General features: G+C 71.6%; 44 protein-coding genes, 2 tRNA genes and 1 pseudogene (1 of these 47 running past the window's edge). 37 read left to right on the top strand and 10 right to left on the bottom strand.

Annotated elements, in window-relative coordinates; genetic code table 11:
• Window positions 1–675, top strand: the 3' end of a protein-coding gene (gene obgE, locus ACZ52C_RS35290) for a GTPase ObgE (RefSeq protein ID WP_469078620.1). The gene continues 762 nt to the left of window position 1, outside the view; only the last 675 of its 1,437 coding nucleotides appear in the window; the start codon falls outside the window, past its left edge; it ends in the stop codon at window positions 673–675.
• Window positions 676–906: 231 nt separating this feature from the next.
• On the opposite strand, the gene ACZ52C_RS35285 is transcribed toward obgE, so the two are convergent.
• Window positions 907–2,976, bottom strand: a complete 2,070-nt coding sequence (locus ACZ52C_RS35285; protein ID WP_469078619.1) for a hypothetical protein — start codon at window positions 2,974–2,976, stop codon at window positions 907–909.
• Between the two features lie 346 nt (window positions 2,977–3,322).
• Here ACZ52C_RS35285 and proB point away from each other — a divergent pair, with 346 nt between their 5' ends.
• From proB to ACZ52C_RS35260, 5 genes are all read left to right on the top strand, one after another.
• Window positions 3,323–4,429 (top strand): glutamate 5-kinase, encoded by a 1,107-nt coding sequence (gene proB / locus ACZ52C_RS35280; RefSeq protein ID WP_086786307.1) that lies wholly within the window; start codon window positions 3,323–3,325, stop codon window positions 4,427–4,429.
• Window positions 4,430–4,637: 208 nt separating this feature from the next.
• Entirely contained in the window at window positions 4,638–5,105 is a 468-nt protein-coding gene (locus tag ACZ52C_RS35275; protein WP_319100431.1) for a hypothetical protein, read from the top strand.
• Between the two features lie 145 nt (window positions 5,106–5,250).
• On the top strand, window positions 5,251–6,537 hold the full coding sequence (locus tag ACZ52C_RS35270) for a glutamate-5-semialdehyde dehydrogenase (protein ID WP_469078618.1): 1,287 nt from the start codon (window positions 5,251–5,253) through the stop codon (window positions 6,535–6,537).
• A gap of 120 nt (window positions 6,538–6,657) precedes the next feature.
• Window positions 6,658–7,251 (top strand): SCO2584 family spore wall biosynthesis protein, encoded by a 594-nt coding sequence (locus ACZ52C_RS35265; protein ID WP_469078617.1) that lies wholly within the window; start codon window positions 6,658–6,660, stop codon window positions 7,249–7,251.
• A gap of 122 nt (window positions 7,252–7,373) precedes the next feature.
• On the top strand, window positions 7,374–8,444 hold the full coding sequence (locus ACZ52C_RS35260; protein WP_469078616.1) for an SCO2583 family membrane protein: 1,071 nt from the start codon (window positions 7,374–7,376) through the stop codon (window positions 8,442–8,444).
• A 121-nt stretch (window positions 8,445–8,565) separates the two neighbouring features.
• On the opposite strand, the gene ACZ52C_RS35255 is transcribed toward ACZ52C_RS35260, so the two are convergent.
• Window positions 8,566–9,645, bottom strand: coding sequence for a M48 family metallopeptidase (locus tag ACZ52C_RS35255; RefSeq protein ID WP_469078615.1), 1,080 nt, complete (start codon window positions 9,643–9,645; stop codon window positions 8,566–8,568).
• Window positions 9,646–9,743: 98 nt separating this feature from the next.
• Between ACZ52C_RS35255 and ACZ52C_RS35250 the strand changes: the two genes are divergently transcribed.
• From ACZ52C_RS35250 to ACZ52C_RS35210, 9 genes are all read left to right on the top strand, one after another.
• On the top strand, window positions 9,744–9,914 hold the full coding sequence (locus ACZ52C_RS35250; protein WP_045557517.1) for a hypothetical protein: 171 nt from the start codon (window positions 9,744–9,746) through the stop codon (window positions 9,912–9,914).
• Between the two features lie 177 nt (window positions 9,915–10,091).
• On the top strand, window positions 10,092–10,259 hold the full coding sequence (locus ACZ52C_RS35245; protein WP_045557516.1) for a hypothetical protein: 168 nt from the start codon (window positions 10,092–10,094) through the stop codon (window positions 10,257–10,259).
• A gap of 58 nt (window positions 10,260–10,317) precedes the next feature.
• Complete coding sequence (gene nadD, locus ACZ52C_RS35240; RefSeq protein ID WP_469078614.1) at window positions 10,318–11,028, top strand: nicotinate-nucleotide adenylyltransferase; 711 nt, start codon at window positions 10,318–10,320, stop codon at window positions 11,026–11,028.
• Between the two features lie 16 nt (window positions 11,029–11,044).
• Entirely contained in the window at window positions 11,045–12,841 is a 1,797-nt protein-coding gene (locus ACZ52C_RS35235) for an LCP family protein (protein ID WP_469078613.1), read from the top strand.
• A 174-nt stretch (window positions 12,842–13,015) separates the two neighbouring features.
• Window positions 13,016–13,462, top strand: coding sequence for a ribosome silencing factor (gene rsfS, locus ACZ52C_RS35230; protein WP_469078612.1), 447 nt, complete (start codon window positions 13,016–13,018; stop codon window positions 13,460–13,462).
• Entirely contained in the window at window positions 13,459–14,127 is a 669-nt protein-coding gene (locus ACZ52C_RS35225) for a histidine phosphatase family protein (RefSeq protein ID WP_469078611.1), read from the top strand. The genes rsfS and ACZ52C_RS35225 overlap by 4 nt, the downstream gene beginning before the upstream one ends.
• 131 nt (window positions 14,128–14,258) lie before the next feature.
• Window positions 14,259–14,331, top strand: a tRNA-Ala gene (locus ACZ52C_RS35220).
• 399 nt (window positions 14,332–14,730) lie between these two features.
• The gene (locus ACZ52C_RS35215; protein ID WP_005479297.1) at window positions 14,731–14,964 is read left to right on the top strand and encodes a hypothetical protein; all 234 of its coding nucleotides are present in this window, start codon (window positions 14,731–14,733) and stop codon (window positions 14,962–14,964) included.
• Window positions 14,965–15,233: 269 nt separating this feature from the next.
• Window positions 15,234–15,306: transfer RNA gene (locus tag ACZ52C_RS35210), tRNA-Ala, on the top strand.
• Window positions 15,307–15,449: 143 nt separating this feature from the next.
• Here ACZ52C_RS35210 and ACZ52C_RS35205 read toward each other — a convergent pair.
• Entirely contained in the window at window positions 15,450–17,066 is a 1,617-nt protein-coding gene (locus ACZ52C_RS35205) for an NADH-ubiquinone oxidoreductase-F iron-sulfur binding region domain-containing protein (protein ID WP_469078610.1), read from the bottom strand.
• Complete coding sequence (locus ACZ52C_RS35200; protein WP_469078609.1) at window positions 17,063–18,367, bottom strand: ferric reductase-like transmembrane domain-containing protein; 1,305 nt, start codon at window positions 18,365–18,367, stop codon at window positions 17,063–17,065. The genes ACZ52C_RS35205 and ACZ52C_RS35200 overlap by 4 nt, the downstream gene beginning before the upstream one ends.
• A 500-nt stretch (window positions 18,368–18,867) precedes the next feature.
• Here ACZ52C_RS35200 and leuS point away from each other — a divergent pair, with 500 nt between their 5' ends.
• The 8 genes from leuS to holA all read left to right on the top strand — a co-directional run bounded on the left by leuS (window position 18,868) and on the right by holA (window position 30,145).
• The gene (leuS, locus tag ACZ52C_RS35195) at window positions 18,868–21,735 is read left to right on the top strand and encodes a leucine--tRNA ligase (RefSeq protein WP_469078608.1); all 2,868 of its coding nucleotides are present in this window, start codon (window positions 18,868–18,870) and stop codon (window positions 21,733–21,735) included.
• Window positions 21,736–22,021: 286 nt separating this feature from the next.
• Window positions 22,022–22,801: a hypothetical protein gene (locus tag ACZ52C_RS35190; protein WP_469078607.1), complete on the top strand. Its 780-nt coding sequence runs from the start codon at window positions 22,022–22,024 to the stop codon at window positions 22,799–22,801.
• Between the two features lie 90 nt (window positions 22,802–22,891).
• The gene (locus ACZ52C_RS35185; RefSeq protein WP_469078606.1) at window positions 22,892–23,737 is read left to right on the top strand and encodes a DegV family protein; all 846 of its coding nucleotides are present in this window, start codon (window positions 22,892–22,894) and stop codon (window positions 23,735–23,737) included.
• Between the two features lie 174 nt (window positions 23,738–23,911).
• Window positions 23,912–25,162: a ComEA family DNA-binding protein gene (locus tag ACZ52C_RS35180; protein ID WP_469078605.1), complete on the top strand. Its 1,251-nt coding sequence runs from the start codon at window positions 23,912–23,914 to the stop codon at window positions 25,160–25,162.
• An 83-nt stretch (window positions 25,163–25,245) separates the two neighbouring features.
• Window positions 25,246–27,759 (top strand): ComEC/Rec2 family competence protein, encoded by a 2,514-nt coding sequence (locus ACZ52C_RS35175; RefSeq protein WP_469078717.1) that lies wholly within the window; start codon window positions 25,246–25,248, stop codon window positions 27,757–27,759.
• A gap of 4 nt (window positions 27,760–27,763) precedes the next feature.
• Window positions 27,764–28,582, top strand: coding sequence for an arylamine N-acetyltransferase family protein (locus tag ACZ52C_RS35170; protein WP_469078604.1), 819 nt, complete (start codon window positions 27,764–27,766; stop codon window positions 28,580–28,582).
• A gap of 94 nt (window positions 28,583–28,676) precedes the next feature.
• Window positions 28,677–28,922, top strand: a complete 246-nt coding sequence (locus tag ACZ52C_RS35165; RefSeq protein WP_469078603.1) for a hypothetical protein — start codon at window positions 28,677–28,679, stop codon at window positions 28,920–28,922.
• A 236-nt stretch (window positions 28,923–29,158) separates the two neighbouring features.
• Window positions 29,159–30,145, top strand: coding sequence for a DNA polymerase III subunit delta (gene holA, locus ACZ52C_RS35160; protein ID WP_469078602.1), 987 nt, complete (start codon window positions 29,159–29,161; stop codon window positions 30,143–30,145).
• A gap of 546 nt (window positions 30,146–30,691) precedes the next feature.
• Here holA and rpsT read toward each other — a convergent pair.
• Window positions 30,692–30,958, bottom strand: coding sequence for a 30S ribosomal protein S20 (gene rpsT, locus ACZ52C_RS35155; protein WP_086799447.1), 267 nt, complete (start codon window positions 30,956–30,958; stop codon window positions 30,692–30,694).
• A 224-nt stretch (window positions 30,959–31,182) separates the two neighbouring features.
• Here rpsT and lepA point away from each other — a divergent pair, with 224 nt between their 5' ends.
• Together lepA and ACZ52C_RS35145 are read left to right on the top strand one after the other, a co-directional pair.
• Window positions 31,183–33,051, top strand: a complete 1,869-nt coding sequence (lepA, locus tag ACZ52C_RS35150; RefSeq protein WP_469078601.1) for a translation elongation factor 4 — start codon at window positions 31,183–31,185, stop codon at window positions 33,049–33,051.
• Between the two features lie 244 nt (window positions 33,052–33,295).
• Complete coding sequence (locus ACZ52C_RS35145; protein WP_469078600.1) at window positions 33,296–35,173, top strand: AMP-dependent synthetase/ligase; 1,878 nt, start codon at window positions 33,296–33,298, stop codon at window positions 35,171–35,173.
• Between the two features lie 90 nt (window positions 35,174–35,263).
• Here the strand turns inward: ACZ52C_RS35145 and ACZ52C_RS35140 are convergent, their stop codons facing one another.
• Both ACZ52C_RS35140 and ACZ52C_RS35135 read right to left on the bottom strand, forming a co-directional pair.
• Window positions 35,264–35,836, bottom strand: coding sequence for a response regulator (locus ACZ52C_RS35140; RefSeq protein ID WP_469078599.1), 573 nt, complete (start codon window positions 35,834–35,836; stop codon window positions 35,264–35,266).
• Complete coding sequence (locus tag ACZ52C_RS35135) at window positions 35,833–39,981, bottom strand: HAMP domain-containing protein (protein WP_469078716.1); 4,149 nt, start codon at window positions 39,979–39,981, stop codon at window positions 35,833–35,835. The genes ACZ52C_RS35140 and ACZ52C_RS35135 overlap by 4 nt, the downstream gene beginning before the upstream one ends.
• 128 nt (window positions 39,982–40,109) lie before the next feature.
• Here ACZ52C_RS35135 and ACZ52C_RS35130 point away from each other — a divergent pair, with 128 nt between their 5' ends.
• The 3 genes from ACZ52C_RS35130 (at window position 40,110) to ACZ52C_RS35120 (ending at window position 44,968) form a co-directional block, all read left to right on the top strand.
• Window positions 40,110–42,962 carry a SpoIIE family protein phosphatase gene (locus ACZ52C_RS35130; protein ID WP_469078598.1) on the top strand — a complete coding sequence of 951 codons (2,853 nt, stop codon included), beginning with the start codon at window positions 40,110–40,112 and terminating at the stop codon, window positions 42,960–42,962.
• Window positions 42,963–43,060: 98 nt separating this feature from the next.
• On the top strand, window positions 43,061–44,293 hold the full coding sequence (hemW, locus tag ACZ52C_RS35125) for a radical SAM family heme chaperone HemW (protein ID WP_469078597.1): 1,233 nt from the start codon (window positions 43,061–43,063) through the stop codon (window positions 44,291–44,293).
• Window positions 44,294–44,395: 102 nt separating this feature from the next.
• On the top strand, window positions 44,396–44,968 hold the full coding sequence (locus tag ACZ52C_RS35120) for a Uma2 family endonuclease (RefSeq protein WP_469078596.1): 573 nt from the start codon (window positions 44,396–44,398) through the stop codon (window positions 44,966–44,968).
• On the opposite strand, the gene ACZ52C_RS35115 is transcribed toward ACZ52C_RS35120, so the two are convergent.
• Complete coding sequence (locus tag ACZ52C_RS35115) at window positions 44,952–45,761, bottom strand: DUF3097 domain-containing protein (RefSeq protein WP_469078595.1); 810 nt, start codon at window positions 45,759–45,761, stop codon at window positions 44,952–44,954. The genes ACZ52C_RS35120 and ACZ52C_RS35115 overlap by 17 nt on opposite strands.
• A 41-nt stretch (window positions 45,762–45,802) precedes the next feature.
• Complete coding sequence (locus tag ACZ52C_RS35110) at window positions 45,803–46,558, bottom strand: MBL fold metallo-hydrolase (protein WP_469078594.1); 756 nt, start codon at window positions 46,556–46,558, stop codon at window positions 45,803–45,805.
• Window positions 46,559–46,880: 322 nt separating this feature from the next.
• Here ACZ52C_RS35110 and hrcA point away from each other — a divergent pair, with 322 nt between their 5' ends.
• The 9 genes from hrcA (at window position 46,881) to ACZ52C_RS35065 (ending at window position 57,052) form a co-directional block, all read left to right on the top strand.
• Window positions 46,881–47,897, top strand: coding sequence for a heat-inducible transcriptional repressor HrcA (gene hrcA / locus ACZ52C_RS35105; RefSeq protein WP_028796968.1), 1,017 nt, complete (start codon window positions 46,881–46,883; stop codon window positions 47,895–47,897).
• Window positions 47,898–49,034, top strand: a complete 1,137-nt coding sequence (gene dnaJ / locus ACZ52C_RS35100) for a molecular chaperone DnaJ (protein ID WP_045557494.1) — start codon at window positions 47,898–47,900, stop codon at window positions 49,032–49,034.
• Between the two features lie 240 nt (window positions 49,035–49,274).
• Window positions 49,275–50,384, top strand: coding sequence for a nitronate monooxygenase (locus ACZ52C_RS35095; RefSeq protein WP_469078593.1), 1,110 nt, complete (start codon window positions 49,275–49,277; stop codon window positions 50,382–50,384).
• On the top strand, window positions 50,381–51,121 hold the full coding sequence (locus ACZ52C_RS35090) for a 16S rRNA (uracil(1498)-N(3))-methyltransferase (protein WP_469078592.1): 741 nt from the start codon (window positions 50,381–50,383) through the stop codon (window positions 51,119–51,121). Before ACZ52C_RS35095 ends, ACZ52C_RS35090 begins: the two co-directional genes overlap by 4 nt.
• Before the next feature lie 43 nt (window positions 51,122–51,164).
• The gene (locus ACZ52C_RS35085) at window positions 51,165–51,557 is read left to right on the top strand and encodes a VOC family protein (protein ID WP_329899426.1); all 393 of its coding nucleotides are present in this window, start codon (window positions 51,165–51,167) and stop codon (window positions 51,555–51,557) included.
• A gap of 97 nt (window positions 51,558–51,654) precedes the next feature.
• Window positions 51,655–52,230 carry a hypothetical protein gene (locus ACZ52C_RS35080; protein WP_469078591.1) on the top strand — a complete coding sequence of 192 codons (576 nt, stop codon included), beginning with the start codon at window positions 51,655–51,657 and terminating at the stop codon, window positions 52,228–52,230.
• A gap of 87 nt (window positions 52,231–52,317) precedes the next feature.
• Window positions 52,318–55,536, top strand: a complete 3,219-nt coding sequence (locus ACZ52C_RS35075; RefSeq protein ID WP_469078590.1) for a S41 family peptidase — start codon at window positions 52,318–52,320, stop codon at window positions 55,534–55,536.
• A 247-nt stretch (window positions 55,537–55,783) separates the two neighbouring features.
• Window positions 55,784–56,137 (top strand): HIT domain-containing protein, encoded by a 354-nt coding sequence (locus ACZ52C_RS35070; RefSeq protein WP_469078589.1) that lies wholly within the window; start codon window positions 55,784–55,786, stop codon window positions 56,135–56,137.
• A 6-nt stretch (window positions 56,138–56,143) separates the two neighbouring features.
• Window positions 56,144–57,052 carry a ribonuclease Z gene (locus ACZ52C_RS35065; protein WP_469078588.1) on the top strand — a complete coding sequence of 303 codons (909 nt, stop codon included), beginning with the start codon at window positions 56,144–56,146 and terminating at the stop codon, window positions 57,050–57,052.
• Here the strand turns inward: ACZ52C_RS35065 and ACZ52C_RS35060 are convergent.
• A pseudogene (locus ACZ52C_RS35060) lies at window positions 57,049–57,671 on the bottom strand (integrase core domain-containing protein); the annotation flags it as partial. The gene ACZ52C_RS35065 and the pseudogene ACZ52C_RS35060 overlap by 4 nt on opposite strands.

Here is a 57,671-nt window from a genome sequence, read left to right as displayed (position 1 = left end):
CCCGTCTCCGACCTCGACATCATCGAGGAGGAGCTGACGCAGTACGGCGGCCTCGACAAGCGGCCCCGGATCGTCGTCCTCAACAAGATCGACGTGCCCGACGGCAAGGACCTCGCCGAGATGGTGCGACCGGACCTGGAGGCCCGCGGCTATCGGGTCTTCGAGGTGTCCGCCGTCGCCCACACGGGCCTGCGGGAGCTGTCGTTCGCGCTCGCCGACCTCGTGGGCCGGGCGCGTGCCGCGAGGCCCAAAGAGGAGGCGACGCGGATCGTCATCCGGCCCAAGGCCGTCGACGACGCGGGCTTCACGGTCGTGCGGGAGGAGGACGGTCTCTTCCGGGTGCGCGGCGAGAAGCCCGAGCGCTGGGTGCGCCAGACCGACTTCAGCAACGACGAGGCCGTCGGCTACCTCGCCGACCGGCTCAACCGCCTCGGTGTCGAGGAGGAGCTGATGAAGGCGGGCGCCCGCTCCGGCGACGGCGTCGCCATCGGCCCCGAGGACAACGCGGTCGTCTTCGACTGGGAGCCGACCGTCATGGCCGGTGCGGAGATGCTCGGCCGCCGGGGCGAGGACCACCGCTTCGAGGCGCCGCGGCCCGCCGTCCAGCGCCGCCGCGACCGGCAGGCCGAGCGGGACGAGCTCCAGAAGGAGTACGACGACTTCGAGCCGTTCTAGAACCCCGGAGAGTTCCGGGGCACCGGCCGCTGGGGTGGGCGGGGGCGGTTTCCCTCCCGTCGGGCCCCGTAAGGGGCGCGGGGAACTGCGCGGCAACCACGTACCTGCCGCAGTCGCCCTACCGGCTCAGCCCCGAGCCGGCGGGCGGCCTTCCACCCGGCCCGCAACGACCCGCACACGACGAAGGGCCCCGGTCACGACCGGGGCCCTTCGGCTGTCGACGGACGGCCGTCAGGCCAGTGCCTCCGTGGCCTCGCCCTCCGCGAGCTCGTCGCTCGACTCCTCCGGCTTCCGCGGCGACGGCACCTCGTCGGCGAGGCGCGACTCCATACGGGCGCGACGGTCGTCGGCCTTGGCGCACAGCGCCTTCACCGCGAGGTCGAAGCGGACCAGGGACGGCGGGTCCGAGGGGCCGAGCAGCTGCTCCTTGAGCTCGGCGCGGGCCGGCGCGAAACGGTCCTTCTCGGGGTTGCGGACCGCGTCCAGCAGTGCCGGCACACCGTCCGCCTTGGGCGTCAGCACGACACCCGCGGAGACCGTCGGGAACGCCGCCCGGAACGCGACCTCCGGCAGCCCGGAGGTGTTGGCGACCGAGTACGGCTTCTCGCTGGACAGCCAGTCGGAGACCACCGACGAGACATCGCTGATCAGCAGGTCCGACGCGTTGAAGCAGGCGAAGATCGCGGGCCGCGCCTCGGTGATGATCCGGTGCTCCCACTCCGGGAACGACGCCCAGTACGCCTTCTCCCAGGCCAGCGTCGCCTCGGCGATGGCCGCCTCGCGGTCCCCGCTCGGCGTGCCCTGGAGCAGCATCCGCTCCATCTCGTCCGCGCTGGTCCGGAACGATGTCGAGGTCAGCTTGTCCAACTCGGCCGTACAGCGAGCCAGTGCGGCGGCCGCCTCCGGACCGGGGCGGGCGCCGGACCGCTTGGTGTTGGCCTCCCGGATCATCGCCTTGATCCGCTCGTTCGCGGCGCCCGCGCGCGGGTCGACCGAGCCGGTCATCGGGTGCGGCTTGTACAGCAGCCGGACCTTGTCGTCGGCGAGGAGCTGCCGGACGATGTTCTCCCCGGCCAGGACCACGGACGTGTTGCCGGGGTTGCCGTCCCAGCCCTCCCAGGTGGGGGCGTAGAGGACGGTGGTGTACGTGCCGGTCGGCGGGCCCGCGTACGGGCGGATCGGCGCCAGCTGCGGGCGGCCGACCTCGACGATGTCCTTGTCCTCCACGCCGACCTCGGCGAGCGCGTACCGCTCGCGCGCCGCGGGACCGGCGACCCACACCTCGTCGTACGCCTTGGCGTACGGGTTGCAGGAGGACAGCTTGTCGCTCTCGCCGTGGTTGATGAAGGCGTGCTTGATCGTGGGGATGCGCAGCACCTGCGAGGTCTTCGCGGCGTTCGCCGGGTGCAGCATCATCTTCAGCGTCGAGTTCTCCAGGGAGAACATCGTGGAGACCTTCGGGAAGCAGATGACCGGCACGTCCGTCGCGTCGATCTTCTGCACCATGAAGCGCTCACGCAGCACGATCAGCGGCTTCTCCAGCTGGGAGAGCGTGGAGAGCCACATGTTCGCCTGGTACGCCGAGGTGGTGCCGCCGGAGAAGTACATCGCGGTGGTCGGCCGGTAGTCGGCGAGCCACCTGTCCAGCCACTCCATGACCTGCCGCTCGTTCTTCGCGCGCTTCTTGGGCAGCAGCCAGGTCGCCAGGTGGGCGGTGCCCAGGACGAGCAGGGCGAGCCCGGTGCCGACGCCGGCGAAGCCCCAGACGGCGTCCTGCGTGGCCGCCGTGAGCGTCAGGCCGGCCGTGACCGGCAGGGAGAAGGTGAGCAGCCGGTGGGCCTGGCGGCGGGCCAGGATGCGCGGCGGGGCCGCGGTCAGGCGCAGCTCGGAGGCGTCGATGTTGCGGGTGACGATCGGCAGGGTCCGGGTGCGGCGGACCAGCACCGAGACGGCCTGGCAGGCGAAGTGCACCGCGTAGAAGGCGATCAGGGCGACCAGCAGCGGGGCCTGCTCGCGCAGCGGATCGACGCCGTCGATGCGCAGCAGGCCCACCAGGATCAGCATGTCGCGGAGCAGCTGGCGCACCAGCGCGTCGAAGCGGACCTTGCCCAGCAGTGCGAGCAGTCCGGGATCCCGGTACTGGAGGAACGTGTCCAGGACGAGGCCCGCCGCGCTCGCGGCGACGAACACGGGGATGTTCGGCAGCAGCGCGGAGACGATCTGGGCCGTGAAGAGCGCGAACATCGCGAGCAGCGCTGACAGCTGCACGATGCGGCGGGGTGCGAGGCCTGCGGAGGGCACGGGCTGGGCTCCTGCGGAGGGTGCGACGGACGAAGGGGGGAGGGGCAAGTCTGGGGGTGGCCTGAGGAGGCCGATCCCTGACCGTATGACCTAGGGAGGCCGAGGAGCAATCTCCCGAGGGCGCAAGATTCGCAAGTCAGACATAACGCCGGGAACCTTGAGCGACGTCACACCATCTCCTCATAAAGGGCTCCGCGCCGGACCGCCCCCCTCCGCACCGGTGGCCGTGCCGTCCGCCCCTCGAAATGAGAACGCGTCCGGCCCGCGCCCTCCCGTAGATTGCGCAGTGCACACACCGGGCTGGTTCGGAACATTGGGGATACAGGTGTCAGCGGCAAGGCAGGGCGTGCGGGACGCGCACCGGATCGTCGTCAAGGTGGGCTCCTCGTCGCTGACGACGGCCTCCGGAGGCCTCGACGCGGACCGGGTGGACGCCCTCGTGGACGTCCTCGCCAAGGCCCGCAGCGGCGGCGAGCGGGAGGTCGTGCTGGTCTCGTCCGGCGCCATCGCCGCCGGGCTCGCCCCCCTGGGCCTGCGCCGCCGCCCCAAGGACCTCGCCCGGCAGCAGGCCGCCGCCAGCGTCGGCCAGGGCCTGCTGGTGGCCCGCTACACCGCCTCCTGCGCCCGCTACGGCATCCGGGTCGGCCAGGTGCTCCTCACCTCCGACGACATGAGCCGCCGCGCCCACCACCGCAACGCCTCCCGAACCCTCGACAAGCTCCTCGCGATGGGCGCCCTGCCGGTCGTCAACGAGAACGACACGGTCGCCACGGACGAGATCCGCTTCGGCGACAACGACCGCCTCGCCGCCCTCGTCGCCCACCTCGTCCGGGCGGACCTCCTGGTCCTGCTGTCGGACGTGGACGGCGTCTACGACGGCGACCCCAGCAGGCCCGGCACGTCGCGGATAGCGGAGGTACGGGGCCCCGAGGACCTCGCGCACGTGGAGATCGGCAGCGCCGGCAAGGCGGGCGTCGGCACCGGCGGCATGGTCACCAAGGTCGAGGCGGCCGGCATCGCCACCGGCGCGGGCATCCCCGTGGTCCTGACCAGCGCCGTCCACGCGGCGGAGGCCCTCTCCGGCGGAGACACCGGCACGTACTTCCACCCCACCGGCAAGCGGTCCGCCGACCGGCTGCTCTGGCTCCAGCACGCCTCCACCCCGCAGGGCGCGCTCGTCCTCGACGAGGGCGCCGTCCGCGCGGTCGTCGAGCGACGTACGTCACTGCTGCCGGCCGGCATCGCGGCCGTCGAGGGCGACTTCACCGCCGGCGACCCCGTGGAACTGCGCGACGGAGCGGGCCGTGCCGTCGCACGCGGACTGGTGAACTTCGACGCCAAGGAGATCCCCCAGCTGATCGGCCGCTCGACCCGGGAACTGGCGCGCGAGCTGGGTCCCGCGTACGAACGAGAGGTCGTACACAGGGACGACCTCGTCCTCCTGCGTCCCTGACCAGCGGCCCGCCGGAGGGGCCGCGGCACCGGCCCCGGCGGTGCACGTTCCGTAAAACCGCCACGCGAAGCCCTTGAGCCTGCTCAACTTTGTCTCAGGGAGATTCCGCACGACCTGTCGCAGGCCCGTCGCACGATCTGTTGCGCGACCTGTTGCACGTCCTGTTGTGAGGCACTACATCGTTGCGAAGGAGGCCGTCGTGAGACGAGTGCGCCCCGGGGCCGCGGCGTCCCGTGGTGGGGGTACCTCCCGTGCGGCCGGCGAGGAGCGGACGCTCACCAGCGTCGCCGCCTCGGACACGTACGAGGGCGACCACGTCGAGGAGCCGCAGGACCTGCCCCGGCTGTGGCACGTCACGCTGAGCCTCTCCGGGCCCGAGGCACCCCTCAAGGAGGTGCGGCGCGGTCTCGAACAGCTCGCCCACGACCACCCCTTTCTGCTGACCAGCCGCTACGCCCACGACCACGCCGAGATCCGCTACTGGGAGGAGGCCCGCGACCTCCACGACGCGGCCGCCGTCGCCCTGCGCCTGTGGGGTGAGCACCGCCGGACGGCCGGGCTGCCGCCCTGGGAGATCGTCGGCCTGGAGGTCATCGACCGCCAGACCTACCACCAGCGCATCGCCGAGGGCTACGGACCCGCCCCGGCCACGCCCGTGGGGGTCCACCCGTACTGACCGCCCCGCCGCCGGGAGGACCCGAGAACCCCGAGAACGTCCCTCCACGAGGCCCCTCCGTCCCCCCCCACGGGCGTGACGCGCCGGTGTCTCGCGCTGTGGAACACGCGGCGGCCCCCTCCGCCGGGCGGACTACCCTTCCTTTATGACCTCGCTCTCGCCGTACGACTCCATGACGCCGGTCACCCGGGCCGCCTACCGTGCCAAGGCCGCCGCCGCCGACCTCGCGCCGCTCCCGCGCGCCGACAAGGACGACGCGCTGCTCGCCATCGCCGACGCGCTGGAAGTCCGTACGAGTGACGTCATCGAGGCCAACGCCAAGGACATCGAGCGGGCCCGGGAGGCCGGCACCAGCGAGGCGATCGTCGACCGGCTGACGCTGACCCCGGAGCGGATCCGCGCGATCGCCGCCGACGTCCGCGACGTCGCCGCGCTGCCCGACCCGGTCGGCGAGGTCGTCCGCGGCTCCACCCTCCCCAACGGCATCGACCTGCGCCAGGTCCGCGTCCCGCTCGGCGTCGTCGGCATCATCTACGAGGCCCGCCCGAACGTGACCGTGGACGCCGCCGCGCTCTGCCTGAAGTCCGGCAACGCGGTCCTGCTGCGCGGCTCCTCCTCCGCCGTCGAGTCCAACACCGCCCTCGTACGGGTCCTGCGGGACGCCGTCGGCGGCGCGGGCCTGCCCGCCGACGCCGTCCAGCTGGTCCCCGGCGAGAGCCGCGAGTCGGTGCGCGAGCTGATGCGCGCCCGCGGACTGGTCGACGTGCTCATCCCGCGCGGCGGCGCCTCCCTGATCCGCACGGTCGTCGAGGAGTCCACCGTCCCGGTGATCGAGACCGGCACGGGCAACTGCCACGTCTACGTCGACGCGGTCGCCGACCTCGACATGGCGATCGAGATCCTGATCAACTCCAAGGCCCACCGCGTCAGCGTCTGCAACGCCGCCGAGACCTTCCTCGTCCACCAGGACATCGCCCCCGAGTTCCTGCCCCGCGCCCTCGACGCGCTCGCCGACGCCGGGGTCACGGTCCACGCCGACGAGCGCGTGATGGCCTACGCCAAGGACTCCAAGGCCACGGTCGTCGAGGCCACCACGGAGGACTGGGAGACCGAGTACCTGTCGTACGACATCGCCGCCGCCGTGGTCGACTCCCTCGACCGGGCAGTGGAGCACATCCGGCTGTGGAGCTCCGGCCACACCGAGGCGATCGTGACGACCTCCCAGCAGGCCGCCCGCCGCTTCACCCAGCTGGTCGACTCCACCACGGTCGCCGTCAACGCCTCGACCCGCTTCACCGACGGCGGTCAGTTCGGATTCGGCGCCGAGATCGGCATCTCCACGCAGAAGCTGCACGCCCGCGGCCCGATGGGTCTGCCCGAGCTGACCAGCACGAAGTACATCGTCACCGGCGACGGACACGTCCGCCGCTAGCCCGACGGGCCCGGTGGGGCGCCCTGCCCGTTCCTGTGAACAGCCTGGCGCCCCCTCGGCGGAACGGATGAATTTCCTTACCGTCTGCCCAAATTGACCACCCCGGTCTACTCTGGATCCGTGCCGGAGGACGTGGGGGGCACGCCGTTCCCGGACGGCTGGGAGCCCGACGACGACCGCGACCGCGGGGGTATGGACGAAGAGTTCGCCTCCGTGGTCTTCGACGAGGACTTCGTCCGGGCGGCCGTGGTCCACGAGCCGACCGCCGTCGAACGTCTGCTCGCGGCCGCGGAGGCGCGCGCCGCAGCCCAGGAGGCCGAGGCCCGCCGGGCACACTCCAGAGGCGTACGCGGCGACGACGACCGTTACGACGACGGCTTCGGCCCCGATCTCGGCCACCGCCGTGGCGACGACCCGGACGACTTCGACGACGCCGAGATCCTGGAAGACCGCTACGGCCCCGACGGGCCCTACGGCAGGCCGTACGACAAGCAGACCCGCTGGCACCGGCCCGTCGCCTGGATCCTCGCCCTCGTCATGGGCATCGGCATGGTCGCGCTGGCCTTCACCGCGGTCTACCGGGGCGCCTCCTCCGGCCGCGGCGAGAGCCCGCCGCCCGCCACCAGCGGCGTCGAACAGAACCCCCCGACCGGGCCCTCCGCCTCCGCGGACTACTCCCAGCCGGCGGTCTCCGCGGATCCCCGCAGGCCCTGACCCGGCCCCGTACGCTCCCCGCCGGGCCGTGCGCCGACGCCGCGCGAGCCTGGTGAGGACCTGTCAGAACTTGTCGCGCAGCGGTGCGTTTACCGAAGCCTCCGAAGACCTACTCTCCAAGTATGGGCGGGCCAGGAAACCCACCTGAGGGGACTCCCGAGGGCGCCCCCGGCGGTGGAGAGGACGAATACAGATCCGTCGTCTTCGACGAATCGTTCGTCCGGGCTGCCCGCCTCCAGGAGTTCTCCGCCGACGAGCGCCTCTCCGACCACGCCCCCGCCGTGCGCCGACGCCCGCCCGTGCGCCGCGGCCTCTCCCGGCAGGCCCTCATCCTCGTCCTGCTGATCGCCCTCGCCTTCGGCACCGCGATCTACATGGGCGTCCGCCACCCGTACGACACCCCGGCCGCGGGGCCCACCGAGCCGCTCAGGATGACGGTGATCCCGCTCTCCCCGCAGTCCCCGGTGCCGGGCGCGAAGGACGCGGAGACGCTGTACGCGCGCAGCCCCGCCGCCCAGTTCCGGGTCGGCGCCGAGGGCATCACGATGCCGGCCACCCGGCGCACCGCGCACTTCACCGACAGCCAGGTCGTCGCCGCGCTGACCATCGCCAAGGAGTACCTGGTCGCCTCCGCGCTCGACCCGGAGGTCCTCGGCGGCACCACCGTCCAGCCCGTGCGGCGGCTGCTCGACTCCGAGCAGCTCGACCAGTTCGAGCAGAGTTTCGACCAGCCGGCGACGGACGGGCGGCACGCCCCCACGGGCTGGCTGGTCCGCTTCGACCCGTCCCGCGCGGAACTCGCCGACCGCAGGATCCGCGTCCAGGGCACCCTCCAGGCCGCCGAGTTCGACTCCGGCACCCTGGAGGTCGTCGCCGCCCACACCCTCGTGTACGCGCTGCGGCCGGCCAGCGACAAGGCCGACGCCGACGCCTCGCTGTTCACCGTCCGGCGCGAGCTGCACTTCCGATTCGACCAGGACGACCTGCGCACCCACCAGGTCGAGGTCGTCGTCTCCTACGTCCAGGCCGGACCGCTGGCCTGCGCCGACGACGCCACGAATCATCTGCGACCGCTGCTGGCGGGGCAGACCGCGAAGGCGGGCGGGCCGTCCGCCGGCACGGACCCGTACGGGACGGGGGCCGCGACGGCGTTGTGCGGGACCCTGGCGGAGAGTGCGCAGCCGAAGGTGTGAGCCGGGGGTGCGTTGTCGGGTGCGGCCCGGTGGGGCTTCTCGCGCAGTTCCCCGCGCCCCTGAAAAGCAGGGGCTGCGCCCCGTGCTTTTCAGAAGGCCCCACCTACCCGCACCCGACCACTCACTCGTCGTCGCGGGGCCGGTCCTCCTGGGCGGTAGCCGCACCGCCGCCGCCGAAGCCGCGGCGGACCCGGCCGCCGAGGTCGCCCGCGCCACCCGCGATGTCCGTGACCAGCTTCATCAGCGGGTCCTTGGAGTTCTTCACGCTGCTCGTGTAGTGCGAGGCCGACTCGCGGAAGGAGTCGGTCACCGAGGTGTCCTTGTCCTCGCTGCGCCGCGGGTAGTGCCCGTCCATGATCCGCTGGAAGTCACGGGACTCGGCCCACTTCTTCAGCTCGGCCGCGCGCACCGTGGTGAAGGGGTGAGAGCGGGGCAGCACGTTGAGGATCTTCAGGACGGAGTCGCGCAGGTCGCCCCCGGCCTCGTACTCCTCGGCCTGCGCGAGGAACGCGTCCACGTTCATCTCGTGCAGGTGGTTGCCGCCCGCGATCTTCATCAGACCGCGCATCGACGCCTGGACGTCCTGCCCGACCAGCAGACCCGCCCGGTCGGCGGACAGCTCCGACTTGCGGAACCACTCGCGCAGCGCGGTCACGATCGCCATGATCGCGAGGTTCCCCAGCGGGATCCACGCGACCTTCAGGGCGAGGCTCGTCAGGAACAGCAGTATCGTCCGGTACACCGAGTGGCCGGAGAGCGCGTGGCCCACCTCGTGACCGATGACGGCCCGCATCTCCTCCTCGTCGAGCAGCTCGACGAGTCCGGTGGTCACGACGATGATCGGTTCGTCCAGACCGATGCACATGGCGTTCGGCTGCGGGTCCTGGTTCACGTACATCGGCGGGACCTTCTCCAGGTCCAGGATGTAGCACGCGTCCCGCAGCATGACGTTGAGATGGGCGAACTGCTGGTCCGAGACCCGTACGGAGTCGGACAGGAACAGCAGCCTGAGGCTGCGCTCCGGCAGCAGACCGCTGAGCGCCTTGAACACCGTGTCGAAGCCGCTGAGCTTGCGCAGCGCCACCAGCGCCGAGCGGTCCGCGGGGTGTTCGTACGCCCGGGAGGAGATCCCCTCGAAGCGCCTGCGCTGCCTGCTCGGCACGTGCTCGTGCCCGTTCTGCTCGTGGCTGTCGTCCGGCATGTTTCCCCCATGCTCTGTTTGCCCATGTTGCCCCCGAAGCGGGGTCCAGCCTAGGCGGAGTTACCGTGGCAGGGCATCAACCGTAAGGAGCGATCTCCATGGGACATCTCCCGCACCCGCCCGCGTCCGCCTGGCTCACCGAGGCCGCGGACGTCGCCGCGAAGCAACAGGGAGCGGGCAATCTGCTGCGTGTGGTGCTGATCGTGATGGTCCTGGGCTCCGTCCTGATGGCCTGGTTCCTGCTGCGTGGCTACAAGCGGGACGACTGACGCCCGCCGACGACAAGGACGCCGGTGGCGCGCGAACGGTTGTCTCGAACGGGAAGTACGCGCTCCGTGACGGCCCCGTTCACTCCTGGGCGGAGTCGGCGTGATCGCCGACGGACCCCCCGCTTACGATGGGCGGGTCTTTATCCCGATCCCACACCCGGATAGGTCACGCCGACGATGAGCTTCCACAGCACCGCTGCCGACTTGGTCACTCTCGCCGCCGAGGGCGGCGGGGAGCACGGCGGCAACCACGAGAGCCTCAGCCCCTACCTGACCGGCGGCGGAGCCTTCGTCGCCCTGATGCTGCTGCTGTGGATCACCACCCGCTTCAACCGCGATCGCTAATCCGCGCAAAAGGACGTTCGAACGGTGGCCGTCGGCCGGGCCGGTAGGCTCTCCACGCATGGGAGAGCAGGAAATGCCTACCGGTCCGGAGCTCGACAGGGCGGCGGACCAGGCGAACGACACCACGGACGGCCGGGCCGACAGCGCCTCCGGCGCACCGGGAAACCGCCCGTCGCAGCCCGGTAGGCGCCGCCTCGGCGTCATGGGCGGCACGTTCGACCCCATCCACCACGGGCACCTCGTGGCGGCCCAGGAGGTCGCCGCCCAGTTCGGTCTCGACGAGGTCGTGTTCGTGCCGACGGGCCAGCCCTGGCAGAAGTCCCACCGCTCGGTATCGGCGGCCGAGGACCGCTATCTGATGACGGTCATCGCCACGGCCGAGAACCCCCATTTCTCGGTGAGCCGCATCGACATCGACCGCAAGGGTCTCACCTACACCATCGACACCCTGCGCGAACTGCACGAGCTCAACCCGGACTCGGACCTGTTCTTCATCACCGGCGCCGACGCGCTCGGCCAGATCCTCACCTGGCGCGACGCCGAGGAGCTGTTCTCCCTCGCGCACTTCATCGGGGTCACCCGTCCGGGTCACACCCTGGCCGACCCTGGACTGCCGGCGGGCGGGGTCTCGCTGGTCGAGGTCCCGGCGCTCGCCATCTCCTCCACGGACTGCCGTGCGAGAGTCGCCAAGGGCGATCCCGTCTGGTACCTGGTGCCGGACGGCGTCGTGCGCTACATCGACAAGCGGCAGCTGTACCGCGGCGAGTGAGCCGAGAGGGGCACCGGTGAACGACCGATACGACGTCGGCTATGGGGGCGGCGACCAGAGTTACGAACTCGTCGGCTACGACGAGTACGGGCAGCCGGTGTACCGACAGGCGCCCGCCCAGCAGGTGCCTCAGCAACAGGCGTACGACCCCTACGGGGCGCAGCAGCACGGCACGCAGCAGACCCAGGGGCAGCAGCAGGGGTACGGCCAGGGCTACGGCTACGACCCGTACGCGACCCAGCAGCAGTACCCGCAGGGCTACGGCACCGGCGGCGCGGGCTACGACCCGGGCCACCAGGCGCCGGGGTCCGGCTACGACCCGTACGACCCCTACGGGCAGACGGCCGCCACCGGCCTACAGGCACCCGTCACGGAGCAGACCGCCTACATCCCGCAGCAGTCGGCACCGCAGACGGCCGCCGGGGAGAGCGGGCCCCTCGCCGACGAGGCCTCCCCCGACGGCGAGACCGGGGAACGGGAGTACCGCACCGAGCAGTTCGCCTTCGTCGAGGAGCCCGACGGCGACTCCGAGGACGTCATCGACTGGCTGAACTTCACCGAGAACCGCACCGAACGCCGCGAGGAGGCCAAGCGGCGGGCCAGGAGCCGGATGGTCGCCCTCGTGGTGGTTCTCGCTCTGGTCGCGGTCGGCGGCGTCGGCTACCTGTGGTGGTCGGGCATGCTGCCCGGGGCGTCCTCCGACGAGCAGACCGGCACCACCACCTCCGCGGCCGCCCAGAAACGGGACGTGATCGTCGTCCACCTGCACGACACCAAGGGCGGCGGCACCTCCACGGCGCTGCTGGTGAACAACGCCACCACCGGGCGGGGCGCCACCGTCCTGATCCCCAACGCCCTCGCCCTCACCGGCGACGACGGCACCACGACCACCCTCGCCAAGTCCGTCGACGACGACGGCTCCTCCGGCACCCGGGACGCGCTCGACACCGTCCTCGGCACCGACATCGAGGGCACCTGGCGGCTCGACACCCCCTACCTGAACAACCTCGTCGGCCTCGTCGGCAACATCGACGTCGACACGAACGCCGACGTGCCCGACCCGGAGGCGAAGAAGAAGGGCACCGCCCCCCTCGTCACCAAGGGCAAGGCACAGACCCTCAGCGGCAAGATGGCCGTCGCCTACGCCACCTACCGGGCCTCCGGCGAGTCGCAGGACGCGCAGCTGAAGCGGTTCGGACAGGTCATGCAGGGGGTGCTGCGCGAGCTGTCCTCCGACGCGCAGGCCGCCACCGTCACCGTGCAGACACTGGCCCAGATCCTCGACCCGTCGCTCAGCGACAAGGACCTCGGCACCTTCCTCGCGAAGCTCTCCGACCACGCTAAGGGCGGCGACTACGAGACCGAGCTGCTGCCCGTCCAGCAGGACGGCACGCTCAGCGCCGAGGACTCCGACAGCGTGGTCAAGAACCTGCTCGGCGGCGCCGCGAAGAGCCCCGACGCCGGGGACGCCGTGCGCGTCGGCATCCGCAACGCCACCGGCGAGAAGGACGCCACCGAACAGGCCCGCGTCGTCGTCCTCAACGGCGGCTACACGTTCCTCGACGCCGGCACGACCGGCACCGCGCAGGCCACCTCCCGGGTCACCTACTCCGACGCGGCCCGCAAGCAGGACGCCGTCGAGGTCGCCAAGACCCTCGGCCTGCCGGCCGGCGCCGTCAAGAAGGGCGAGACCACCTCCAACGCCGACGTCTCCGTCGTCCTCGGCCAGGACTACGAGACGACCGGCACCACCGGCACCACGGGCGCGACCGGCGCAACGGGCACCACCGGCACCACCGGCACCACGGGCTGACCGGACGGGGCGACCGACGAGGCGGTCGCCCCGTCGGTCGCCCCAGGGCCCCGGAGCCGCCGTGCCGGCGCCGCTCCGGGGCCCGATCCGTTAACCCGTGGGGCGGTGTCGGTGGGCCGTGAGATCCTTGACCCAGCCCGCGAGGGTTCCTGACCGACGACCGAAAGCCGTGTAGTGACCGCCACAGACCGCTCCCTCGAGCTCATCCACACCGCCGCGCAGGCGGCCGCCGACAAGCTCGCGCACGACGTCATCGCGTACGACGTCAGCGATGTGCTGTCCATCACGGACGCCTTCCTGCTCGCCTCCGCGCCCAACGACCGCCAGGTCAAGTCGATCGTCGACGAGATCGAGGAGCGGCTGAACAAGGAACTCGGCGCCAAGCCGGTCCGCCGCGAGGGCGACCGCGAGGCTCGCTGGGTGCTGCTCGACTACGTCGACATCGTCGTGCACGTCCAGCACAGCGAGGAGCGGGTCTTCTACGCCCTGGAGCGCCTCTGGAAGGACTGCCCCGAGCTGGAGCTGCCCGCCGACGCCAAGGCCACCCGCGGCAAGGGCGAGGAGCACGCCAAGCTGCGGGCCGCCGAGGAGGAGGCCGAGCTGGGCGAGGAGCTGCGGTGACGGGCGGCCTCGACTCCGCGGAGCGCAAGGGCCGGGGCCGCCGCCTCATCCTGTGGCGGCACGGCCAGACCTCGTGGAACGTGGAGCGCCGCTTCCAGGGCACCACGGACGTCGAGCTGACCGAGACCGGCCTCGGCCAGGCCCGTCGCGCGGCCCGGCTGCTGGCCTCCCTCAAGCCCGACGCGATCGTCGCCTCCGACCTCGCGCGCGCCGCGAACACGGCCGCCGAGCTGGCCGCGCTCACCGCTCTGGAGGTCAGCCACGACGAGGGCCTGCGCGAGACCTACGCCGGCGTCTGGCAGGGCCTCACGCACGACGAGATCATCGCCCGGTACGGCGAGGAGTACGCCGCGTGGAAGCGGGGCGAGCCGATCCGCAGGGGCGGCGGCGAGCTGGAGACCGAGGTCGCCGACCGCGCGGCCCCCGTGGTGCTCCGGCACGCCGACAAGCTCCCGGAGAACGGCACCCTGGTGGTGGTCAGCCACGGCGGCACCATCCGCACCACCATCGGACGCCTCCTCGGCCTGGAGCCCCAGCACTGGGAGAGCCTCGGTGGCCTGTCCAACTGCTGCTGGTCCGTCCTCGGCGAGGGCGCCCGCGGCTGGCGGTTGCTGGAGCACAACGCCGGCACGCTCCCCGAGCCGGTCCTCGGCGACGACGACTGAGCCCGTAAGAGCCCTGGTCACACGGCTCGGGCCCCGGATTTCACTTTCCGGCTGGTCGCAGGCTAAAGTTCTTCTTGTTCGCCCCGCCGAGCGGGGCGAAACACCGAGCGACCACCGTCTGTGTGGCGCGAGGGGCTATAGCTCAGTTGGTAGAGCGCCTGCATGGCATGCAGGAGGTCAGGAGTTCAATTCTCCTTAGCTCCACAGATCGGTACAGAAGATCCCGTTCCCGCGAGGGAGCGGGATTTTTCGTGTGTGACCTGCGTCCCTTCTTGAGCAGGTGTGCCCTCGCAGGCGTATACCTCTGCGGACGGCCTTCTTTCCCGCTCCGTGCTGGGACTGGTACGAAGGCGTCGCTGACCGTATTGGTCCGGCCGTGGCAGAATCAAACGGCCGGAAGGGGGCGCGGCCCGACGGGAGGGAGAAGCGATGCCTGCGAGCATCCGCGGGAGGGTCCACGACCTTCCCGCCGCGGTGGTGATGCGGAGCAAGACCACCCTCCTCTGCCCTTCCTGCGGCTCGCTCCACGTTGCCCAAGTCCTCGGTGACAACGGAGGGATCTCCTACGTGTGCACGGCCTGCGGCCACAGCTGGAGCTGATCGATGGGTGCACACAGGAGAAAGTGCGACTGGTGCGGCAGCGGCACCCCCATCGTCCGCGACATGGAGCCCGTCAACGCCGACTACCAGTACTGGTGCGAGGAATGCGCCCGGGCGCTGATCATAAAAGGCGACCCGATCGAGACGTACCGTGAACTGGAGGGTGAGCCGATCTACGGCCGGCTGCTCGAAGAGCACTGCACGCTCAAGCGCTTCTACTCGTTCGTGACGGCCTGAGCGTCAACTCGGCGCCCGTCCCCGGCTGTCGCTCGCCCCCGGGCCTCCACGGGCGCCCCAGCGGCCTCGTGGTGGCCCCCTGGTGGCTGCGCGGCTCCCGCCGGGGGCCGGGACGGTGAACGGCGGCTGGGTGTCAGGCTCTTCGAAATCCGACAAAAGCGCTTCGATCGGTTCATAGTTCGCGGCCGACGGAAACGATTTGGTGGTGCGCGTGGGGGACCGGTAATGTTGGCGTCGTCGCCAGGGAAACCGGGCGGACAACACAGCAAGGGGCTATAGCTCAGTTGGTAGAGCGCCTGCATGGCATGCAGGAGGTCAGGAGTTCAATTCTCCTTAGCTCCACAGAAAAGACCCCGTCCAAGTGGACGGGGTCTTCGCGTTGTTGCCGACGAATGACGATGACGGCGGCGGCGATGGCGATGTCGACGGACGCGGGAAGGGCGGGCCACCCCACTCGGGTGGCCCGCCCTTTCGCCGTACGTGCGTCAGCGACCGCTTCCCAGGGCCCGCCGGCCGCGGCCCTGGGAGAGGACCGGGAGGTTGCGGGAGGGGGCGGAGGGCCGGTTGTCCTCCTCGATGCGCAGGGCGAGCGCGGGGCAGCGGCGCACCGCGCGCAGTGCCTTGGCCTCGGCGTACTGCGGGACCTTGGCCTGGGCGACGGTGGGGAAGCCGTCGGCGCCGAGCTGGAAGACCTCGGGGAGGATGTCGGCGCACAGGCCGTGGCCGCGGCAGAGCGTCCAGTCGACGAAGATCTTCTGGCGGCTCGCGCCGCTCTCCTCCTGGCCCGCGCCGCCCGGGATGCCGGTCGGCATACGGCCGCCCTCGAAGAGCGGCAGCACGCCCTCCACGGGCCGGCCGCAGCCGTTGCCCAGGACGTGTGCGGCGAGGTCGTCCGTGAACGCCTTGATGGTCGACTCCAGGAACATCGCGGAGCCGTCCGGGTGCGAGCAGGCGCCGCGCCGCTTGACGTTCTTCGCGACCTGCTTGAGGGCCTCCAGGGCGGCCGGGCCGCCGCCGTTGAGGATGTCCTCCATGCCGCGCGCGGCGGCCGGCAGACCGAGATAGCAGGGGCCGCACTGGCCCGCGCTCTCCTCGGCGAGCCACTTGGCGACCTGGAGCGACTCGCCGAGCGGGCAGGTGTCCTGGCTGATCGGCAGGATCGCGCCCGCGCCGAGCGCGCCGCCCACCGCGTCCAGCGAGTTGCGCGAGACGACCGCCTCGTTGACCGTCGCCGCGTCGATCCACTTGCCGTGGTAGCCGCCGGTCAGGACGCCCTGCGGGACCGGCGGCGCGCCGGCGAGCTGGAGGATGTAGCGCAGCGGCACGCCGGTGGGCGCCTCGATCACCATGGGGCGGGCGACCGCGCCGGAGACGGTGAGCATGACGGTGCCCGGCTCGTCGTACAGGCCGGTGTTGCCGTACCGCTCGGAGCCGATGCGGGCGCCGATGGCGAGCTGGGCGAACGTCTCCGCGTTGGACAGCAGCGTCGGCGCGCCGCCGACACCGCTCTTGGACGCGCTGGTCTTGCGGCCCGGCGGGATCGGCGGGCCGCCGTCGATGGAGCGGATCAGCGAGCCGGCGGCGCCGGTGACCATACGGACCGGGTTGCGCTGCACACTCGCGCGGATGGCGGCGCCGCGCCGGTTGCTCAGGCCGCGCTCGGCGAGGGCGGCCTCCATCGAACGCTGGGTGGATTCACGTGTCACCCCGATGACCAGTTGGCGGGCGCCCAGGGCCTCCGCGACCAGCAAGGCGCCGTCCAGGATGAGGTGCGGGGCACGGTTGATCAGCACCGTGTCCTTGCGGCAGGCGGGTTCGTCCTCGCTGCCGTTGACGACCACGACGGGTCGGATGCCGCGCTTGATCGCCGACTCGGCGACCGAGCGCAGTTTCTTGTGGAACGGGAAGCCCGCGCCGCCCCTGCCCTTGAGGTTGATCCGCTCGGACAGCTGGGCGAGTTGCTCGCCGCCCATCGGTTCGAGCGGACCGTGCACCTTCAGGTGCATGGGGAGGTCGAGTCTCTCGACGAGGTCGAAGCCCGAGGTGAGCTGGGGAAGACCCACCACTCGGACTTCGGGGACGTCGGGAAGGGCCTCGTTCACTTAAAGCCTCCGGAAGGCGCGTTCCAGGGTTCGCCTGAGCCCGGCTGCTGGTAGTCGTCGTAGCCGGACAGCGTTTCAGTGGCGGGACCGCTGTTGTACGTGTCGTTCGGGTTGTACGTGCCGTAGGGGGCGTTCGTCTCAGCCGTTCCGTAGGAAGTTTCGGCTGCGCCCGTGTTGTACGGCTCGCCCTGGTAGGTCTGGCCCGGATACGCCTGGCCGCCCTGGTACGACTGCCCGCCCAACGGCTGTCCGACGAAGGTGTCCTGCATCGGGTCGTACGCCGACGGGGGCGCCTCGCCGACCGGCGGCGGGGACGGCGCCGGCCAGCGGGTGCTGCCCGTGGTCGAACCGTCGTCCATGCGGGGCATGGCCTGCGTCGGCTGCATGTCCAGCGGCGGCTGCTGCTGCGTCAGATAGGGCGCCGTGGGCTCCTGGGCGCGCGGGGTCATCGACACCGCGCGGTAGGCGGCCGCGAAACCGGGGCCGCTGTCGGCCGAGGCACCCGCGCGCTGCGGGGGAACCAGGGGGTCGCCCAGCGGGGGGTTGCCCTGGGCGCCGCCGAAACCGGGCAGCGGGAACTGGCCGGTGTCCCGCATCCCGTCGCGCTGTCCGCCGTCGCGCCGGCCGCCCTCGCGGCGTCCGCCGGTCTCGTCCAGGCCCTGCAGGGCCGAGCGGGACTTCACGAGTTCGTCGACCTCGGGGGGCCGCTGGCCGTCGGTGCCCAGGATGGCGGTGACGCGCTCGACCACCTGGCGCTTGACCTCGCGCGGCGCGGCCCGCAGCAGCAGGGCGACGGCGACGGCGAGCAGGCCGGCGGAGTAGAGGATCACGAAGATCGGCTTGGCCTCGCGACCCGCGTAGAGTCCGTGCACGAGCGCGAAACACCAGGCTGGGTAGGCCATCATGTGCATCGCGCGCCAGCGTGCCGCGACCGGCGCCGGGGAGGCGAAGTTGCTGCGCAGCGCGCCGGTGATGGCGACGAAGATCATCATGGAGCCGGCGGTCGCGCCGAAGCCGATGAGCGCGCCCGAGCCCGTCACGCCGAGGGCGAAGGGGAACAGGGCGATCGCCGAGACGTGGCTCAGCGCCAGCTTGACCGAGACATGCAGCACGAGGAACGCGACCGAGGCGATGGCCGTCGTCCGGTGGACGGCCTGGCCGATGATGCGCTGACGCACCGTGAGCAGGGTCCGGTCCTGGGCGACGAGCCCCCAGAGCACCGAACACGTCAGCGAGACGAGCGAGAGAACGCCGGCGCCGAAGTCGAGGAACTCCCGGTACGCGTCACCTCCGACCAGCACACTTACGGGTATCAGCAGCAGAGCGGCAGCTGTGGCTATCCCATAGGCCGAGCGGCCTGTCTGGGGCAGCGAGCTGTTACTGCGACGAGGGTTCATGGGGGCAACTCCGAACAGTTCGGGAAAGCGGTCCCGTCGTCGAACTGTAAGTGGTGGCAATACCGGGCGGTACGAGGTTTGAGTTATTGCGTTGTTATCAAGGGGCAATCTCACATCTGTGATGTCCCTTAGTGGCTGTTACGCGAAGTAAGATTTGAATAAAGTTCAACTTTTTTGGCCGGATTCTGTGGCTGACACGCTGCGGGTCCGTGTCCATCGGGGCTGCGGTACCCTGACCGCATGCGTGCCGTACGCCTTCTGCTTAGCGGGCCGCGCTGATCAGTCCCGACCGCCGTTGACGGCGTGGTCGGCATCAGCGCGGCGTCCCCTCCTGTGCGAGGGGATTTTTCGTTTCCTGGACGAACAGTCCGCCGGCAGAGACGATCGATGGAGCTTTGAGGATCATGAGCGAGACGAACCCCGCTGCCGCCGAGGTGGCCGCGCACCGCTACACGGCCGCCGTCGCGGCCGAGATCGAGGCACGCTGGCAGGACTTCTGGGACGCCGACGGCACGTACGCGGCGCCGAACCCCACGGGCGACCTGGCGGGCGACGCGACGACGGCCGCCAAGCCCAAGAAGTTCATCATGGACATGTTCCCGTACCCCTCCGGCGCGGGCCTGCACGTCGGCCACCCCCTGGGCTACATCGCGACCGACGTCTTCGCCCGCTACCAGCGGATGACCGGCCACAACGTCCTGCACACCCTGGGCTTCGACGCCTTCGGCCTGCCCGCCGAACAGCACGCCGTGGCCACCGGCGAGCACCCCCGGGTCACCACCGAGGCCGCCATCGCCAACATGAAGTCCCAGCTGCGCCGGCTGGGCCTGGGCCACGACAAGCGCCGGTCGTTCGCCACGATCGACCCGGAGTACTACAAGTGGACCCAGTGGATCTTCCTGCAGATCTTCAACTCCTGGTACGACGACGAGGCGAGGAAGGCCCGCCCGATCGCCGAGCTGGTCGCCCAGTTCGAGTCCGGCGAGCGCGCGCTGCCCGGCGGCGGCTCCTGGAGCGCGCTGAGCGCCGCTGAACGCGCCGACGTCCTGGGCGAGTACCGCCTGGCGTACGCCTCCGACGCGCCGGTCAACTGGTGCCCCGGCCTGGGCACCGTGCTGGCCAACGAGGAGGTCACCGCCGACGGCCGCTCCGAGCGCGGCAACTTCCCCGTCTTCAAGGCCAAGCTGCGCCAGTGGAACATGCGGATCACGGCCTACGCCGACCGTCTGCTGGAGGACCTGAACGAGCTGGACTGGCCCGAGGCCATCAAGCTGCAGCAGCGCAACTGGATCGGCCGCTCCGAGGGTGCCCGCGTCGACTTCCCGATCGACGGCGAGCGCATCACCGTCTTCACCACCCGCCCCGACACCCTGTTCGGCGCGACCTACATGGTGCTGGCCCCCGAGCACCCGCTGGTCGACAAGTTCACCCCGGACGCCTGGCCCGAGGGCACCCACGACGTGTGGACCGGCGGTCACGCGACCCCCGCCGAGGCCGTCGCCGCCTACCGCGCGCAGGCCGCCTCCAAGTCCGACGTCGAGCGGCAGGCCGAGGCCAAGGACAAGACCGGCGTCTTCACCGGCTCGTACGCCACCAACCCGGTCAACGGCGAGCGGGTCCCGGTCTTCATCGCCGACTACGTCCTGATGGGCTACGGCACCGGCGCGATCATGGCCGTCCCCGCGGGCGACCAGCGCGACTTCGAGTTCGCCCGCGCCTTCGAACTGCCGATCACCTGCATCGTCGACCCGACCGACGGCCGCGGCACGGACACCTCCACGTGGGAGGAGGCCTTCGCCTCGTACGACGCGAAGATCATCAACTCCTCCAACGCCGAGATCTCCCTGGACGGGCTGCCCGTCGCCGACGCCAAGGCCCGCATCACCGAGTGGCTGGAGCGCAAGGGCATCGGCGAGGGCACCGTCAACTTCCGACTGCGCGACTGGCTGTTCAGCCGCCAGCGCTACTGGGGCGAGCCCTTCCCGATCGTCTACGACGAGGACGGCGTCGCCCACCCGCTGCCCGAGTCGATGCTGCCGCTGGAGCTGCCCGAGGTCGAGGACTACAGCCCGCGCACCTTCGACCCGGACGACGCCGACACCCAGCCCGAGACCCCCCTGTCGCGCAACGCCGACTGGGTGAACGTCACGCTGGACCTGGGCGACGGCCGCGGTCCGCGCCCCTACCGCCGCGAGACCAACACCATGCCCAACTGGGCCGGTTCCTGCTGGTACGAGCTGCGCTACCTGGACCCGCACAACTCCGAGAAGCTGGTCGACCCGGAGATCGAGCAGTACTGGATGGGCCCGCGCGAGGGCCAGCCGCACGGCGGGGTCGACCTGTACGTCGGCGGCGCCGAGCACGCCGTGCTGCACCTGCTGTACGCGCGCTTCTGGTCCAAGGTCCTGTTCGACCTGGGGCACGTCTCGTCGGCCGAGCCGTTCCACAAGCTGTTCAACCAGGGCATGATCCAGGCGTTCGTCTACCGCGACAGCCGTGGCTTCGCCGTGCCGGCCGCCGAGGTGGAGGAGCGCGACGGCGCCTACTACTACCAGGGCGAGAAGGTCAGCCGCCTGCTGGGCAAGATGGGCAAGTCCCTGAAGAACGCCGTCACTCCCGAGTCGATCGCCGAGGAGTACGGCGCGGACACGCTGCGCCTGTACGAGATGGCGATGGGTCCGCTGGACGTCTCCCGGCCGTGGGACACGCGCGCGGTGGTCGGCCAGTTCCGGCTGCTGCAGCGGCTGTGGCGCAACGTCGTCGACGAGAACACCGGCGAGGTGACGGTCGTCGACACCGAGCCCGGCGAGGACACCCTGCGGGTGCTGCACAAGGCCGTCGACGGTGTCCGCCAGGACCTGGAGGGCCTGCGCTTCAACACCGCGATCGCCAAGATCACCGAGCTGAACAACCACCTGACGAAGGTCGGCGGCCCGGTGTCCCGTTCCGTCGCCGAGGCCCTGGTCCTGCTGGTCGCCCCGCTGGCCCCGCACATCGCCGAGGAACTGTGGCGCAAGCTGGGACACGACGACTCGGTCGTGCACCGGGACTTCCCCGTCGCCGACCCCGCGTACGTCGTCGACGAGGCCGTCACCTGCGTCGTCCAGATCAAGGGCAAGGTCAAGGCCCGCCTGGAGGTGCCGCCGACCATCTCCGAGGAGGAGCTGGAGAAGGTGGCCCTGGGCGACGAGAAGGTGGTCGCGGCGCTGGCCGGGGCGCCGATCCGGAAGGTGATCGTGCGGGCGCCGAAGCTGGTGAACATCGTTACGTGAGTGCGGCGCGGTCAGCGGGGAGTCCGTGACCGGCTGTGAGGGCTCGGCGGTGACTGCTTGTGTCTGCCGGTGGACGCAGCGCTGTCGATGAGTGACGGTTCGCGCGAGGGCCGTGGCGGTTCGTGCTACGGCCGTCGGTGGCGGTTCGTGTGAGGACCGGTGGCGGTTCGGGGTCGTCCCCTACGGGCAGGTTCCGGGTTCCGATGGAACCTGGGGCCTGCCTGTTGCGTTTACCGTGGAAGAGTGCCGCTGCACATGCCCGTGCCGGTCGGAGGAGGAGCGCGTCGTGGAAGCCGTCATCGCAGTCGTCGCCCTGTTCTTCGTGCTGTTCGTGGTGCTGGGCGTATACGCCACGGTGAAGGCGGTCGGAGCGGCCAAGCGCGGCGTGGACCGCACGATCACGCAGGCCAAGCGCACCGTCGAGGACACCACCCTGCGCGCCAGAAGCCTGGCCCAGCCCGGCCCCGTCGGGCAACTGGCCGACCTGCGGCTCAAGTTGCGCACCTCCATGCGGGCCACCCAGGAGGCCCTGCACGCGGGCGTGGGCGAGGACGAGTCGCTGAAGGAGTCCCTGGCCCTCTTCGACCAGCTCAGCAAGCACGGCAAGGAGCTGGACGCCGAACTGCGGCGCCTGGAGCCCGAGCCCGACCGCGCCAAGGTGGCCCAGCGGCTGCCCGCGCTGCGCGAGCGTACGGAGCGGATCATCAAGTCCGCCGACTCGCTGCGCTGGGCGGCGCACGACCGCGCCCGCAAGTTCGCGGAGGACGACCTCGACACACTCAGCGCACAGATCGACGTCGAGGCGGGCGCGTTGCGCCACTGGACCACGGAACCCGCCGACGTGTGGCCCGAGGCGCCCAAACCCGAGCCGACCGCCTCCACCGGCCAGACCTGGCAGGAGACTCCCGGGTCGGGCGGTGCCGGGTCCGGGGCCGGTGGGGGTGCGTCGTCTCGCAGCGCGGAGCCCTCCGGTGGGCAGGAACCGCCCAGGCCCGCGATCACGCCGCCGAGCGCGCGGCCGACCTACCCGTGGCAGAAGAAGCCCCGCCCGGAGAGCACCACTTGAGCCGTTCGCCCCGGTCGGACCGCCCCGTGCGGTCGCGGGTGACAGGGGCCGGGCTGCCGTCCACACGGCTCGGCGGGTAACCTCCAGCTCATGTCCCGCCATGTCGCGATCGTCACCGATTCAACGGCCTACCTGCCGCCGCCGGCGATGGAGCGTCACCACATCACCGCGGTGCCGTTGACCGTGGTCCTCGGCGACCAGGCGCTCGAAGAGGGGACCGAGATCTCGGCGCGTTCCCTCGCCCAGGCGCTGCAGAAACGACGGTCCGTCACCACCTCCCGCCCCAGCCCCGAACTGTTCGCCGAGACCTACCGCAGGGTCGCGGAGTCGGGCGCCACGGGCATCGTCTCCCTCCACCTCTCGGCCGAGTTCTCGGGCACGTACGACGCGGCTGTGCTCGCGGCACGTGAGGCACCCGTGCCGGTGCGCGTCGTGGACACCGGGATGGTCGCGATGGCCCTCGGATTCTGCGCCCTCGCCGCCGCCGAGTCCGCCGAGGCGGGCGGCACGGTGGACGAAGCCGTCACGGCCGCCGAGAAGCGGGCCGCGGGGACGTCCGCGTTCTTCTACGTCGACACCCTGGACTACCTCCGCAGGGGCGGACGGATCGGTGCGGCCCAGGCGCTGTTCGGGTCCGCGTTGGCGGTCAAGCCGCTGCTCCAGCTGGACGGCGGCCGCATCGAGATGCTGGAGAAGGTCAGAACGGCGTCCAAGGCGATCGCCCGCCTGGAGGAGATCGTCGCCGAGCGGGCGGGTGGGGCGCCGGTCGACATCGCCGTCCACCACCTCGCTGCGCCCGAGCGGGCCTCCGCGCTCGCGGAGCGGCTGCGGGGCCGGGTACCGGGGCTGGCCGATCTGCACGTGAGCGAGGTCGGGGCGGTGATCGGGGCGCACACGGGGCCTGGGTTGCTGGGAGTGGTCGTCTCGCCTCGATGAGGTGGGTGCGGTGGGTGCGGTGAGTGCGGTGAGTGCGGTTGGTGAGCCGGTTGAGGTAGCTCGCCTCGGGGGCGTTCGCTCGGGTGGGTGACGGAGTTATCCACAACTGGGTGGTAATCCACGGGAATTGAGCAAGATCATCGCGAGTGGGTGAGTCTGCCCGATCCTCGTCGCATGGCACTTCGATCACGTTCACGCACGGCGACGGTCACCAGCGGCCCCGGCCGGGGCCCCTCTTCCGACGGGCGCGCCCGGCACCACCACCCAAGGCGACCGCGAGGCCGAGCCGGCCGCCGCCACCAGGCCTCGGCGGAGACACTCCGCCTGCGCGCGGAGGCCTTGTTTCCCGAAACGGCTGGGGAGCCAAGGGAGTTGGGGCATGGGCCGCCGTCGGAGGGGCGTCGGGGGAGGTCGGGGAGTGAGGCCGACGGTGGGGTTGCGCCTGGTCGTGGCGTCGATGGGCGGGTCGCGTCTGCTGGTGACGTCGACGGGTGGGTCGCGTCTGGTCGAGGGCCCGACGGCAGGGGTGGGTCCGGTCCGGTCGGTGGTGACTCGCCTGAGACTGCTTCCGCTGCCGACGGTGCGGGCGTGCCCGCATCCGCTGCCGTAGTCGACGACGGCGCCGTGGGTCGGGATGCGAGCGGGGTGTGGCGCGAGCGGGTGGGGCCTGCCGTGCGGGAGCGACTGCCGCTGTGGTTGCAGACGCGGTGCGGCATCGAGCGCAAGAGCGTGGTCGCGCTGAGTGTGGTGCTGGTTGCCGGGGCGGTGTTCGCGGCACAGCACTTCTGGGCGGGCCGGCCCCAGCCGGTGAGCGCGCCCGAGGTGGTGCGGGCGGGAGCCCCAGGCGCGTCGGTGGTGCCAGGGGGCGCGGAGGCACCTTTCGGCGGGGACGGCGGCGCGGCGGCGGTGTCGGGTGCCCCGCCGGGGGTGGGGGCTCCCACGGCCGGCCCTTCGATCGTGGTGGACGTCGGCGGCAAGGTGCGCAGACCGGGTATCCAACGGCTGCCGGCCGGTTCGCGGGTCGCCGACGCGCTGCGGGCAGCGGGCGGGGTGCGGCCGGGTGCGAACACCGACGGGCTCAACCGCGCCCGGCTCCTCGTGGACGGCGAACAGGTCCTGGTCGGCACTCCGGCGCCGGTGGCCGGACCGGGCGCGGCGCCAGGGGCGGGAGCGGGCGGGAGCGGTGGTGTCACGGCCGGCACAGGCGGTGCCGCGGCCGGAGCGGTGCCCACGACCCCTGTGTCGCTCAACACGGCCACCGCCGACCAACTGGACACACTGCCCGGCGTGGGCCCCGTCCTCGCCCAGCACATCATCGACTACCGCACTCAGCAGGGCGGCTTCCGCTCGGTGGACGAGCTGCGTGAGGTCAACGGCATCGGCGACCGCCGCTTCGCCGACCTACGGAATCTCGTACGGCCATGAGGGCGACGGGAGAGGAGGAGAGGGCGGCTGCGGGGGCGGGGCCTGCGGGGGCAGGGGTGCCTGGTGCTCCGCTGCGATCCGCCGTGCACGCGGCCTCCGGCCGCCGTCTGGGCGACGCGCACCCTAGGCAGGAGGGGCCCACGGATCTGCGCCTCGTCCCACCGGCGCTGGCCGCCTGGGCGACTGCGGCCCTGACGGTGCACGCCTCGCCGGGATGGGTCACGGGCGTGGTCGTGGTCTGTGGGGTGGTGGGGGTGGCTCTGCTGGTCTGCCGACAGGGGCAGGGGCAGGGACAGGGACAGGGGCAGGGACAGGGGCAGGGACGGAGGCCCGGGCGCGGGCTTGGGAGTGGGGCCTGGACGAAGGTGTCCGTGGCCGCGGTGCTCCTCTGTGCGGGTGCGGCGGCCGCCTCTGCCGGGATGCACGGGGCGGATCTGCGCCGGGGGCCGGTCCCGGGGCTGGTCGAGCGGTACGCCCGGGTGACCGCGGATGTGGAGCTCACCTCCGACCCGCGCCTCACCCGCCCCCGGGTCCAGGGCCACCGCGCGGCCCCGGCCGCGGTGCTCCTTCAGGCCGAGGTGCGGCGTGTACGGAGCCCGGACGGGGTGGTCGTCGACACGCGGACGCCGGTGCTGGTCATCGTCGACGTGGAGGCGGGGCCGCGCAGGGCGGCCTGGCTCTCGCTGCTGCCGTCCACGCGGGTGCGGGTGGGGGCGCAGGCTGTGCCGGCCATGGTCGGGGGAGACCGGGTGGCAGGCGTGCTGCGGGTGCGGGGCGGTGGCGCTCCGGTCGTGGTGCAGGAGGCGAGCGCGGTGCAGCGGGTCGCGGGGCGGTTGCGCGCGGGGCTGCGGAAGGCGACCGACGGGCTGGACGCGGACGCGCGGGCGCTGCTGCCCGGGTTCGTCGTGGGGGACACCTCGCGGGTACCGGCGGAGTTGGACGAGGCGTTCAAGGCGACGGATCTCACCCATCTCCTGGCTGTCAGCGGTGCGAACTTCACAATCCTGTTGGCCCTCTTCATCGGCCCGCCGGGGCTGGCTCAGCGGGCCGAGCGGAAGGGGCTGGCGCCTCGGCTCGGGATCCCGTTGCGGGCGACCGCGCTGGCCGGTGGGGCGCTGACCCTCGGGTTCGTGATCGTGTGCCGGCCCGACCCGAGCGTGGTGCGGGCCGCGGCGTGCGGTTCGATCGCGCTGCTGGCCATCGCGACCGGACGCCGCAGGTCCCTCATTCCGGCACTGGCGACAGCGGTGCTGCTGCTGGTGCTGTACGACCCGTGGCTGGCCCGCAGTTACGGCTTCCTGTTGTCCGTCCTCGCGACCGGCGCCCTGCTCACTCTCGCCCCGCGCTGGAGTGCGGCGCTCCAGCGGCGCCGGGTGCCACCACGCCCGGCCGAGGCGCTGGCGGCGGCGGGAGCCGCGCAGGCGGTGTGTGCGCCGGTGGTGGCGGTGCTGTCGGCCAAGGTGAGCCTGGTGGCGGTGCCGTGCAATCTGCTGGCGGAGTTCGCGGTGGCCCCGGCGACGGTGCTGGGGTTCGCCACCCTGGCGACGGCACCGGTGGCGATGCCCGTGGCCGAGTGCCTTGCCTGGTGCGCGAGTTGGCCGGCCGGCTGGATCGCCGACATCGCCCGGACGGGGGCGTCGTTGCCCGGCGCGGGCGTGGACTGGCCGGGCAGCTGGGCCGGCGCGCTGCTGCTGGGCCTGGTCACGGTGGTCGTCGTCCTCGTCGGACGGCGGCTGGTGAGCCGTCCGTGGCTGGTGGGGGCCTGCCTGATGGCGTTCCTGCTGGTCGTGGTGCAGCCGCCGCCGCTGACCAGGGTGATCACGGGCTGGCCGCCGCCGGGGTGGCGCTTCGTGATGTGCGACGTGGGTCAGGGGGACGCGACCGTCCTCGCGGCGGGCGAGGGGGCCGGGGTGGTCGTGGACGCGGGCCCCGATCCGGTGCTGGTCGACCGCTGTCTGACCTCGCTCGGCATCACCGAGATCCCGTTGGTGGTCCTCACCCACTTCCACGCCGACCATGTGATGGGGCTGCCGGGAGTGCTGCGGGGGCGCTCGGTGGGGGCGATCGCGACGACGGGGTTCGAGGAGCCGGTGGAGCAGGCCGCGTTCGTGCGCAGGGAGGCGGCGGCCCGGCGGATCCCGCTGACGCGGGCCGTGGCCGGGGAGGAACGGCGCACGGGCAGCCTCACCTGGCGGGTGCTGTGGCCGCCGGGGGACCAGGCCGCGCCGGACGGGCCGAACGATGCCAGCGTGACCATGCTCGTCCGCTCGGCCGGGCTGACCCTGCTGCTCCTCGGCGACCTGGAACCGCCCGGCCAGAGAGAGCTGGCGAGGTCTCCGGAGGCCGCCGCACTGGGAGCCGTGGACGTGGTCAAGGTCGCCCACCACGGTTCGGCCTACCAGGATCCGGGGCTGATACGGGCCATGGCCCCCGAGCTGGCACTCATCTCCGTGGGCGAGGACAACCCGTACGGCCATCCGGCGCCCAGCACGGTCGCGGCGCTGCGGGCCGGGGGTGCCACGGTGCTGCGTACGGACGAGGACGGGGCGGTCGCCGTCGCGGGTACGGCGGAGGAGTTGCTCGTGGCGAGAGACTGAGGGCATGGACACCGCAGAGCTTGACGCCTACCTTCGCCGTCTCGGGGCCGAGCAGCAGGCCTGGCCGACTGTCGACGTACTGCGTGAACTGCACCTGCGCCATCTGCGGTCGGTGCCGTTCGAGAACCTGTCGATCCACCTCGGTGAGCAGATCGTCCTGGAGGAGAAGCGGCTGCTGGACAAGGTGGTCGGGGAGCGCCGGGGCGGGTTCTGCTTCGAACTGAACGGGCTGTTCGGGGCGTTGCTCTCGAAGCTGGGGTTCGATGTGACGCTGCTCGCGGCTCGGGTGTACGGCGAGGAGGGGCGGCTCGGCATCCCGTTCGACCATCTCGCGCTGCGGGTGCGGACAGTGGACGGGGGCGACTGGCTGGCCGATGTCGGGTTCGGGGCGAACAGCCACTATCCGCTGGAGTTCGGTAACCGGGCGGAGCAGGAGGATCCGGGAGGCAGGTTCCGGGTGGCGGAGGCGGACCGGGAGAGCGGGGGCCGGGAGTTCGGGGACCTGGACGTGTTCCGCAACGGCAAGCCCCAGTACCGGCTGGAGACGAGGCCGAGGGTGCTCGGGGACTTCGTGGCCGGGGCCTGGTGGCACTGCACCTCGCCGGCCTCGCACTTCACGCAGTCCTTGGTGTGCTCACGGCTCACGGAGGACGGCGGTCGCGTCACCCTGAGCGGTCGCACGTTCACCATCACCTCGGCGGAGGGCGCCCGCGAGGTGACCGAGCTGGGCTCGGACGCGGAGGTGCTGGCGGTGTACCGGGACCGCTTCGGGGTGCGGCTGGACAGGGTGCCGGAGGTGGGGGTGGGGCGCGGGGTGGGGTAGTGGGGCGTGGGGTGGGGGCCAGGCCCCGGGGGGCGGGCGGGCGGGGAGGGGAGGGGAGGGGAGGGGCCCCAGGTGGGTGGCGGAAGATGGGGGTGTGAGTGATGTGAGGCATGTGTTGGTGTTGCCGGACCGGGACGCGGCCGAGGAGGTCGTCGAGGTGCTGGGGGAGCGGTTCGGGCTGGATGAGGAGCCGCAGCTGGTGCGGGACGCGTTGGCGGGGGAGGACGACGCCGAGGACGCGCAGTGGCTGGTGGTGCTGCGGGACGAGCGGGAGCGGCTTGATCCGGTGGCGTTGGACGAGTTCGCGGGGGAGTGGGAGGGGTGGAGGGAGGAGCCGTAGATTGGCCGCTCCTGCCGCTCCTGCCGCTCCCGCCGCTCGCGCCGCTTCCGTCGCTCCTGCCGTTCGGTCGGCGGCCGGGGCGGCCTGGGGCGTCGTCCTCGTCGATGCAGACCTGCGCCCCGCCGTCGTCAACGCCCACGCCGCCCAGCTCGTGTCGTCCGTGTCGGGGGCCCCGTGCCGGCAGGGGTGGTCGGTGGGCGGTCGGGTTGTCAGTGGGCCGTGGGATGCTGTGCGGGATGGCCAAGAAGACTGTGAACGATGATCCTCTCGCCCCCGTGACGTTGGCCGTGGGGCAGGAGGAGTTGCTGCTCGACCGGGCTGTGCAGGTGGTGGTGGCCGCGGCGAAGGCCGCGGACGCCGACACGGATGTGCGGGATCTGACCTCGGACCAGTTGCAGCCCGGCACGCTCGCCGAGCTGACGAGTCCGTCGCTCTTCGCGGAGCGCAAGGTCGTGGTCGTGCGGAACGCGCAGGATCTGTCCGCCGACACGGTCAAGGACGTGAAGGCGTATCTGGGGGCTCCCGCCGAGGAGATCACCCTGGTGCTGCTGCACGCGGGCGGCGCCAAGGGCAAGGGGCTGCTGGACGCCGCGCGCAAGGTCGGGGCGCGGGAGGTGGCGTGCCCCAAGATGACGAAGCCGGGGGATCGGCTGGCGTTCGTGCGGGGAGAGTTCCGGACGCTCGGGCGGTCCGCGACGCCGGAGGCGTGCCAGGCGCTCGTCGACGCGATCGGGAGTGATCTGCGGGAGTTGGCGTCGGCGGCGTCGCAGTTGGTGTCGGACGTCGAGGGGACGATCGACGAGGCGGTGGTCGGGCGGTACTACACCGGGCGGGCCGAGGCGTCGAGCTTCGAGGTGGCCGATCGGGCCGTCGAGGGGCGGGCGGCGGAGGCGTTGGAGGCGCTGCGGTGGTCGCTGGCGACGGGGGTGGCGCCGGTGTTGATCACCAGTGCGTTGGCTCAGGGGGTGCGGGCGATCGGGAAGTTGTCGTCGGCGCGGGGTGGGCGGCCGGGGGATCTCGCGCGGGAGTTGGGGATGCCGCCGTGGAAGATCGATCGGGTGCGGCAGCAGATGCGGGGGTGGACGCCGGAGGGGGTGGCTGTGGCGTTGCGGGCGGTCGCGGAGGCGGATGCCGGGGTCAAGGGTGGGGGCGATGATCCCGAGTACGCGTTGGAGAAGGCGGTTGTGGTGATCGCGCGGGCGGCTCGGTCGCGTCGAGGGTGAGTTTTCGCCCCCGCCGCCCCTACCCGTCCCGTCCTCCAGGGGCGCTGCCCCTTCGACCCCGGTCGACCCCGGTCGGCCCCGGTCGACGCCGGTCGGCTTCGGCGCGTCGGGGACGAGGGGAAGAAGAGGGGGAGGGGAGGGGGCGGGCAGTAAGGGGGCCGTGTGGGGGCAGCAGGGGGCCGTCGGGGGCGGCGGCCGGGGCGACCGGCTGGTCCTGAGGTGAGTAAGTACGTGCGGGCGCGTTGGGGCTTGTCGCGCAGTTCCCCGCGCCCCTGAAAAGCCTGCAGTCGCCCCATGCCCTACCAGCACCGCCGCCTCCCGAAGCCGCCCCAGGTCCCCCGGCGCCCCGCCCCCCGCACCCCCGACAAACGCCAAAAGCCCCATCCCGTGCCCCGGGGAAGGGGCGTGGGGTGGGGCTTTCGGTTCGAGATGTGGGATCCGCACCCGCGTGGCGAACGCAGGCCGCGTGCGGATCCGGGGTGTCGGGTGGGAGCGGAGAGAGAGGGCCCGCTCGGGTCCAGCCGACGATCAGATCAAAGGTGAAGCTCAGCCCTTGAGGGTAGCGACCTTGGAAGCAAGCGCCGACTTCTTGTTGGCGGCCTGGTTCTTGTGGATGACGCCCTTCGAGACGGCCTTGTCGAGCTGACGCGCGGCAGCGCGCTGGTACTCGGTGGCCTTCTCGAGGTCACCCGCGGCAGCGGCCTCACGGGCCTTGCGGATCGCGGTCTTGAGCGACGACTTGACGGCCTTGTTGCGCAGGCGCGCCTTCTCGTTCGTCTTGTTCCGCTTGATCTGGGACTTGATGTTCGCCACGAAGGAGCCTTTTCAGCTTGGTTTGAGCTTGGTTTTCCTTGACTGTGTCTCCTGCAGAGAGGGCATGAGACACAGCGGCCCACGTTACCAGCAGCTCTCGCGTCGGCCCAAACCGGTCGCAGCCCTCCACCCGTGGGACCATGGTGCCTACGTACAGACCCGCCAGACCCGATCCGACCCGAGACCGCAGACGGCTGCGGACGCCTCAAGAATCAGGACCCTGCGTGCCCGCGATCCCTAGCCATGTGCCCGAGCCGAGCCGTACCGACCCGGCTCTGATCCGCAACTTCTGCATCATCGCGCACATCGACCACGGCAAGTCCACGCTCGCCGACCGGATGCTCCAGCTGACCGGTGTGGTCGAGCAGCGACAGATGCGTGCTCAGTACCTCGACCGCATGGACATCGAGCGTGAGCGCGGAATCACGATCAAGTCCCAGGCGGTGCGTCTGCCCTGGGCGCCGACCGACGATCCGGGCAACACGCACATCCTCAACATGATCGACACCCCCGGGCACGTCGACTTCACGTACGAGGTGTCGCGGTCGCTGGCGGCCTGTGAGGGGACCGTCCTCCTGGTCGACGCGGCCCAGGGGATCGAGGCCCAGACCCTCGCCAACCTGTATCTGGCGATGGAGAACGACCTCAAGATCATTCCCGTTCTGAACAAGATCGACCTGCCGGCCGCGCAGCCGGAGAAGTTCTCCGAGGAGCTGGCGAACCTCATCGGCTGCGACCCCGCGGACGTGCTGAAGGTCAGCGCCAAGACGGGTGTGGGGGTCGACGCGCTGCTCGACCGGGTCGTGGCGGAGGTTCCGGCGCCGGTCGGTGTCAAGGACGCGCCCGCCCGCGCGATGATCTTCGACTCGGTGTACGACTCGTACCGGGGCGTGGTCACGTACGTCCGTGTGATCGACGGGCAGCTCAACAAGCGTGAGCGGATCCGGATGATGTCGACCGGCGCGACGCACGAGCTGCTGGAGATCGGGACCAACTCGCCCGAGATGCTGCCGGCCGACGGGCTGGCCGTCGGTGAGGTGGGTTACCTCATCACCGGTGTGAAGGACGTCCGGCAGTCGAAGGTCGGTGACACGATCACCAGCCAGGTGAAGGGGGCGACCGAGGCGCTCGGGGGGTACAAGGACCCCAAGCCGATGGTCTTCTCGGGCCTGTATCCGCTGGACGGGTCCGACTACCCGGAGCTGCGTGACGCGCTCGACAAGCTCCAGCTCAACGACGCCGCGCTGGTGTACGAGCCGGAGACGTCCGCCGCGCTGGGCTTCGGTTTCCGCGTCGGTTTCCTCGGGCTGCTGCACCTGGATGTGATCCGGGAGCGGCTGGAGCGCGAGTTCGGGCTCGACCTGATCGCCACCGCGCCGAACGTCGTGTACCGCGTCGTCATGGAGGACGGCACCGAACACACGGTCACCAACCCGAGCGAGTTCCCCGAGGGCAAGATCAACGAGGTGTACGAGCCCGTCGTACGCGCCACGATCCTCGCCCCGACCGAGTTCATCGGTTCGATCATGGAGCTCTGCCAGACCCGGCGCGGCACCCTGCTCGGCATGGACTACCTGTCGGAGGACCGGGTCGAGATCCGGTACACGCTGCCGCTCGCGGAGATCGTCTTCGACTTCTTCGACCAGCTGAAGTCGAAGACGCGCGGGTACGCCTCGCTGGACTACGAGCCCACGGGTGAGCAGACCTCCAGCCTGGTCAAGGTCGACATCCTGCTGCACGGCGACAAGGTGGACGCCTTCTCGGCGATCACGCACAAGGACGCGGCGTACGCGTACGGGGTGCGGCTCGTCGCCAAGCTGCGCGAGCTGATCCCGCGGCAGGCCTTCGAGGTGCCCATCCAGGCGGCCATCGGCTCGCGGGTCATCGCCCGCGAGACCATCCGCGCCATCCGCAAGGACGTCCTCGCCAAGTGCTACGGCGGTGACATCTCCCGGAAGCGGAAGCTGCTGGAGAAGCAGAAGGAAGGCAAGAAGCGGATGAAGATGGTGGGCTCTGTGGAGGTTCCGCAGGAGGCCTTCATCGCCGTTCTGTCCAGTGACGACAGCGCCGGGAGCGGCAAGGGCAAGAAGTAGCCACTGGTTACCCCCGGAAACTCGAGTGGAGCGTGGGCCTGTCGCGTGTCGCCGCGACGGGCCCGCGTGTGTTCGTAGGGTCGTTCTCGGTGGAAAGTGACGACCCGCCGCCCCTTACCAACCGGCCTACCTCGCTCTACCCTGATCACCACTCGATGGTTACTCGCGAGTTAAACAACAGCCGCTTTGAGCCAGCCGCACAGTCCGTGAGCCAGCTGTACTGTCGCGTGCCCCGGAGGATGTCGTGAGCGACACACAGACCCTGATCGAGAACCGTCCGCCCTCGGTGGCGGCCCTCTTCCTCGAGCGCGTGGCGGCCACGCCCGACGGCGAGGCATACCGCTACCCGGTGCCACCGGCCTCCGGGGAGGGACCCTCCGACTGGAAGTCGCTGACCTGGGCGGAGTCGGCCGAACGGGTTTACGCCGTCGCGGCCGGACTGATCGAGCTGGGTGTGCAGCCGGAGCAGCGGGTCGCGCTCGCCTCGTCGACGCGCATCGAGTGGATCCTCGTCGACCTCGGCATCATGTGCGCCGGCGCCGCCACCACGACCGTCTATCCGCAGACCAACGCCGAGGAGTCCGCGTACATCCTCTCGGACTCCTCCAGCCGGGTCCTCATCGCGGAGGACGCGGCGCAGCTCGCCAAGGCCCGGGAGAAGAAGGCCGAGCTGCCCGAGCTGACGCATGTCGTGGTCATCGACACCGAGGGCGCGGACCTCTCGGAGGACTGGGTCCTCTCCCTGGCCGAGCTGGAGAAGCGCGGCGCGGCGTGTCTGGAGAAGAAGCCCGACCTGATCACGGAGAAGGTCGGCGCGATCACCAAGGACCAGCTGGCCACCCTCATCTACACCTCGGGCACCACGGGCCGCCCCAAGGGTGTGCGGCTGCCGCACGACAACTGGTCGTACATGGCGAAGGCGATCGCCGCGACCGGGCTGGTCAGTGGCGAGGATGTGCAGTACCTGTGGCTGCCGCTCGCGCACGTGTTCGGCAAGGTGCTCACCAGCGGTCAGATCGAGGTCGGGCACGTCACCGCGGTCGACGGCCGGATCGACAAGATCATCGAGAATCTGCCGGTGGTGCAGCCGACGTACATGGCGGCCGTGCCGCGCATCTTCGAGAAGGTCTACAACGGCGTCGTCGCCAAGGCGCGCGCGGGCGGCCCGGCCAAGTACAAGATCTTCCAGTGGGCGGCCGGGGTCTCCCGCGAGTACGCCAAGGCCAGCCAGGACAACTTCCGCCGCACCGGCACGGCCTCGGTGCCGTTCGCGCTCGGCGCGAAGCACAAGATCGCCGACAAGCTGGTGTACGCCAAGCTCCGTGAGGCGTTCGGCGGCCGGCTGCGGGCCTGTGTCTCCGGGTCGGTGGCGCTGGCGCCCGAGATCGGGTTCTTCTTCGCCGGCGCCGGCATCCACATCCTGGAGGGCTACGGCCTCACGGAGACCTCGGCGGCGTCCTTCGTGAACCCGGGCGAGGCGTACCGCACCGGCACGGTCGGCAAGCCGCTGCCCGGCTGCGAGGTGCGGATCGCGGACGACGGCGAGATCCTGCTGCGCGGACCCGGTGTGATGGAGGGCTACCACGGCCTGCCGGAGAAGACGGCGGAGGTGCTGGAGGCCGACGGGTGGTTCCACACCGGGGACATCGGGGAGCTGTCGCCCGACGGGTACCTGCGGATCACCGACCGGAAGAAGGACCTGTTCAAGACCTCCGGCGGCAAGTACGTCGCGCCGACGGAGATCGAGGGCCAGTTCAAGTCGCTGTGCCCCTTCACCTCCAACGTGATGGTGATCGGCGCGGACCGTAACTTCTGCACGGCGCTCGTCGCGCTCGACGAGCCGTCCCTCCAGGGGTGGGCCGCCGAGAACGGGCTGGCCGGGAAGTCGTACGAGGAGATCATCACGGCGCCGGCGACGGTGGAGATGGTCGAGGGGTACGTCATGCAGCTCAACCAGGGGTTGCAGCGGTGGCAGACGATCAAGAAGTTCCGGTTGTTGCCGCGGGACCTCGACGTCGAGCACGGTGAGCTGACGCCGAGCCTGAAGCTGAAGCGGCCGGTGGTGGAGAAGGAGTACCAGCACCTCATCGATGAGATGTACGCGGGGGCTCGGGAGGCGTAGCGCCTGAGGCCCAGCGCGTGAGGCAGGGGTGGCGGGGGCTGCTCGGCGGCTGCGGGATCGTCGTGGCTGGTCGCGCAGTTCCCCGCGCACCTAAAGGGCGCGGTTGTTCTCCACCAGGGTTCGAAGTTCACCTATCTGCGTGCGTATCTCGGTCAAGTCCGGCGCAGGCGCGGCCAGTTGCTTCTCCAGGGCCGCCAGGCGGGCGTCCACCTGGTCCGCGTGTTCCCGTCGGCTCGTCAGCAGGGTCTCCAGCTGGCGAGCCTTGCGGTGCAGGTCCAGGAAGACGCTGACCTTGGCCCGTAACACCCACGGGTCGAAGGGCTTGGTGAGGTAGTCGGCGGCGCCGGTGGCGTAGCCGCGGAAGGCGTAGCCGGTGTCGGCGTCCGTGCCGGTGAGGAAGATGATCGGGACGTCCTTGGTCTGGTCGAGACGCTTGATGTGGGCGGCGGTCTCGAAGCCGTCCATGCCGGGCATCCGGATGTCGAGGAGGACGACGGCGAAGCGGTGCCGCAGCAGGGCCTTCATCGCCTCCTCGCCCGAACGGGCGCGGACGAGCGGCTCGTTGAGGGATGCCAGGACGGCCTCCAGGGCGAGCAGGTTGTCCTCCATGTCGTCGACGAGGAGGATGCCCGCGCCTGCGTCGGTCCGGTCCTGAGGGGTCATGGTGAAGGTGCCTCGTTCTCTTCGGTGCGTTTCTCGGGGGACGGCTCGGCGCCCTGCTGGACCTGGGGGGTCTCCGGGTCCAGGACCGCGCAGACGACGGTGAGCAACTGGTCGACGTCCACCGGCTTCGGTACGTAGTCGTTGGCGCCGCGGGCGATCGACTTCTCGCGGTCGCCGGGCATCGCCTTGGCGGTGAGGGCGACGATGGGCAGGCCCGCCCAGCGGGGGGTACGGCGGATGGCGGAGATCGTCTCGTAGCCGTCCATCTCCGGCATCATGATGTCCATCAGGACGAGTTCGACGTCCGGGTTGCGCTCCAGGGTCTCGATGCCCTCGCGGCCGTTCTCCGCGTACAGGACGGGCATGCCGACCCGGCCCAGGACATGGGTGAGCGCGAAGACGTTGCGGATGTCGTCGTCGACGATCAGCACCCGGCGGCCCGGCAGGACCTGCCCCGCGCGGCCCGCCTTCCACGCCTCCAGCTTGGTGGGCGCGGGCCAGGAGTCGTCGCTGTCGTGCACGTCGTCGTCGTACGCGGCCGGGTACGGCTCGGCGGTCAGCTGCTCGGGGACGAGGCTGCCGTGCTCCTCGACGACCGGGCCGGTCACCCCGTGGCCGGGGCTGAAGACCGGGACGTACAGGGTGAAGGTCGAGCCCTTGCCGGGGACGCTCTCGGCGATGATGCGGCCGCCGAGCAGGCCGGCGATCTCCCGGCTGATGGACAGACCGAGGCCGGTGCCGCCGTACTTGCGGTTGGTGGTGCCGTCGGCCTGCTGGAACGCCTCGAAGATCACCGGGAGTTTCTCGGCCGCGATGCCGATGCCGGTGTCCGAGACGGCGAAGGCGATCACCTCGTCGTGGTCCTCGCGGGTGTGGCGGTGGTCGGGGTCCTTGACGCGGTTGACGGTGAGCTCGACCCGGCCCGACGCGGTGAACTTGATCGCGTTCGAGAGGAGGTTGCGCAGGATCTGCTGGAGGCGCTGCTCGTCCGAGTACATCTCGCGCGGGACGCCCTCGCCGACCGTCACCTCGAAGGCCAGGCCCCGGTCGAGGGTGAGGGGACGGAACGTGGCGTGGACGTAGTCCAGGAGCTTGATCAGCGGAAGGCGCTTCGGGCGTACGTCCATCCGGCCCGCCTCGATCTTCGAGAGGTCGAGGATGTCGTTGATCAGCTGGAGGAGGTCGGAGCCCGAGCGGTGGATCGTGGTCGCGAACTGCACCTCCTGGTCGGTGAGATGGCCGTCCGGGTTGTCGGAGAGCAGCCGCGCCAGGATCAGCAGCGAGTTGAGCGGGGTGCGCAGCTCGTGGGACATGTTCGCCAGGAACTCCGACTTGTACTGCGAGGAGGTGGCCAACAGGGCCGCCTTCTCCTCCAGTTCGGCGTTGGAGCGCTGCAACTCCGCCTGCTGCATCTGTAGTTCGTCCGAGCGTTCCTGGAGCTGCATGGCGAGGCGCTGGGACTCGCCGAGGAGGGACTCGGTGCGGGAGTTGGCGATGATGGTGTTGATGGCGACGCCGATGGTGTTCACGAACTGGTCGAAGAACGCCAGGTGGACGTCGGAGAAGCGGGAGAAGGACGCCAGCTCGATCACCCCGAGGAGCTTGTCCTCGAAGAGGATCGGGATGATCACCACGCTGGACGGGGAGGCCTCCCCGAGACCACTGTTGATCTTGATGTAGCCGGGTGGGGCCTCGTCCACCAGGATCCGCTTCTTCTCGCGGGCCGCCTGCGCGACCAGGCCGTGCACCGGCAGGCCGCCGGTCTCGACGGTCGCGCCCTGCGCCGCGCCGTAGCCCGCGATGAAGGCGAGACCCTTGGTGGGCGCCACCGGCAGCGGGGCCGCGCCGTCCTCGTCGGGGTCGGCCAGGTAGAAGGCGCCGTACTGGGCGTTCACCAGCGGCGTCAGCTCACGCAGGATCAGATCGGCGACCTCCATCAGGTCGCGGTGGCCCTGCATCAGGGCGGCGAGCCGGGCGAGGTTGGACTCCAGCCAGTCCTTCGCGCGGGTGGTCTCGCGGAGGTTGGCCACCATCAGGTTGATGTTGTCCTTCAGCTCGGCGACCTCGCCCTGCGTCTCCACCGTGATCGACCGCGACATGTCGCCCTGGGCCACGGCGGAGGCGACCTCGGCGATCGCGCGGACCTGCGTGGTCAGGTTCGACGCGAGCTCGTTCACGTTCGTCGTCAGACGCTTCCAGGTGCCGTAGACGCCCTCGACCCGTGCCTGGCCGCCGAGTTGGCCCTCGGAGCCGACCTCGCGGGCCACCCGGGTGACCTCGGAGGAGAAGGAGGAGAGGGTGTCGACCATCGTGTTGATGGCGGTCTTCAGTTCCAGGATCTCGCCGCGCGCGTCCACGTCGATCTTCTTGGAGAGATCTCCGTTCGCCACCGCCGTGGTCACCTGGGCGATGTTGCGGACCTGCGAGGTCAGGTTGTCCGCCATGTAGTTGACGTTGTCGGTGAGGTCCCGCCACACACCGGACACGCCCAGCACCTGGGCGCGGCCGCCGAGCGCGCCGTCGGTGCCGACCTCGCGGGCCACCCGCGTCACCTCGTCGGCGAAGGCCCGCAGCTGCTCCACCATGGTGTTGACGGTGTCCTTCAGCTCCAGGATCTCGCCGCGCGCGTCGACGGTGATCTTCTTGGAGAGGTCGCCGTTGGCGACGGCGGTCGTCACCTGCGCGATGTTGCGGACCTGCGAGGTCAGGTTCAGCGCCATGAAGTTGACGTTGTCGGTGAGGTCCTTCCAGACCCCGGAGACGCCCCGCACCTGCGCCTGCCCGCCGAGGTTGCCCTCGGTGCCGACCTCGCGAGCGACCCGGGTGACCTCGTCGGCGAAGGCGGAGAGCTGGTCGACCATCGTGTTGATGGTGGACTTCAGCTCCAGGATCTCGCCCTTGGCCTCGACGGTGATCTTCTTGCCGAGGTCCCCCTGGGCGACGGCCGTGGAGACGAGGGCGATGTTCCTGACCTGCGAGGTCAGGTTGTCCGCCATGAAGTTGACGTTGTCGGTGAGGTCCTTCCAGACGCCGGAGACGCCCCGGACCTGGGCCCGGCCGCCGAGGTTGCCCTCGGTGCCGACCTCGCGGGCGACCCTGGTCACTTCGTCGGCGAAGGCGGAGAGCTGGTCGACCATCGTGTTGATGGTGGACTTCAGCTCCAGGATCTCGCCCTGCGCGTCGACGGTGATCTTCTGGCTGAGGTCGCCGTTCGCCACCGCCGTGGTCACCTGGGCGATGTTGCGGACCTGCGAGGTCAGGTTCGACGCCATGAAGTTGACGTTGTCGGTGAGGTCCTTCCAGACCCCGGAGACACCCCGGACCTGGGCCCGGCCGCCGAGCTGGCCCTCGGTGCCGACCTCGCGGGCCACGCGGGTGACCTCGTCGGCGAAGGCGGAGAGCTGGTCGACCATCGTGTTCACGGTGAGCTTCAGTTCGAGCAACTCACCGGTCGCCTCGACCGTCACCGTACGGGTGAGGTCGCCGCGCGCCACCGCGGTGGTCACCAGGGCGATGTCCCGCACCTGCGCGGTCAGCCGGGCGGCCATGGTGTTAACCGCCTCGGTCACATCACGCCAACTCCCGGACAGGCCACGGACCTTGGCCCGACCGCCGAGCCGGCCCTCGGTGCCGACCTCGCGCGCCACCCGGGTCACCTCGCCGGTGAACAGGGACAGCTGGTCGACCATCTTGTTCACCGCGCGGCCCAACCGCCTGAGGTCGCCCCGCAGTTGACGGTTGCCGTCGTGCAGGTCGACCCGCTGGGTGAGGTCGCCGCCGGCCACCGCGTCCAGCACCCGGGTGGCGTTGGCGGCCGGGGCGACCAGGGCGTCCAGCGTCTGGTTCACATCGTCGACCCGGGTCGCCCAGGCACCCTGGCCCGGGCTCGCCGACAGCCGCTCGTCGAGGCGGCCGTGCCGCACCAACTCCCGCCGGACCCGCTGCACTTCGCTGCCGAAGTGGGTGCTGCGGTCGATGATCTGGTTGAAGAGGGCGCACAGCTCCGCCACCGGGGCGGGGCCCGTCTCCGGGACCTTCGTGAAGCTGCCGTCGCGGGCGGCGGTCATGGCCGACGTCAGCGCGCGGAGATCGGATGCTTGGATCAGAACGTCCGTTTGGCTGTCTTTTTGACCGTCTCGGAGCATCCGCGTAGCACTGTTCTCACTCATGGTGGCCCACTTCGGTAACTCGGCGCTTATGGGCGTGGTCAGTCTGTCACTCTGTCCGTGCCGCCTGAGGCCTATTCGTCCGAACTTTCTCAGGGAGCCGCTCAGTGGGGGCCATTCCGACGCAACGGGAGACCGCGTCCTGTGCGCCCGACGCGCCCGCGCGCGTCGGGGCCGACGCGCTGTCTGCCGGAGCCGCGTACGCGGGCGCGGACCGGCGCGCGGTGGTGCGCGTGTCGCTGCCCGGGGGACCGCTCGCGCCGGGAGCCGCCCGGCGCTTCGTCGGCACCGCGCTCGGGGAGTGGGCCGAGCTCGATCTGCCGGGCGCCACGGCCCTCTCCGCCCGCCTCGTCGAGGACGCCCTCGTGGTGGTCAGTGAGCTGGTCACCAACGCGGTCGTCCACGCGGGCACGGACGTCGAACTGCTGTGCCGTCTGGGGCGCGACGACCCCGCCTCCGCCGGGTGGCTGCTGGTCGAGGTCTCGGACCACCATCCCTCCAGGGCGGTACGGGACGAGGGTGCCGAACGCCCCTACCTCGTCGAACAGCCTTACGGGGCCGCCGAGTACGGACGTGGCCTGCGCCTCGTCGCGGCGCTCTCCGAGGCGTGGGGGATCACCTACCGGACCGGCATGAAGACCGTTTGGGCCCGGCTGTCGGTCGACGGGGCGATGGCGGTGGAGGACGCGTTCGGGGCGTACGGCGGCGACGTGCCGGGGCTGGAGGCCGGGGGGATCTCGGGGGCCGTCGGGAACGGGGAGGTCGGGGAGGCCGGGGGGTCCGAGGGCGACGGGGCGGTCAAGGAGGGCGGGGGAGGGGCCGACTGGCGCGTGCCGGCGGCCGCCGGCGACGGGGAGGCGCGGGGAGTCCGCGGTGCGCGGGCGTACGCGAGGGGCGCGGAGGCGCGGGAAATCGGGGGTGCGCGGGCGTACGCCGGTCGCGTCGGACACGGCGACGAAGGGGTCCCCGAGCAGGGACCGGACCCGGTCGACCTGGTCGCCCCCGTGCCCCGGCTCGGGGTGGAGCGCGACCGGGAGTGGTTGAACCGGGGCGCGCTCTCCTTCCTGGCCGAGGCGTCCGATCTGCTTGCCGGACAGCTCGACGAGGACCTGGTCGCCGCGCTCGCCGGGCAGCTGTTGGTGCCGAGGCTGGCGGACTGGTGCGCGGTGTGGCTGGAGGACGAGGGGCTGGGCTGGCGCGGCGGTGACGGTTCGCTCGGCCCGGCGCCCCGGCTCGCCCGCGTCTGGCACGGCAGCGAGAACCGCATCGAGGAACTGCGCCGGGCCCTGGAGAAGAACCCGCCGCGACTGCCCGAGTCGGTGCGGTCCAGAGCGGTACCGGTGCCGTGGCCGGAGCCGGCCGCCGGGGACCGGCCGACCGCGGTGGGTGCCAGGGGGCCGACAGTGGACGGCGAGGGTGCGCCGGCGGACGGCGAGGGTGCCGCGGCGGGGTCGGGCGGGACGCGGGACGGCGGTTCGGCCGGGGAACGACACGGCGGTTCGGCCGGGCTGAGTCACGGCGGGGCCGTGCGCGCGTGTGAGTGCGGGACGGCGCCGGAGTGCGACGGTGGGGCGGCCCGGGAGTGTGGTGGCGAGGCCGCGCGGGAGTGTGAGGGCGGGGCGGCGCCGGAGTGCGACAGCGGGATCGTGCGCGGGCGCGAGTGCGGGACGGCGCCGGAGTGCGACGGTGGGGCGGCCCGGGAGTGTGGCGGCGAGGTTCCGTCGGAGTGTGAGGGCGGGGCGGTGCCGGAGTGCGCCAGCGGGGCCGTGCGTGGGCGCGAGTGCGGGACGGCGCCGGAGTGCGACGGTGGGGCGGCCCGGGAGTGTGGCGGCGAGGCCCCGTCGGAGTGTGAGGGCGGGGCGGCGCCGGAGTGCGACAGCGGGATCGTGCGCGGGCGCGAGAGCCGGCCGACCCGGGAGCGTGACGGCGAGACCGTGCGGGAGCGGGGCAGCGAGGCCGTGCGGGAGTGGGGCAGCGAGGCGGCGCGGGAGTGTGCAGGTGGGGCCGCGCTTGCCTATCGGCTGATTGCCGGGGGGCGGCCGCTCGGGACTCTCGTCATCGGGCGGGCCGGGCTGCTGCGGTTCCCGGACGAGGTGACCGGGCTGGTGGAGGACCTGAGCCGACGCATCGCGCTGTCGATCGGGGCGGCCCGCCAGTACGCCCGCCAGGCGACCATCAGCCGCGTGCTCCAGCGCGGCCTGCTGCCGGGCGCGGTCGCCGAGATCCCCGGAGTGTCGAGCGCACTGGTGTACGAGCCGTGCGACAAGGGCGGACCCAGCGGCGACTTCTACGACCTGTTCCCCGCCGGCCGTGGCCGCTGGTGCTTCGCCATCGGTGACGTCCAGGGCAAGGGCCCCGAGGCCGCCGTGGTCATCGGTCTCGCCCGCCCCTGGCTGCGGCTGCTCGCCCGCGAGGGCTACGGCGTGGCGGACGTGCTCGACCGCCTCAACCAGCTCCTCCTCGACGACGCGACCGAGGCCGCCGACGCCGCCGCCCGCGCCCTGGTCACGGCCGGCGACCCCGGTCTCGTCGACCCCGACGGCCCCCAGACCCGCTTCCTCTCCCTCCTCTACGGCGAACTCGTCCCCGTCCCCGGCGGCGTCCGCTGCACCCTCGCCTCCGCCGGCCACCCGCTGCCGTTGCTCCTCGGGCCCGACGGCGACGTCCGGACCGTGGCCGAGCCGCAGACCCTGCTCGGGGTGATCGAGGACACGGAGTACGTCTCCGAGACGTTCGAGCTGCGCCGCGGCGACACCCTGCTCTGCGTGACCGACGGGGTCACCGAGCGGCGCAGCGGCCCCCGCATGTTCGACGACGGGGACGGCCTCGCCACCGCGCTCTCCGGCTGCGCCGGCCTCGACGCCCAGCTGATCGCCGAGCGCATCCGCCGGCTCGTCCACGAGTTCGGGGAACGCCCACCGGACGACGATCTGGCGCTGCTGGTGCTGCGGGCGGAGTAGTGGCCGGAGCAGGGCCGGAGCAGGAGCGTCACAACGGCGGATCGAGGGCGGATCGAGGGCGGACCGAGGACCGGCGGCGTTGCTGGACAATGGAAGGCATGCCTTCCGCACTCCCCGACGGTGAGCCCGTCCCCGACGACGGGGCGCTGCCCGCGCACGCCCTGGCCGACGCGGCCGAGCGTCCCCTCGGGTTCTATCTCCACGTCCCGTACTGCGCGACCCGCTGCGGCTACTGCGACTTCAACACCTACACCGCCACCGAGCTGCGCGGCACCGGCGGCGTCCTCGCCTCCCGCGACAACTACGCGGACACCGTCGTCGACGAGATCCGCCTCGCCCGCAAGGTCCTCGGCGACGACCCGCGCCCCGTCCGTACGGTCTTCGTCGGCGGCGGGACGCCCACCCTGCTGGCCGCCGACGACCTGGTACGGATGCTGGGGGCGGTCCGGGAGGAGTTCGGTCTCGCGGACGACGCGGAGGTGACGACCGAGGCGAACCCGGAGTCGGTCGACCCCGCCTATCTGGAGACCCTGCGCGCGGGTGGCTTCAACCGTCTGTCGTTCGGGATGCAGAGCGCCCGCCAGCACGTCCTGAAGATCCTCGACCGTACGCACACGCCGGGGCGCCCCGAGGCCTGTGTCGCGGAGGCGCGTGCCGCCGGCTTCGACCACGTCAACCTGGACCTGATCTACGGCACGCCAGGGGAGTCGGACGACGACTGGCGGGCCTCCCTGGACGCCGCGCTCGGCGCCGGGCCGGACCACATCTCGGCGTACGCGCTGATCGTCGAGGAGGGCACGCAGCTGGCGCGGCGCATCCGCCGGGGCGAGGTGCCGATGACGGACGACGATGTGCACGCCGACCGGTATCTCATCGCCGAGGAGATGCTCTCGGCCGCCGGGTTCGACTGGTACGAGGTCTCCAACTGGGCCACCTCCGACGCCGGGCGTTGCCTCCACAACGAGCTGTACTGGCGCGGCGCGGACTGGTGGGGCGCGGGGCCGGGCGCCCACAGCCACGTCGGCGGTGTGCGCTGGTGGAACGTCAAGCACCCCGGCGCGTACGCGGGCGCGCTGGCGGCGGGAAAGTCGCCGGGCGCCGGGCGTGAGCTCCTGTCGGACGAGGACCGCCGTGTCGAGCGCATCCTGCTGGAGCTGCGGCTGCGGGAGGGGTGCCCGTTGTCGCTGCTGCGCGAGCAGGGCCTCGCGGCGGCCGGGCGCGCCCTGTCGGACGGCCTCCTGGAGCCGGGCCCGTACGACGAGGGCCGCGCGGTGCTCACGCTGCGGGGGCGGTTGCTGGCGGACGCGGTGGTGCGGGACCTGGTGGACTGATCACTCTGGTGAATGAATCGGTGCGGAACGCCGGTTCGGTACCTAACCTGGTTCGTTGGCTGCCGCCGTACTTACGGCGGCAGGGAGCGGAGGGCCACGGAGATGACCGCTGTGGATGATCGCCGAGTGCATGAGGCCTTCGAGAGCCTTGAGGTTCCCGAGGGGTTCAAGGCTGAGCTCATCCGGGGGGAAATCGTGCTGATGGCCGGACCCGACAAGGTCCACAACCGCATCGTGCAGGCAGTGCGGGATCAGATCCCCTCCGATCTGTGGGACCGGCTGCAGACTCAGGACGTGGCCTTTCCGGGTGAGGACAGCGAGCCCCAGCCAGATCTCGTGGTCCTGGAGATCGGAGCGGACGACAGCCCAGGTCGGCTCGTACCCGCTCCCGCTGTCACGATGTTGGTCGAAGTCGTCTCCAGGACCAGCGTCCATCGCGACTATGTGGAGAAGCGCTCGCTGTACGCCGCGGGGGGTGTCCCCGTCTACCTGATCATCGATCCGTTCGAAGCGAAGTGCCTGGTGCTGACGGAACCGACCGGAAGCGGTGTCTCCGCGGACTACCAGTCGAAGCGGACTCGGAAGTTCGGGGACCCGGTGCCGTTGCCCTGCGTCGGGATCGAGTTGGAGACGAGCAGGTTCGGCACGCTGCCTCCTCTCACGGCTGCGCCGTGACGAAGTCGATCAGCTCCTCCACCCGGCCCAGCAGCTCCGGCTCCAGGTCCTTGTAGGAGTCCACCCGGGCCAGGATCGCCTGCCACACCGCCCCCGTGTTCTCGGCGGGCCACCCCAGCGCCCGGCAGACCCCCGTCTTCCAGTCCTGCCCGCGCGGCACGCGCGGCCACGCCGTGATGCCCACCGACGACGGCTTCACCGCCTCCCAGATGTCGATGTACGGGTGCCCCACCACCAGCGCGTGCTCGCTGGTCACCGACTGCGCGATACGGGACTCCTTGCTGCCCGGGACCAGGTGGTCGACCAGCACCCCGAGCCGCGCGTCCGGCCCCGGCGCGAAGTCCGCGACGATCGCGGGCAGGTCGTCCACGCCCTCCAGGTACTCCACCACCACGCCCTCGACGCGCAGATCGTCGCCCCAGACCTTCTCGACGAGTTCCGCGTCGTGGCGGCCCTCGACGTAGATGCGTCCGGCCCGGGCCACGCGCGCGCGGGCCCCTGGGACGGCCACCGAGCCGGAGGCGGTGCGGGTGGGGCGGACGGGGGCCGAGGACGTGGGCCGGACCAGCGTCACCACCCGCCCCTCCAGCAGGAAGCCCCGGGGTTCCAGCGGGAACACACGGTGCTTGCCGAAGCGGTCCTCCAGCGTCACCGTGCCCGCCTCGCAGCGGACGACCGCGCCGCAGAAGCCGGTCGTGGGCTCCTCGACGACCAGTCCGGGGTCGGCCGGGACCTCGGGAACCGGCTTGGGCTTCTTCCAGGGAGGGGTCAGGTCGGGTGAGTACTGGCGCATTCGGATGACGATAGGAGAAGCGGCGCCCGGAAACCCCGTACTCAGTCCGACACGCCGAAGCGCCGTGCCAGCGCGTCGCGTTGGGCGCGGACGAACGCCGCGTCCACCACCGCCCCGTGGCCGGGCACGTACAGCGCGTCCTCGCCGCCCAGGGCCAGCAGTCGGTCCAGCGCGTCCGGCCAGCGGGACGGGACCGCGTCGGGACCGGCCTGGGGCTCACCGGACTCCTCCACCAGGTCCCCGCAGAACACGACCTCCGGCGAACCGGCGGCCCCCGCCGTGGCCGGCGTGCCCGGGACCAGGACCACCAGGTCGTGTGCGGTGTGCCCCGGCCCCACGTTCGCCAGCAGCACCCGATGACCGCCGCCCAGGTCGAGCGTCCACTCCCCGGAGACCCGGTGGCGCGGCAGCACGAGGAGGTCGGCGGCCTCGGTCGCGTCCGCCGGGGGCAGGCCGTGGCGCACCGCGTCCGCGCGGAGGGCGTCACGGTCGCGGGACAGGACGCCGTCGACGCCCACCGCCCCGAACACCTCCACCCCGGCGAACGCGGCCGCCCCGAAGACGTGGTCGAAGTGGGGGTGGGTCAGCGCGAGATGTGTCACACGAGCGCCACCGAGCAGCAGGCACGCCTCGGTCCGCAACCGCGCGCCCTCCCGCAGGCTGGAACCCGCGTCGATCATGAGGGCCGCACCGTCCCCGGCCACCAGCCCGACCGTGCAGTCCCAGCCGGGAAGGCGGCACCGTCCGACCCGTGGCGTCAATCCCTGCCACCCGCACTCTTCCCAAGTCACCGTCATGCACCGACGCTAGCTGTAGGTCGGCGTCCGCCGCTGAAGCGGGGCATGCAGGGCGGTGCGGCAGGAGGTGAGGACGGTCCGTCGTAGGTGCTCCGTCCGTCGCCGCGTACCCGTGGGTAGGAAGTGGGCCGCGACGTGGCCCGGCAGGGGTCGGACAGCGGCCCGACATCGCCGGACACGTCCGTACACGTCGGCATGACATGGCTGGACCGGCCTTGCCGGGGGCGTACCCCACCGCCGTACACTGGGCGGGGAGTGCTGGCACTCGCCCGGGGTGAGTGCCAAGGGGGAGTCACGGAAGAGCGAGCTGGAGGTGTGCGCGATGCTCAGTGAACGCAGGCTCCAGGTGCTGCGCGCCATCGTCCAGGACTACGTGGGCACCGAGGAGCCGGTCGGTTCCAAGGCGCTCACGGAGCGGCACAACCTGGGGGTCTCCCCGGCGACCGTCCGCAACGACATGGCGGCGCTGGAGGACGAGGGTTTCATCGCCCAGCCCCACACCAGCGCGGGCCGTATCCCCACCGACAAGGGGTACCGGCTCTTCGTCGACAAGCTGGCCGGCGTCAAGCCGATGACGCCGCCCGAGCGGCGCGCCATCCAGAACTTCCTGGACGGCGCGGTCGATCTGGACGACGTCGTGGCGCGGACCGTGCGGCTGCTGGCGCAGCTGACGCGGCAGGTCGCGGTCGTGCAGTACCCCTCGCTCACCCGCTCGACCGTGCGGCACGTGGAGCTGCTGTCGCTGGCCCCGGCCCGGCTGATGCTCGTGCTGATCACGGACACCGGACGGGTGGAGCAGCGGCTGGTGGACTGCCCGGCGCCCTTCGGAGAAACGTCACTCGCGGATCTTCGCGCCCGGCTGAACAGCAAGGTCGCGGGCCGCCGGTTCACCGACGTGCCCCGGCTGGTCGAGGACCTGCCGGAGGCGTTCGACGTCGAGGACCGCGGCACGGTCACGACGGTGCTCTCCACCCTGCTGGAGGCACTCGTCGAGGAGAGCGAGGAGCGGCTGATGATCGGCGGAACCGCCAATCTCACCCGCTTCGGACATGACTTCCCCCTCACCATCCGGCCCGTTCTGGAAGCCTTGGAGGAGCAGGTCGTCCTCCTCAAGTTGCTTGGCGAGGCCGGGGATTCGGGCATGACCGTACGCATCGGTCATGAGAACGCGTATGAGGGACTCAACTCCACGTCCGTCGTCTCCGTCGGCTACGGTTCGGGCGGCGAGGCAGTAGCGAAGCTGGGCGTGGTCGGACCTACGCGCATGGACTATCCGGGAACGATGGGAGCGGTACGAGCGGTGGCACGGTACGTCGGACAGATCCTGGCGGAGTCTTAAGTGGCCACGGACTACTACGCCGTGCTCGGCGTGCGCCGCGACGCGTCTCAGGACGAGATCAAGAAGGCGTTCCGGAGGCTCGCTCGCGAGCTGCACCCGGACGTCAATCCCGATCCGAAGACCCAGGAGCGGTTCAAGGAGATCAACGCCGCCTACGAGGTGTTGTCGGACCCGCAGAAGAAGCAGGTCTACGACCTCGGTGGCGACCCGCTGTCCCAGGCGGGCGGCGGAGGCGCGGGCGGCTTCGGCGCCGGTGGCTTCGGCAACTTCTCGGACATCATGGACGCGTTCTTCGGCACGGCGTCGCAGCGGGGTCCCCGCTCGCGCACGCGCCGGGGACAGGACGCGATGATCCGGCTGGAGATCGACCTCGACGAGGCGGCCTTCGGCACGACGAAGGACATCCAGGTCGACACGGCCGTCGTCTGTACGACGTGCAGTGGCGAGGGGGCCGCTCCCGGCACCACCGCCCAGACCTGTGACATGTGCCGGGGCCGCGGTGAGGTCTCGCAGGTCACGCGGTCCTTCCTCGGCCAGGTCATGACCTCCCGGCCCTGCCCGCAGTGCCAGGGCTTCGGCACGATCGTCCCCAACCCGTGCCCCGAGTGCGCGGGCGACGGGCGGGTGCGGTCGCGGCGGACGCTGACCGTCAAGATCCCGGCCGGTGTCGACAACGGCACGCGGATCCAGCTGGCCGGTGAGGGCGAGGTCGGGCCCGGTGGCGGTCCCGCCGGTGACCTCTACGTCGAGATCCACGAGCTGCCGCACCCGATGTTCCAGCGGCGCGGCGACGATCTGCACTGCACGGTGACGATCCCGATGACGGCGGCGTCCCTCGGTACGAAGGTGCCGCTGGAGACGCTGGACGGGCTGGAGGAGGTCGACATCCGGCCCGGGACGCAGTCCGGGCAGTCGATCCCGCTGCACGGGCGCGGTGTCACGCATCTGCGCGGTGGCGGGCGGGGCGACCTGATCGTCCACGTCGAGGTGCAGACGCCGACGAAGCTGGACCCCGAGCAGGAGGGGCTGCTGCGGCAGCTGGCCGCGCTGCGGGGTGAGGAGCGGCCGACGGGGCAGTTCCAGCCGGGGCAGCAGGGCTTGTTCTCTCGGTTGAAGGACGCGTTCAACGGGCGCTGAGTGGGTGTGTTGGCGGGCGCGCTGAGTGGGTGCGTCGTCGGGTGCGGCTGCGTGGGGCTTCTCGCGCAGTTCCCCGCGCCCCTGAAAAGCAGGGGCTGAGCCCCGTGCTTTTCAGGCCCGCAGGGCCTGGTCTTTCAGGGGCGCGGGGAACTGCGCGACCAGCCCCCACCCACCCGCACCCGACGAACAACCCCCCGTACCCGATTCGGCTCCACCCGGAGGGCATGGCACCATGCCGTCATGTCCTCCGCACTGACCGATCTCGTCCCGCTCCCGATCGTGCAGGCCCCGATGGCGGGCGGTGTGTCCGTGCCGCGGCTGGCCGCCGCCGTGTCCGAGGCCGGCGGGCTGGGATTCCTGGCCGCCGGGTACAAGACGGCCGACGGGATGTACCAGGAGATCAAGGCGCTCCGGGCGCTCACCTCACGCCCCTTCGGCGTGAACCTCTTCATGCCGCAACCGGAGTATGCCGAGCCCGCCGCCGTCGAGGTCTACGCGGAGCAGCTCGCCGGTGAGGCCACCTGGTACGACGCCGAGCTGGGCGACCCGGACAGCGGACGCGACGACGGCTACGAGGCCAAGCTCGCCGTGCTGCTCGACAACCCGGTGCCCGTGGTCTCGTTCCACTTCGGCTGCCCGACGCCCGAGGTCGTCGAGTCCCTCGCCCGCAAGGGCACGCTCACCCTGGTCACCGCGACCTCGGCGGAGGAGGCGCAGGCCGTGGAGCGGTCCGGGGCCCACGCCGTGATCGTGCAGGGCGTCGAGGCCGGCGGTCACCAGGGCACCCACCGGGACGACCCCGAGCGCGACCGCGCCGGCATCGGGCTGCTCTCGCTGGTCGCCCAGGTCCGCGAGGCCGTGGCGCTGCCGATGGTCGCGGCCGGCGGCATCATGAGCGGCAGCCAGATCGCCGCCCTCCTCACCGCCGGCGTGAGCGCGGCCCAGCTCGGCACGGCGTTCCTCGCGACCGCCGAGTCCGGCGCGCACGCCGTGCACAAGCAGGCGCTGACCGACCCGCTCTTCGTCCGCACCGAGCTGACCCGGGCCTTCTCCGGCCGTCCGGCCCGGGGCCTGGTCAACCGGTTCCTGCGCGAGCACGGCCCGTACGCGCCCGTGGCCTACCCGGAGGTCCACCACCTCACCTCGCCGCTGCGCAAGGCCGCCGCGAAGGCCGGGGACGCCCAGGGCATGGCGCTGTGGGCCGGGCAGGGCCACCGGATGGCCCGCGCGCTGCCCGCCGGGAAACTGGTCGAGGTGCTGGCCGCCGAGATCGCCGCCGCACAGGACGAGCAGGCCGCGGCGCGGGTCGGCAGCGGCCAGGGCGGTCAGGCCGGGAGCGAGGGGCGATGACCGCACCCGTGTTCGTGGTCGACCGGTTCGACGGCCGGGGCTCGGAGATCGTGCTCGACGGCCCCGAAGGGCGACACGCGGTCTCCGTGAAGCGGCTGCGGCCCGGTGAGGACGTGGTCCTCACCGACGGGCGGGGCCAGTGGGTGGAAGGCGTGGTGAAGGCCGCCGAGGGCAAGGACCGGCTGGTCGTCATGGATGTGGGGGACCTGCGGGAGGAGCCGCCCGCGCAGCCCCGGATCACCGTGGTCCAGGCGCTGCCCAAGGGTGACCGGGGCGAACTGGCCGTCGAGACCATGACCGAGGTCGGCATCGACGCGATCGTGCCCTGGGCCGCCTCCCGCTGCATCACCCAGTGGAAGGGCGACCGGGGGCTGAAGGCGCTCGCCAAGTGGCGGGCCACCGCCCGGGAGGCGGGCAAGCAGTCCCGCCGGACGCGGTTCCCCGAGGTCGCGGACGCGGCCACGGGCAAGCAGGTCGCGGCACTGCTGGCGAAGGCCGACTTCGCCGCCGTCCTGCATGAGAGCGGCGACGAGACACTGGCCACGGCGAAGCTGCCGACGGCCGGCGAGATCGTGCTCGTCGTGGGGCCCGAGGGGGGCGTGTCGCCGGAGGAGCTGGCGCTCTTCGGCGAGGCGGGCGCGGGGGCGTACCGACTCGGGCCCAGTGTGCTGCGCACGTCGACCGCCGGGACGGCGGCCGGGGCGCTGCTGCTGGGCCGCACCGGACGCTGGTCCTGACCGCCCTGGTCCGGACCGTGTCCCCGACCCCTCAGGGAGCATCGTGGAACTCGCCCAAGTAAGGCTGCTCGTCTCCGACTTCGCCGTGTGCTACCGCTTCTACGCCGATGTGCTCGGGCTGAAGCCGCAGTCCGGGGCCGTCGACGGGCCGTACGAGAAGTTCAGCCCGGCCGTCGGGTCCGCGGGGATCGCGCTGCAGGACCGGGCGATGATGGCCGAGGTGCTCGGGGAGCTGGCCGACGCGGCGAACGGACACCGGTCGCTGGTCGTCCTGCGCGTCGACGACCTCGACGCGTACTGCGAGCGCATCACCTCGTTCCGCGTGCGGCTTCTGCACGGACCCGCACAGATGACCGACCGGATGCGGGTGGCCCATCTCAAGGACCCCGAGGGGAACTTGGTCGAGCTGCAGGAATGGCTGCTGATGAGCGGCTGACGCCCCCCGCCGGTGTCCCCCGCCCGGGTCCCCCGTCCCGGTGGCACGGCCGCACGCGGTCTTCCGTGCCGCCGCGGGCGGTGGCAGGCTGCCGGGCATGGGGGCATGGAAGCGTCTCAGGGCGTACCGGACGGGTGGGCGCCGGCTCCTGCTGGGAGCCGGGCTCGGTGTCTGCGCGGTCGTGGGCCTGGTGGCCTGCGAGGGCGGCGGGCTGAACACCGGCGCGGTCGCGTTCACCACCGACCAGCTCGCCACCAAGGAGCTGGAGCGGGAGGGCCTCGACGTGCGGTGGCTCACCTGCACGGCGTCGTACGACGGCGACGGCGGTGGTGGCGGGCAGGGCGACGACAAGAAGTCCGGCGCGCCGTCCGCGTCCGTGAACACCGTCGCCGACGTCGACTGCACCGGCGAGGACAAGGAGGGCCGGGACATCGAGGTCACCGGGAAGGTGACCAAAGAGGTCAACGGCAGGTGCGTACGCGGGGATCTGACCGCGAAGGTCGGCGGCAAGGAGTGGTTCCACGTCGAGGGGCTCGGCAACTGCGACGCGCCCGCCCCGACGCCGAGCGCCGGACAGCCGGACCCGGACCGGCCGGGGCCGACGGTGACGGTCACCGTCACCCAGACCATCTGGTGCCAGAAGGACCCGGCATGCGTGCCCGAGGGCAAGTGAGGCCCGGCCCGGGGCAACTCGGGCCCGGTGCGAGGGACATGATCCAAACCCCTCCCCATCAGACCGAACGCTGCATAAAGTAACTGGGTGACTCAGCTCGCGTATTTCCGGTATCCGCACCTGCACGGCGACCTGGTCGCCTTCACCGCCGAGGACGACGTGTGGGTCGCGCCTCTGGACGGCGGCCGTGCCTGGCGGGTCAGCGCGGACAACGTACCCGTGAACCATCCCCGGATCTCCCCGGACGGCACCACCGTCGCGTGGACCTCCACCCGGGACGGCGCGCCCGAGGTGCACATCGCGCCCGTCGACGGCGGCTCGGCCAAGCGCCTGACGTACTGGGGGAGTTGGCGCACCCAGGTGCGCGGCTGGACGCCCGACGGGCAGGTCCTCGCGCTCAGCACCCACGGCGAGGCCAGCCTGCGGCGCAGCTGGGCGCGCGCCGTGCCCCTCGACGGCGGACCGGCCACCACCCTCCCCTACGGGCCCGTCGGCGATGTCGCCCACGGCCCCGCCACCGTGCTGCTGTCCGCGCCGATGGGCCGCGAGGCCGCCTGGTGGAAGCGGTACCGGGGCGGCACCGCGGGCAAGCTGTGGATCGACCGGGCCGACGGGGGCGCCGGGGAGTTCGAGCGTCTGCACACCGAGTTGGACGGCAACCTCGAATACCCGATGTGGGTCGGGGACCGGATCGCGTTCCTCTCCGACCACGAGGGCGTCGGGGCGCTCTACTCCTCCCTCGCCGACGGCTCCGACCTGCGCCGGCACACCCCGATCGACGGTTTCTACGCCCGGCACGCGGCCACTGACGGCACCCGCGTCGTGTACGCGTCCGCCGGGGAGCTGTGGCTGCTGGACGACCTCGACGGCGCCGAGCCGCGCAGGCTCGACATCCGGCTGGGCGGACAGCGCGTGGACCTCCAGCCGTTCCCGGTGAACGCCTCCCGCTGGCTCGGCTCCGCCTCGCCCGACCACACCGCCCGGGGCAGCGCCGTCTCCGTGCGCGGCTCGATCCACTGGATCACCCACCGCTCCGGCCCCGCCCGCGCGCTCGCCGCCGAGGACGGCGTACGGGCCCGGCTGCCCCGCACCTTCCGGGTGGAGGGCGAGGAGTGGGTGGTGTGGGTGACGGACGCGGAGGGCGACGACGCGCTGGAGTTCGCCCCGGCGACCGGCGTCGGTCCCGGTGCCACGCCGCGCCGGCTCGCCGCCGGGCAGCTCGGCCGCGTCCTCGGGCTCGCCGTGGCCCCCGACGGCAGCCGGGTCGCCGTCGCCGCCGACGACGGCCGGGTGCTGCTCGTCGAGCGGGAGACCGGCGAGGTGCGCGAGGTCGACCGCAGCGAGGACGGCGAGGTGACCGGGCTCGTCTTCTCGCCCGACTCCGCCTGGCTCGCCTGGTCGCACCCGGGCCCGCGCCCGCTGCGTCAGCTCAAGCTCGCCAACACCGCCGACCTGTCCGTCACCGAGGCGACCCCGCTGCGCTTCCAGGACTTCTCGCCGACGTTCACGCTCGACGGCAAGCACCTCGCCTTCCTCTCCGCCCGCGCCTTCGATCCGGTCTACGACGAACACGTCTTCGACCTGCACTTCGTCAGCGGCGCCCGCCCGCACCTGATCACGCTCGCGGCGACCACCCCGTCCCCCTTCGGACCGCAGCGCCACGGCCGGCCGTTCGAGGCACCCGACAAGGACGAGACCCCGGACAGCGAGGGCGCCCCCGCCACCCGGATCGACCTCGAAGGGCTCGCCGACCGGATCGTCCCCTTCCCGGTCGAGGCCGCCCGCTACTCCACGCTCCGCGCCGCCAAGGACGGTGTGCTGTGGCTGCGCCACCCCGTCACCGGCGTCCTCGGCCACCTGCGGGCCACCCCCGACGACCCGGACCCCAAGACCTCCCTGGAGCGCTACGACCTCGCCCAGCGGCGCCTGGAGTACCTGGCGTCCGACGCCGATCACTTCGCCGTCAGCGGCGACGGCAAACGGGTCCTGCTGTGGACCGACGGCAAGCTCAAGGTCGTCCCCAGCGACCGGCGCGCCTCGGGCGACGACGACAGCGACTCCAACGTCACGGTCGACCTCTCGCGCATCCGGCGGACCGTCGACCCGGCCGCCGAGTGGCGCCAGATGTTCGACGAGACCGGCCGGCTGATGCGGGACAACTTCTGGCGGCCCGACCTGGGCGGCGTCGACTGGTCCGGCGTGCTGGACCGCTACCGGCCCGTCCTGGAACGGGTGGCCACCCATGACGACCTCGTGGACCTGCTCTGGGAGGTGCAGGGCGAGCTGGGCACCTCCCACGCCTACGTCACCCCGCGCGGCCGGGGCGGCTCCGGCGACCGGCGGCAGGGCCTGCTCGGCGCGGACGTCTCCCGGCACGAGGACGGCCCCCAGGGAACCCCGGTGTGGCGCATCGACCGGGTGCTCCCGTCGGAGACCTCCGACCCGGACGCGCACTCGCCGCTCGCCGCGCCCGGGGTGGCCGTGCGCGCCGGGGACGCGATCCTCGCGGTCGGTGGACAGCCGGTCGACCCGCTGGCCGGACCCGGACCGCTGCTCGTCGGCACGGCCGGCAAGGCCGTCGAACTGACCGTGCTGCCGGCCGGCGGCGGTGACCTCCGGCATCCCGTGGTCGTGCCCATCTCCGACGAGGAGCCCCTGCGGTACCACGCGTGGGTCGCGGACCGGCGGGCGTACGTCCACGAGAAGTCGGGCGGCCGCCTCGGGTACCTGCACGTGCCCGACATGGTCGGCTCCGGCTGGGCCCAGCTCCACCGCGATCTGCGCATCGAGGTCGCACGGGAGGGGCTGGTCGTGGACGTCCGGGAGAACCGGGGCGGGCACACCTCCCAGCTCGTGGTGGAGAAACTGGCCCGGCGGATCGTCGGATGGGACCTGCCGCGCGGGATGCGGGCGAGCAGCTACCCCGACGACGCGCCCCGGGGGCCCGTCGTCGCCGTCGCCAACGAGTTCTCCGGGTCCGACGGGGACATCGTCAACGCGGCGATCAAGGCGCTCGGGATCGGGCCGGTGGTCGGGACGCGGACGTGGGGCGGGGTCGTCGGGATCGACAGCCGCTACCGGCTGGTGGACGGGACGCTCGTGACACAGCCGAAGTACGCGTTCTGGCTGGAGGGGTACGGGTGGGGCGTCGAGAACCACGGGGTCGATCCTGACGTGGAGGTCGTGCAGGCGCCCCAGGACCACGCGGCGGGGCGTGACCCCCAGCTTGACGAGGCGATCCGGATCGCGTTGGAGGGGTTGGAGTCGACGCCGGCGAAGGTGGCACCCGCGCTGCCCGAGTCGTAGGGGCCGGGGGGGCGTTGTCGGGTGCGGGTCCGGTGGGGGCTGGTCGCGCAGTTCCCCCCCCGCCCCTGAAAAAGCAGGGGCTGCGCCCCGTGCTTTTCGGCCCGAAAGGCCGGAGGCCTTTCAGGGGCGCGGGGAACTGCGCGAGAAGCCCCACCCACCCGCACCCGACAACGCACCCGCACCGCGACAACGCCCCCTGGCGATAGCATGCCCCGGTAGGCGATCACCGGTGGCTGGGAGGCGACGTATGGCTGGGGAGCCGCAGGACGACTGTCTGTTCTGCAAGATCGTGGCGGGACACGTCCCCGCGACGATCGTGAGGGAGACGGAGACGACGGTCGCGTTCAGGGACATCAACCCCCAGGCACCGACCCACGTCCTGGTCATCCCGAAGGCGCACTACGCGGACGCCGCCGCACTCGCCACCGCCGCCCCCGGCCTCGCCGCGGACGTCCTGCGCGAGACCCAGGTCGTCGCGGACGAGGACAAGCTGGAGAGCTACCGCATCGTCTTCAACACCGGTACCGGCGCGGGCCAGACCGTCTTCCACGCGCACGCCCACGTCGTCGGCGGCCGCGGCCTGCAGTGGCCCCCCGGGTGACGAGCCGTGTCCGTACGTGAACTGGTGGTCCTCGGCACCGCCAGCCAGGTCCCGACCCGGCACCGCAACCACAACGGCTATCTGCTCCGCTGGGGCGCCGAGGGGCTCCTCTTCGACCCCGGCGAGGGCACCCAGCGGCAGATGCTGCGCGCCGGGGTCGCCGCGCACGACCTGAACCGCATCTGCGTCACCCATTTCCACGGCGACCACTCGCTGGGGCTGGCCGGCGTGATCCAGCGGATCAACCTCGACCGGGTCCCGCACGACGTCACCGCGCACTACCCGCGCTCCGGGCAGCGGTTCTTCGACCGGCTGCGGTACGCCACCGCCTACCGGGAGACGGTCGAGCTGATCGAGGCGCCGGTCGAGGGTGAGGGCGGCGTACTGGTCACCACCCCCGCCTACACGCTCGACGCACGCAAGCTCTCGCACCCCGTCGAGTCCTACGGCTACCGCCTCGTCGAGCCCGACGGACGCCGGATGCTGCCCGAGCGGCTCGCCGCACACGGGATCAAGGGGCCGGACATCGGACGGATCCAGCGGGAGGGCGCCATCGGTGCCGTCCGGCTCGACGACGTCAGTGAACTGCGGCGCGGACAACGGTTCGCGTTCGTCATGGACACCCGGCTCTGTGACGGCGTCTACGCCCTCGCCGACGCGGCCGACATGCTCGTCATCGAGTCGACGTTCCTGAACGAGGACATCGAACTCGCCGTCGACCACGGCCATCTGACGGCGGGTCAGGCCGCTTCCGTCGCCCGCGACTGCGGGGTGCGGCACCTCGTGCTGACCCACTTCAGCCAGCGGTACACCGAGCCCGAGGAGTTCGAACGGCAGGCACGGGCCGCCGGGTTCGAGGGGGAGCTGACCGTGGCCCACGACCTCCTGCGGGTGGCGCTTCCGAAACGGCGCTAGATGTATTGACCCGCAGCGTTGTTCACACGGCTGATTGGTGGCTGGCCCTCGAGTGCGGTGTGGCAGCGATGGTGGTTGTAGGTGTGCAGGAAGTCTGCCAGGGCTGCGGTGCGTTCGGTGTTGGTGGTGTAGGGCCGTAGGTAGGCCCATTCGTCGAGCAGGGTGCGGTTGAAGCGTTCGACCTTGCCGTTGGTCTGGGGCCGGTAGGCGCGGGTGAGCTTGCCCGGTCGCGCCGAGGTCGGCCAGCGCCTCTCGCCAGGCGAAGCTCTTGCGGTAGGGCCAGGCGTTGTCGGTCAGGACCCGCTCGATGCGGTCGATACCCGATGCGGCGAAGAATGCTGCGGCCCGCCGCAGGAAGCCGGCGCAGGTGTCGGCCTTCTCGTCGCTGTGGATCTCGCTATAGGCCAGGCGGCTGTGGTCGTCGACGGCGGAGTGGACGTAGTCGAAGCCCATGGAGCTGCGGGTGGCGCGGCCGGCCTGGCGTCCCAGCACCTTGTGGCCGCCGCCGTCGGGGATCCGGCCGAGCTTCTTGACGTCCACGTGGACCATTTCGCCGGGCCGGGCGCGTTCGTAGCGGCGGATGACCTGGCCTGTGGGCCGGTCCAGGAAGGCCAGGCGG

This window comes from Streptomyces sp. NPDC034049 (assembly GCF_055575575.1).
This window is presented reverse-complemented; position numbering and strand designations above follow the sequence as displayed.

What these genes read in the sequence shown, in the direction of transcription:
- ACZ52C_RS35270 (WP_469078618.1), top strand. Translation starts at nt 5,251, where the DNA reads ATGACCTCGCTCTCGCCGTACGACTCCATGACGCCGGTCACCCGGGCC.
- ACZ52C_RS35260 (WP_469078616.1), top strand. Translation starts at nt 7,374, where the DNA reads ATGGGCGGGCCAGGAAACCCACCTGAGGGGACTCCCGAGGGCGCCCCC.
- ACZ52C_RS35255 (WP_469078615.1), bottom strand. Translation starts at nt 9,645, where the DNA reads ATGCCGGACGACAGCCACGAGCAGAACGGGCACGAGCACGTGCCGAGC.
- ACZ52C_RS35250 (WP_045557517.1), top strand. Translation starts at nt 9,744, where the DNA reads ATGGGACATCTCCCGCACCCGCCCGCGTCCGCCTGGCTCACCGAGGCC.
- ACZ52C_RS35245 (WP_045557516.1), top strand. Translation starts at nt 10,092, where the DNA reads ATGAGCTTCCACAGCACCGCTGCCGACTTGGTCACTCTCGCCGCCGAG.
- nadD (WP_469078614.1), top strand. Translation starts at nt 10,318, where the DNA reads ATGGGAGAGCAGGAAATGCCTACCGGTCCGGAGCTCGACAGGGCGGCG.
- ACZ52C_RS35215 (WP_005479297.1), top strand. Translation starts at nt 14,731, where the DNA reads ATGGGTGCACACAGGAGAAAGTGCGACTGGTGCGGCAGCGGCACCCCC.
- leuS (WP_469078608.1), top strand. Translation starts at nt 18,868, where the DNA reads ATGAGCGAGACGAACCCCGCTGCCGCCGAGGTGGCCGCGCACCGCTAC.
- ACZ52C_RS35185 (WP_469078606.1), top strand. Translation starts at nt 22,892, where the DNA reads ATGTCCCGCCATGTCGCGATCGTCACCGATTCAACGGCCTACCTGCCG.
- ACZ52C_RS35180 (WP_469078605.1), top strand. Translation starts at nt 23,912, where the DNA reads ATGGCACTTCGATCACGTTCACGCACGGCGACGGTCACCAGCGGCCCC.
- ACZ52C_RS35170 (WP_469078604.1), top strand. Translation starts at nt 27,764, where the DNA reads ATGGACACCGCAGAGCTTGACGCCTACCTTCGCCGTCTCGGGGCCGAG.
- holA (WP_469078602.1), top strand. Translation starts at nt 29,159, where the DNA reads ATGGCCAAGAAGACTGTGAACGATGATCCTCTCGCCCCCGTGACGTTG.
- ACZ52C_RS35140 (WP_469078599.1), bottom strand. Translation starts at nt 35,836, where the DNA reads ATGACCCCTCAGGACCGGACCGACGCAGGCGCGGGCATCCTCCTCGTC.
- ACZ52C_RS35135 (WP_469078716.1), bottom strand. Translation starts at nt 39,981, where the DNA reads ATGCTCCGAGACGGTCAAAAAGACAGCCAAACGGACGTTCTGATCCAA.
- hemW (WP_469078597.1), top strand. Translation starts at nt 43,061, where the DNA reads ATGCCTTCCGCACTCCCCGACGGTGAGCCCGTCCCCGACGACGGGGCG.
- ACZ52C_RS35120 (WP_469078596.1), top strand. Translation starts at nt 44,396, where the DNA reads ATGACCGCTGTGGATGATCGCCGAGTGCATGAGGCCTTCGAGAGCCTT.
- ACZ52C_RS35115 (WP_469078595.1), bottom strand. Translation starts at nt 45,761, where the DNA reads ATGCGCCAGTACTCACCCGACCTGACCCCTCCCTGGAAGAAGCCCAAG.
- ACZ52C_RS35110 (WP_469078594.1), bottom strand. Translation starts at nt 46,558, where the DNA reads ATGACGGTGACTTGGGAAGAGTGCGGGTGGCAGGGATTGACGCCACGG.
- hrcA (WP_028796968.1), top strand. Translation starts at nt 46,881, where the DNA reads ATGCTCAGTGAACGCAGGCTCCAGGTGCTGCGCGCCATCGTCCAGGAC.
- ACZ52C_RS35095 (WP_469078593.1), top strand. Translation starts at nt 49,275, where the DNA reads ATGTCCTCCGCACTGACCGATCTCGTCCCGCTCCCGATCGTGCAGGCC.
- ACZ52C_RS35090 (WP_469078592.1), top strand. Translation starts at nt 50,381, where the DNA reads ATGACCGCACCCGTGTTCGTGGTCGACCGGTTCGACGGCCGGGGCTCG.
- ACZ52C_RS35080 (WP_469078591.1), top strand. Translation starts at nt 51,655, where the DNA reads ATGGGGGCATGGAAGCGTCTCAGGGCGTACCGGACGGGTGGGCGCCGG.
- ACZ52C_RS35070 (WP_469078589.1), top strand. Translation starts at nt 55,784, where the DNA reads ATGGCTGGGGAGCCGCAGGACGACTGTCTGTTCTGCAAGATCGTGGCG.